42 protein-coding genes are annotated in these 50,542 nt (G+C 70.2%); 31 read left to right on the forward strand and 11 right to left on the reverse strand.

Annotation, left to right across the window (positions count from 1 at the left end; genetic code table 11):
• Both coaA and E1202_RS24885 read right to left on the reverse strand, forming a co-directional pair.
• The coding region (gene coaA / locus E1202_RS24880) for a type I pantothenate kinase (protein ID WP_132685558.1) at positions 1-863 on the reverse strand (863 nt) is incomplete at its 3' end.
• Positions 864-1,055: 192 nt separating this feature from the next.
• Positions 1,056-2,483, reverse strand: a complete 1,428-nt coding sequence (locus E1202_RS24885) for an amino acid permease (RefSeq protein ID WP_132685559.1) — start codon at positions 2,481-2,483, stop codon at positions 1,056-1,058.
• Between the two features lie 244 nt (positions 2,484-2,727).
• Here E1202_RS24885 and E1202_RS24890 point away from each other — a divergent pair, with 244 nt between their 5' ends.
• The 5 genes from E1202_RS24890 (at position 2,728) to E1202_RS24910 (ending at position 7,856) form a co-directional block, all read left to right on the forward strand.
• Positions 2,728-3,180: a universal stress protein gene (locus tag E1202_RS24890; RefSeq protein WP_132685560.1), complete on the forward strand. Its 453-nt coding sequence runs from the start codon at positions 2,728-2,730 to the stop codon at positions 3,178-3,180.
• Positions 3,161-4,126 carry an adenylate/guanylate cyclase domain-containing protein gene (locus E1202_RS24895; protein ID WP_235878980.1) on the forward strand — a complete coding sequence of 322 codons (966 nt, stop codon included), beginning with the start codon at positions 3,161-3,163 and terminating at the stop codon, positions 4,124-4,126. The genes E1202_RS24890 and E1202_RS24895 overlap by 20 nt, the downstream gene beginning before the upstream one ends.
• A 529-nt stretch (positions 4,127-4,655) precedes the next feature.
• The gene (locus E1202_RS24900; protein ID WP_132685561.1) at positions 4,656-6,035 is read left to right on the forward strand and encodes an FAD-binding protein; all 1,380 of its coding nucleotides are present in this window, start codon (positions 4,656-4,658) and stop codon (positions 6,033-6,035) included.
• Positions 6,036-6,077: 42 nt separating this feature from the next.
• Positions 6,078-7,307 carry an SAM-dependent methyltransferase gene (locus tag E1202_RS24905; protein WP_132685562.1) on the forward strand — a complete coding sequence of 410 codons (1,230 nt, stop codon included), beginning with the start codon at positions 6,078-6,080 and terminating at the stop codon, positions 7,305-7,307.
• 66 nt (positions 7,308-7,373) lie between these two features.
• The gene (locus E1202_RS24910; protein WP_132685563.1) at positions 7,374-7,856 is read left to right on the forward strand and encodes a VOC family protein; all 483 of its coding nucleotides are present in this window, start codon (positions 7,374-7,376) and stop codon (positions 7,854-7,856) included.
• Between the two features lie 80 nt (positions 7,857-7,936).
• Here the strand turns inward: E1202_RS24910 and E1202_RS24915 are convergent, their stop codons facing one another.
• Positions 7,937-9,337 carry a lipase maturation factor family protein gene (locus E1202_RS24915; RefSeq protein WP_132685564.1) on the reverse strand — a complete coding sequence of 467 codons (1,401 nt, stop codon included), beginning with the start codon at positions 9,335-9,337 and terminating at the stop codon, positions 7,937-7,939.
• Positions 9,338-9,468: 131 nt separating this feature from the next.
• Here E1202_RS24915 and E1202_RS24920 point away from each other — a divergent pair, with 131 nt between their 5' ends.
• Positions 9,469-10,284, forward strand: coding sequence for a putative RNA methyltransferase (locus tag E1202_RS24920; protein ID WP_132685565.1), 816 nt, complete (start codon positions 9,469-9,471; stop codon positions 10,282-10,284).
• A gap of 49 nt (positions 10,285-10,333) precedes the next feature.
• Here the strand turns inward: E1202_RS24920 and E1202_RS24925 are convergent, their stop codons facing one another.
• Complete coding sequence (locus tag E1202_RS24925; protein ID WP_132685566.1) at positions 10,334-11,803, reverse strand: aldehyde dehydrogenase (NADP(+)); 1,470 nt, start codon at positions 11,801-11,803, stop codon at positions 10,334-10,336.
• Positions 11,804-11,885: 82 nt separating this feature from the next.
• Positions 11,886-13,052 (reverse strand): helix-turn-helix domain-containing protein, encoded by a 1,167-nt coding sequence (locus E1202_RS24930; RefSeq protein ID WP_132685567.1) that lies wholly within the window; start codon positions 13,050-13,052, stop codon positions 11,886-11,888.
• 74 nt (positions 13,053-13,126) lie between these two features.
• Between E1202_RS24930 and ureA the strand changes: the two genes are divergently transcribed.
• Genes ureA through E1202_RS24950 form a run of 4 tightly spaced genes read left to right on the forward strand, consistent with a single transcriptional unit; the run spans position 13,127 to position 18,334 of the window.
• The gene (gene ureA, locus E1202_RS33030; RefSeq protein WP_132685568.1) at positions 13,127-13,702 is read left to right on the forward strand and encodes an urease subunit gamma; all 576 of its coding nucleotides are present in this window, start codon (positions 13,127-13,129) and stop codon (positions 13,700-13,702) included.
• Complete coding sequence (locus E1202_RS24940; RefSeq protein ID WP_132685569.1) at positions 13,699-15,372, forward strand: urease subunit alpha; 1,674 nt, start codon at positions 13,699-13,701, stop codon at positions 15,370-15,372. The genes ureA and E1202_RS24940 overlap by 4 nt, the downstream gene beginning before the upstream one ends.
• Before the next feature lie 13 nt (positions 15,373-15,385).
• A complete protein-coding gene (locus E1202_RS24945) occupies positions 15,386-17,014 on the forward strand; it encodes an amidohydrolase (RefSeq protein ID WP_132685570.1) in 1,629 nt (542 codons plus the stop codon).
• Between the two features lie 21 nt (positions 17,015-17,035).
• A complete protein-coding gene (locus E1202_RS24950; RefSeq protein ID WP_132685571.1) occupies positions 17,036-18,334 on the forward strand; it encodes an MFS transporter in 1,299 nt (432 codons plus the stop codon).
• Between the two features lie 260 nt (positions 18,335-18,594).
• Here the strand turns inward: E1202_RS24950 and E1202_RS24955 are convergent, their stop codons facing one another.
• Complete coding sequence (locus E1202_RS24955) at positions 18,595-19,944, reverse strand: FAD-dependent oxidoreductase (protein WP_132685572.1); 1,350 nt, start codon at positions 19,942-19,944, stop codon at positions 18,595-18,597.
• 417 nt (positions 19,945-20,361) lie between these two features.
• Here E1202_RS24955 and E1202_RS24960 point away from each other — a divergent pair, with 417 nt between their 5' ends.
• The 5 genes from E1202_RS24960 to E1202_RS24980 all read left to right on the forward strand — a co-directional run bounded on the left by E1202_RS24960 (position 20,362) and on the right by E1202_RS24980 (position 28,444).
• On the forward strand, positions 20,362-22,416 hold the full coding sequence (locus E1202_RS24960) for a putative bifunctional diguanylate cyclase/phosphodiesterase (RefSeq protein WP_235878981.1): 2,055 nt from the start codon (positions 20,362-20,364) through the stop codon (positions 22,414-22,416).
• A gap of 183 nt (positions 22,417-22,599) precedes the next feature.
• Entirely contained in the window at positions 22,600-23,409 is an 810-nt protein-coding gene (locus E1202_RS24965; protein ID WP_132685573.1) for an SAM-dependent methyltransferase, read from the forward strand.
• A gap of 117 nt (positions 23,410-23,526) precedes the next feature.
• Positions 23,527-25,638 carry a putative bifunctional diguanylate cyclase/phosphodiesterase gene (locus E1202_RS24970; RefSeq protein WP_132685574.1) on the forward strand — a complete coding sequence of 704 codons (2,112 nt, stop codon included), beginning with the start codon at positions 23,527-23,529 and terminating at the stop codon, positions 25,636-25,638.
• 224 nt (positions 25,639-25,862) lie between these two features.
• Positions 25,863-27,887, forward strand: coding sequence for a threonine--tRNA ligase (thrS, locus tag E1202_RS24975; RefSeq protein WP_132685595.1), 2,025 nt, complete (start codon positions 25,863-25,865; stop codon positions 27,885-27,887).
• 83 nt (positions 27,888-27,970) lie between these two features.
• Entirely contained in the window at positions 27,971-28,444 is a 474-nt protein-coding gene (locus tag E1202_RS24980; RefSeq protein ID WP_132685596.1) for an HIT family protein, read from the forward strand.
• A 263-nt stretch (positions 28,445-28,707) separates the two neighbouring features.
• On the opposite strand, the gene E1202_RS24985 is transcribed toward E1202_RS24980, so the two are convergent.
• Positions 28,708-29,232: a YceI family protein gene (locus tag E1202_RS24985; protein WP_132685575.1), complete on the reverse strand. Its 525-nt coding sequence runs from the start codon at positions 29,230-29,232 to the stop codon at positions 28,708-28,710.
• A gap of 215 nt (positions 29,233-29,447) precedes the next feature.
• On the opposite strand from E1202_RS24985, the gene pgsA reads away from it, so the two are divergent.
• A complete protein-coding gene (gene pgsA, locus E1202_RS24990) occupies positions 29,448-30,050 on the forward strand; it encodes a phosphatidylinositol phosphate synthase (RefSeq protein WP_132685576.1) in 603 nt (200 codons plus the stop codon).
• Between the two features lie 71 nt (positions 30,051-30,121).
• On the opposite strand, the gene E1202_RS24995 is transcribed toward pgsA, so the two are convergent.
• Complete coding sequence (locus E1202_RS24995) at positions 30,122-32,230, reverse strand: elongation factor G-like protein EF-G2 (protein ID WP_132685577.1); 2,109 nt, start codon at positions 32,228-32,230, stop codon at positions 30,122-30,124.
• Positions 32,231-32,430: 200 nt separating this feature from the next.
• Here E1202_RS24995 and pdxS point away from each other — a divergent pair, with 200 nt between their 5' ends.
• From pdxS to E1202_RS25055, 12 genes are all read left to right on the forward strand, one after another.
• Positions 32,431-33,333, forward strand: a complete 903-nt coding sequence (pdxS, locus tag E1202_RS25000; protein WP_132685578.1) for a pyridoxal 5'-phosphate synthase lyase subunit PdxS — start codon at positions 32,431-32,433, stop codon at positions 33,331-33,333.
• A 239-nt stretch (positions 33,334-33,572) separates the two neighbouring features.
• Positions 33,573-34,217 carry a pyridoxal 5'-phosphate synthase glutaminase subunit PdxT gene (gene pdxT, locus E1202_RS25005; RefSeq protein WP_132685579.1) on the forward strand — a complete coding sequence of 215 codons (645 nt, stop codon included), beginning with the start codon at positions 33,573-33,575 and terminating at the stop codon, positions 34,215-34,217.
• A 34-nt stretch (positions 34,218-34,251) separates the two neighbouring features.
• Positions 34,252-35,004, forward strand: coding sequence for a YebC/PmpR family DNA-binding transcriptional regulator (locus tag E1202_RS25010; RefSeq protein ID WP_132685580.1), 753 nt, complete (start codon positions 34,252-34,254; stop codon positions 35,002-35,004).
• A 296-nt stretch (positions 35,005-35,300) separates the two neighbouring features.
• Positions 35,301-35,801: a DUF4262 domain-containing protein gene (locus E1202_RS25015; protein WP_235878982.1), complete on the forward strand. Its 501-nt coding sequence runs from the start codon at positions 35,301-35,303 to the stop codon at positions 35,799-35,801.
• 158 nt (positions 35,802-35,959) lie between these two features.
• Positions 35,960-36,571 (forward strand): crossover junction endodeoxyribonuclease RuvC, encoded by a 612-nt coding sequence (gene ruvC / locus E1202_RS25020; RefSeq protein WP_132685581.1) that lies wholly within the window; start codon positions 35,960-35,962, stop codon positions 36,569-36,571.
• The gene (gene ruvA, locus E1202_RS25025; protein ID WP_132685582.1) at positions 36,568-37,167 is read left to right on the forward strand and encodes a Holliday junction branch migration protein RuvA; all 600 of its coding nucleotides are present in this window, start codon (positions 36,568-36,570) and stop codon (positions 37,165-37,167) included. The genes ruvC and ruvA overlap by 4 nt, the downstream gene beginning before the upstream one ends.
• 8 nt (positions 37,168-37,175) lie before the next feature.
• Positions 37,176-38,243, forward strand: coding sequence for a Holliday junction branch migration DNA helicase RuvB (ruvB, locus tag E1202_RS25030; protein ID WP_132685583.1), 1,068 nt, complete (start codon positions 37,176-37,178; stop codon positions 38,241-38,243).
• Positions 38,244-38,405: 162 nt separating this feature from the next.
• Positions 38,406-38,789 (forward strand): preprotein translocase subunit YajC, encoded by a 384-nt coding sequence (gene yajC, locus E1202_RS25035; protein WP_132685584.1) that lies wholly within the window; start codon positions 38,406-38,408, stop codon positions 38,787-38,789.
• Positions 38,790-39,126: 337 nt separating this feature from the next.
• Entirely contained in the window at positions 39,127-40,680 is a 1,554-nt protein-coding gene (secD, locus tag E1202_RS25040) for a protein translocase subunit SecD (protein WP_132685585.1), read from the forward strand.
• Positions 40,677-41,849: a protein translocase subunit SecF gene (gene secF / locus E1202_RS25045; RefSeq protein WP_132685586.1), complete on the forward strand. Its 1,173-nt coding sequence runs from the start codon at positions 40,677-40,679 to the stop codon at positions 41,847-41,849. The genes secD and secF overlap by 4 nt, the downstream gene beginning before the upstream one ends.
• Positions 41,849-42,409, forward strand: a complete 561-nt coding sequence (locus tag E1202_RS25050; protein ID WP_132685587.1) for an adenine phosphoribosyltransferase — start codon at positions 41,849-41,851, stop codon at positions 42,407-42,409. The genes secF and E1202_RS25050 overlap by 1 nt, the downstream gene beginning before the upstream one ends.
• A gap of 202 nt (positions 42,410-42,611) precedes the next feature.
• Positions 42,612-44,927 (forward strand): RelA/SpoT family protein, encoded by a 2,316-nt coding sequence (locus E1202_RS25055; RefSeq protein ID WP_132626730.1) that lies wholly within the window; start codon positions 42,612-42,614, stop codon positions 44,925-44,927.
• Between the two features lie 221 nt (positions 44,928-45,148).
• Here the strand turns inward: E1202_RS25055 and E1202_RS25060 are convergent, their stop codons facing one another.
• Entirely contained in the window at positions 45,149-45,979 is an 831-nt protein-coding gene (locus E1202_RS25060; protein ID WP_132685588.1) for a peptidylprolyl isomerase, read from the reverse strand.
• Positions 45,980-46,147: 168 nt separating this feature from the next.
• Here E1202_RS25060 and E1202_RS25065 point away from each other — a divergent pair, with 168 nt between their 5' ends.
• Genes E1202_RS25065 through E1202_RS25075 form a run of 3 tightly spaced genes read left to right on the forward strand, consistent with a single transcriptional unit; the run spans position 46,148 to position 48,747 of the window.
• Complete coding sequence (locus E1202_RS25065; RefSeq protein ID WP_132685589.1) at positions 46,148-46,828, forward strand: MBL fold metallo-hydrolase; 681 nt, start codon at positions 46,148-46,150, stop codon at positions 46,826-46,828.
• 21 nt (positions 46,829-46,849) lie between these two features.
• Positions 46,850-48,118, forward strand: a complete 1,269-nt coding sequence (hisS, locus tag E1202_RS25070) for a histidine--tRNA ligase (protein WP_132685590.1) — start codon at positions 46,850-46,852, stop codon at positions 48,116-48,118.
• Positions 48,115-48,747 carry a hypothetical protein gene (locus tag E1202_RS25075; RefSeq protein WP_132685591.1) on the forward strand — a complete coding sequence of 211 codons (633 nt, stop codon included), beginning with the start codon at positions 48,115-48,117 and terminating at the stop codon, positions 48,745-48,747. The genes hisS and E1202_RS25075 overlap by 4 nt, the downstream gene beginning before the upstream one ends.
• A 52-nt stretch (positions 48,748-48,799) precedes the next feature.
• Here E1202_RS25075 and E1202_RS25080 read toward each other — a convergent pair whose 3' ends face one another.
• Together E1202_RS25080 and E1202_RS25085 are read right to left on the reverse strand one after the other, a co-directional pair.
• Entirely contained in the window at positions 48,800-49,189 is a 390-nt protein-coding gene (locus tag E1202_RS25080; protein ID WP_132685592.1) for a hypothetical protein, read from the reverse strand.
• A gap of 39 nt (positions 49,190-49,228) precedes the next feature.
• Positions 49,229-50,542, reverse strand: a 1,314-nt coding sequence (locus tag E1202_RS25085) for a YibE/F family protein (RefSeq protein ID WP_235878983.1), incomplete at its 5' end; no start/stop codon positions are given.

The following is a 50,542-nucleotide window of genomic DNA, read 5'->3' on the forward strand; positions in this document are numbered from 1 at the left end:
GTATAAGAGACGGGGATGTTGTCCACCAGGTTGGGCTCGTTGATGGTGCGCCAGAGGTGGTCGGCCTCGGCGCGCGCCTCGGAGTCGGTCAGCTCCGCGAAGTGGTGGAAGTGCGATTCCGGATCGGCGAAGGCGGTGCTCCGCAGCGCCAGGAACCGGTCGGTGTACCAGCGGGCGATGTGCTCGGTGCGGGCGTCGACGTAGATCGAGAAGTCGAACAGGTCCGACACGGTGAGGCTGGGGCCGGGCTGCAGGACGTTGAGGCCCTCGACGATGAGGATGTCGGGCTGGCGCACCACGTTGCGCTCGTCGGGCACGATGTCGTAGGCGACGTGCGAGTACACCGGCGCGGAAACCTCGGGGGCGCCGGACTTGACCTCGGTGACGAAGCGCAGCAGCGCCCGCCGGTCGTAGCTCTCCGGGAAGCCCTTGCGGTGCATCAGCCCGCGCCGGACCAGCTCGGCCTTCGAGTGCAGGAACCCGTCGGTGGTCACCAGGTCCACGCGCGGGTGGTCGGGCCAGCGGGCGAGCAGGGTGCGCAGGATGCGCGCGGTGGTGGACTTGCCGACCGCGACGCTGCCCGCCAGGCCGATGACGAACGGAACCTTGGTCCCGCCGGTCTCCTCGCCGAGGAACGTCGTGGTGCTCTCGTGCAGCCGCTGCCGGGCGGCGACCTGGAGGCTGATCAGCCGGGACAGCGGCAGGTAGACGTCGGCGACCTCGTCGAGGTCGACCGGTTCGCCGAGGCCGCGCAACGCGACCAGCTCGTCTTCGCTCAGCGGGAGGGGGAGCGAATCGCGCAGCTCCCGCCATTGCGCGCGGTGCAGCTCCACGTACGGGCTCAGTTCGCGAACGCGCGTCACAAAGCACCCCTCAGCATCGAGGCCCGGTCGTACTCCTGGCAGCACCGTGAAAAGCCCCGGTGGCGCCAGGGAAAACCCTAGGCATACGACACCGGATAACGCTGTGATCCAGTGCACGCTGAGACGCAGCAGACATGAGCTCAACCGATCAACACCGGACCGGCGCAGCGCGCGCCGGCCCGGTGCGGTCGATCAGGAGTTCATCTTCGACTTCCGGTAGCCGTAGGCGAAGTAGATGACCAGGCCGATGGCGAACCAGCCCGCGAACCGCAGCCAGGTCTCCACGGCCAGGAAGGTCACCAGCCAGATCGAGAACGCGATGCCGATGATCGGCACCACCGGCATGCCCGGCGTCTTGAACTCGCGGGGCAGATCGGGACGCTTGTAGCGGAGCACGATCACCGCGGCGCACACGATCACGAACGCCAGCAGGATGCCGATGTTGGTCAGCTCCGCGGCCTCACCGATGGGCAGCAGACCGGCGATGACCGCCGAGGCGACGCCGATCAGCCAGGTGAACCGGGTGGGGACCTTGCGCACCGGGTGGGTCTTGCTGAACCACGCGGGGAGCAAGCCGTCGCGGCTCATCGAGTAGCCGACGCGCGTCACGCCGAGCATGAAGGTGAACATCACGGTGAGGATGCCCAGGATCGCGCCCACGCCGATGATCGCGCCGAGCATCGGCAGGCCGACGTCGGTGAAGGCGGAGGCGAACGCGCTCTCGCCCTTGATCTGGTCGAACGGGATCATGCCGGTCAGCACCAGGCAGGCGAGCACGTACAGCACCATCGAGATGCCCAGCGAGTACAGGATCGCCTTGGGCATGTGCTTCTGGGCCTCTTTGGACTCCTCGGCGGCCGTGCTCATGGCGTCGTAGCCGAACACCGCGAAGAACACCGTGGCGGCACCGGTGATGGCCCCGCTCGCGCCGAAGGGGAAGAACGGCGTGTAGTTGCCGGTGTTGATGTAGAAGGCGCCGACGCCGATGACCAGCAGCACCACGGCGACCTTCAGGTACACCAGGAAGGTCTCGAACCGCGCGGCGCTCTTCATGCCCAGGTTCAGCATGAAGGCGATGAACAGGCACAGCAGCACGGCGAAGAGGTTGATCTTGTAGCTGCCGGGCGCGACGCCCTCCTCCTCGGTGCCCGGTGCTCCGAGCATCCACACCGGGAGGTCGACGCCGAGGTAGCCCACCACTTCGTTGAAGTACCCGGAGATGCTGATGGCCACCACCGCCACGATCGCGGTGTACTCCAGCAGCAGGTCCCAGCCGATCAGCCAGCCGACGACCTCACCGAGCACGGCGTAGCCGTAGGTGTAGGCCGAGCCGGCCTTGGGGATCATGCCCGCGAACTCGGCGTAGGAGAACGCCGCGGCGGCGCTGGCGATGCCGGCGATCAGGAACGAGATCAGCACGGCTGGCCCGGCCTTCTCGTTGGCGACCGCGCCGGCCAGCGAGAAGATGCCGGCGCCGATGATGCCGCCGACGCCGATGGCGGTGAGCTGCCACAGGCCCAGGGATTTGCTCAGACCTGTTTCCTCGCCGTCCGAGGTGATGGTCTCGATGGGCTTGCGGCGAAATATTCCCCGCCCGGGTTGCAGGCTAGGTGCTGACACGTCGACTCCATTGTTCGAATCACAGGTTGCGGCGAAACGTACGCCGCGTGATCGAGTGTCGTGCTGTGCGGTTGGACGACAGTTCCGGGAGGCGGTTGTCGAACGGCACAACCGGCCTGGTCCGTCACCGTGGCGTGGGGCACGTGGAGGCCTGCGCGCACGGGCCGTGACTGCGGCCGTCCTCGATCGTTAGTGTTCTCACCCGGAGCGTCGAAATGTCGGCCCCAAAGGAAGTGGGAGAGCGATGTCCAGTTATCGCACCGTCGTCGTGGGAACGGACGGCTCCGCGCCTTCGCTGCGCGCGGTTGGCCGGGCCGCCGAGGTCGCCAGCGCCTCGTCGGCGCGGCTGGTGATCGTCTGCGCCTACTACCCGACCGACCCGAAGGAGCTGGAACGCGCTGCCGATCAGCTCGGCGACGAGGCTTTCCAGGTCATGGGTTCGGCTCCGGCCCAGGACACGGTGCAGACGGCATCGGACACCGCCCGCAAGGCCGGTGCGACCGACGTCGAGACCGTCGCCTCCGTCGGCGAGCCGGTCTCGGTGCTGCTGGGCGCGGCCGAGAAGCACAGCGCCGACCTGCTGGTCGTGGGTAGTCGAGGGCTCAACACCCTCAAGGGGCGCATCCTCGGTTCGGTCCCGTCCGAGGTGTCCCGGCGATCTGATTGCGACGTGCTCGTTGTCCGAACGTCGCGATGACCGGATCCGGCGAATCGAGGAGATCCTCCTCGGTTCGCCGCCCCAGTACACCAAGGGTGAGATCGCCGAGGCGTCCGGCGTTTCCCTGGAGCGCGCCGAACAGCTGTGGCAGGCGATGGGCTTCGCGCACGTCGACTCCGACGAGGTGATCTTCACCGACGCCGACGTCGCGGCACTGCGCGCCCTGGTGTCTCTGGTGTCGGCGGAGGTGATCCCCGACGAGCTCGAATCCGCGGTGGCGCGTTCGCTGGCGCAGACCATGTCCCGGCTGGCCGAGTGGCAGACGGGGCTGTTCAAGTCGCTGCTGGGGCAGAGCTTCGTCACCGATGTGGACACCACGACCGAGGTGGCGGCGGCGATCGTGCCGGTCATGGAGAAGATGCAGGACTACGTGTGGCGCCGGCACCTGGCCGCCACCGTGTCCCGCGAGCTCGACGAGCGCGATCCGGGCATCGACGAGCGCGTGCAGGTCGTGGGCTTCGCCGACCTGGTCGGCTACACCCGGTTGATCCGCGATTTCACCGAGCTGGAACTGACCCGGCTGATCGACGGTTTCGAGTCGCTGGCCGGCGGTGTCGTGGCCCAGAACCACGGCCGCGTCATCAAGACCGTCGGCGACGAGGTCCTGTTCGTGGCCGACAGCCCGCAGGAGGGCGCGGAGATCGCGCTGACCCTCAACGAGGAGATCGCCAAGAACGACCTGCTGCCGCCGCTGCGGATCGCCCTGGCGCGGGGACCGGTGCTGGCGCGCTTCGGCGACGTCTACGGCTCGACGGTGAACATCGCCAGCCGCCTGACGTCGGTAGCCCGTCCCGCCTCGGTGCTCATCGACCGCGAGATGGCCGCCGCGCTGCGCGGCCACGAGGCCTACAAGCTCATCTCGGTGGGGCCCACGAAGGTCCAGAGCTTCCGCGGCCTGCGAGCCTGGGCCCTCAAGCGCCGCTAGACGCTGTAAGGCCTGTTTCCAGGCTCTTCCTGCTTGGCGGTGCGGGTGGCGGAACCTCAGCGGTCCTCTGGGTCCGGGCGCCACTCCTTGAGTATGCCCAATACGCGGCGTCGCGGCGTCCTCCCCAGAGAACCGCTGAGAACCCGCGGCGGTGCGAGTGGAGTCCCACACCTCCAACAGCGGCTGCGCCGCATTCCTAAGCAGGGCTTAGGTGACCGTTCCTGCGACTTGCGGCGCGGGTGGGAGTCACCCGCTCGAAGCAATGGGCTGCGCCGTGCGGTGACAGGTCCCGGTCGCACGACTGCTCCGATCACAGCAAATGTGATCGAAATATCGCTGAACTTGCATGTATCACGCAAGCGTCTGCGGCAACTCCCCGTTAGTGGCTCCAACCTGCGGTTTTGCGATCACCGAAGATCGCGGAACCGCCCTTCGCCGACGGGTTTTGGGCTGTTCGTCGGCTTGCGAGCGGGGCCGCGGCCCGCTGTAAAGGGGTGCTCGAGACCGGATCCGGCATTACGGTCGAGGTATGGCGGATCGGGTAACGCCGATGATCGGCGAGCATTCCGACGACGTGGCCGAGCTGGTCGCGCAGTACGCACAACTGCCGGCCGGTGCACCGGTCCGGCTCGCGAAACCCACCTCGAACCTCTTCCGGTTCCGCGCCCCGTCCGACTCCCCGGGGCTCGACGTCGGCCGGTTCACCAAGGTCTTCGACGTCGACGCCGAAGCCGGAACCGCGCAGGTCCAGGGCATGGCGACCTACGAGCAGATCGTCGACGCGCTGCTGCCCACCGGGCACGTCCCGAAGGTGGTGCCGCAGCTCAAGACCATCACGCTGGGCGGCGCGGTGGCCGGGCTGGGCATCGAGTCGACCTCCTTCCGCAACGGGCTGCCGCACGAGTCGGTCCGCGAGATGGAGATCCTCACCGGCGACGGTTCGGTGGTGTCGGCGCGGCCGGACAACGAGCACGCGGACCTGTTCCGGGGCTTCCCCAACTCCTACGGCACGCTGGGCTACGCGCTGCGGCTGGAGATCGAGCTGGAGGAGGTCAAGCCCTACGTCAAGCTCCGCCACGTCCCGTTCGCCACCGCCGCGGAGTGCACCGAGGCCATCGCCGAGATTTGCGCGGACGGTGAATTCGACGGCGAGCAGGTCGATTTCGTCGACGGGACCGTGTTCACGCCGACCGAGCACCACCTCACGCTCGGGTCCTACGTGGACTCCGCGCCCTTCGCCAGCGATTACACCGGCGAGCAGATCTACTACCGGTCGGTGCAGCAGCGCCGCACCGACTACCTGAGCACCCACGACTACCTGTGGCGCTGGGACACCGACTGGTTCTGGTGCTCGCGGGCGATCGGCGTGCAGCACCCGCTGATCCGCCGCTTCTGGCCGGCGAAGTACAAGCGCTCCGACGTCTACCGGCGGATCGTCGCCTGGGACCGGCAGCACTCGGTGACCGACCGGCTCGCCGTGCTGCAGGGCAAGGGCCTCAACGAACCGGTGATCCAGGACGTCGAGATCCCGGTCCAGCGGTTGCCGGAGTTCCTGGAGTTCTTCCACCGCGACATCGGCATCTCGCCGATCTGGCTGTGCCCGGTGCGGCTGCGCGACCGCGAGGGCTGGTCGCTGTACCCGATGGACCCCGACACCCTCTACGTCAACGTCGGCTTCTGGGCAACGGTGCCGCTGCGCCCGGGCGAGGCTCCGGGCAGGCACAACCGCGCGATCGAGCGGAAGGTGACCGAGCTCGACGGGCACAAGTCGCTGTACTCCAACTCCTACTTCGAGGAGGACGAGTTCTGGCGGCTCTACAACCGACCGGCCTACCAGCGGCTGAAGGACACCTACGACCCGAAGGGCCGATTGCCGGGGCTGTACGAGAAGTGCGTCCGCGAGCGCTGACTCGCGGCAGACGACACATCAAACTGGAAAGGAGACCCTCTGATGGGATGGGCAGGGGTGTTCGAGCGGATTCTCGGCGGCGACCTGTCGGTGGAGATCCGAGCCTTCGACGGCAGCCGAGCAGGGACCGCCGGGGCCGATGTGTGCGTGGAAGTCCGCTCGCCGCTGGCGCTGTCGCACCTGGCCAACGCGCCCGGTGAACTGGGACTCGCCCGCGCCTACGTCAGCGGCGCGCTGGAAGTGCACGGCGACATGTACAGCGCGCTGGCGGCGTTCCCGTCGGTGACGCTCAACGACGTGCCTGCGGGCCTGCGCCGCGAACTGCTCTTCAAGCTGGCCGGGTACCGGTTCTGGTGGCCCGTCCGGGTGCCGGAGGTCGAGCACCGCTCGCGCGGCTGGCGGCACTCGAAGAACCGCGACAGCCAGTCGATCTCGTACCACTACGACGTCTCCAACCGGTTCTACGAGTACGTCCTCGGATCGTCGATGGCCTACACCTGCGCGGTCTACCCCGAGAAGGACGCGACCCTGGAGCAGGCGCAGTTCACCAAGCACGACCTGGTGGCCCGCAAGCTCGACCTGTCCGAAGGCCAGCGGCTGCTCGACGTGGGCTGCGGCTGGGGCGGCATGGTCATGCACGCCGCCGAGCACTACGGGGTGCGCGGGCTCGGCGTCACGCTGTCGCGGCAGCAGGCGCAGTGGGCGCAGAAGGCCATCGCCGAACGCGGCCTGGCCGACCTCGCCGAGGTCCGCTACATGGACTACCGGGACGTGCGGGAAACCGGGTTCGACGCCGTGAGCTCCATCGGCCTGACCGAGCACATCGGTCTCAAGCAGCTGCCGCACTACTTCTCGTTCCTGCAGGACAAGCTGGTGCCGGGCGGCCGGTTGCTCAACCACTGCATCACCCGACCGCACGGTCAGCAGAGGGCGCGTACGGGCAAGTTCATCGGCCGCTACGTGTTCCCCGACGGCGAGCTCGAACCGGTCGGCACGCTGGTGTCGGCGATGAACGACAACGGCTTCGAAGTGCGCCACGAGGAGAACCTGCGCGAGCACTACGCGCTGACGCTGGCCCACTGGTGCGAGAACCTCGACCGCAACTGGTCGGCCGCGGTCGCCGAGGCCGGTCACGCGCGGGCGCGCGTGTGGCGGCTGTACATGGCCGCCTGCCGGCTCGGGTTCGAGCGCAACAACATCCAGCTGCACCAGGTGCTGGGCGTCAAGCTCGACGGCACCGACGCGCGCATGCCGCTGCGCCCCGCGTTCTGACCGATGAGTCCTGGGGCTCGTCGGCGTCTACCCCTTCACACCGGTTCTCCGCGAAGGGACAGACCCATGTACGAGTTCACCCAGAAGATCACGCCCAACCTGTGGTTCGACAGCGAGGCGGAGGACGCCGCGAAGTTCTACTGCTCGGTGTTCCCCGACTCGCGCATCGTGCACGTCCTGCACAACGGCGAAGCCGGGCCGGGCGAGCAGGGCGGCGTGCTGGTGGTTCAGTTCGAACTGGCCGGGCTGACGTTGGTGGCCATCAACGGCGGCCCGGTCTTCAAGCTCTCCGAGGCGTTCTCGCTCGAGGTCACCTGCGAGACGCAGGAGGAGATCGACCGGCTCTGGGAGGTGCTGGGCGAGGGCGGCGAGTACCAGCCGTGCGGTTGGCTCAAGGACCGCTTCGGCCTGTCCTGGCAGATCACCCCTCGGCGCCTGTTGGAGCTGATCACCTCCTCTGATCCCGCGGTCGCCGAGCGCGCCATGAAGAAGATGTTCGAGATGCGCAAGTTCGACATCGCCGAGCTCGAAGCCGCCGCCCTGGGGTGAGGGCTTCTCGGTGCTGCTTCAGAACGCGGCGGAGCCGCTGAGGTTCTGCTACCGGCACCGCCGCAGGTTCTGAGCGGCTCCTAGTCGGCGAGCCCTTCGAGGTCGTCGAGGGAGCGAGGTGGGATCAGGTCGGAGACCCTGGACCTGGTCCAGTGGTGCCCGGTCTCCCGGCGGTCCGCGCGGGTGGCGAAGCGGTAGCGGTAGAGGTCGGCCCTGACCAGCTTCGGCGGCTCGTCCGGGAACGGGTTGTGGCGCAGCAGCGCCAGCACCGGGGCTTCACCGCGCAGCAGGGCCGTCATGAACCGGGGCAACCAGGTGCGCCCGTAGGACGGGTTGATGGCCACGAACCACATCAGCCAGTCCAGGCGCAGGTGGTACGGCGCGACCTGCGGCGGTCGGCGCGCGGGGTCGCCGGGCTTGCCCTTGAACCCGTACTCCCGCCACGGTCCCGCCTGGTCGCTCGCGCCGAGCACCACGACCTCGTACCGGACCCTGGTGATGCTGCCGAACGCGCCGTAGGTGTTGCCCAGGTGCAGCCGGTTGAAGCTGCGGTTCATGACCTGACCGCGTCCCAGCATGTTGCGCACCGGCCAGTACGCCAGCACCACGAACAGCGCCGTCACCGCCAGCACGAGCACCGCGAACCAGCCCGGCGGATCGGGGAGCGCGGCCGGTGGCCCGGAGACGGCGGCGAACGCCAGGGTGATGGTCAGGAAGTTCAACCAGGCGAAGTTGCCGCTGAGCATCAGCCACAGCTGCGTGACGACGATGATCGCCGCCGCGACGGTGGCCACCGGTTGCGGGGCGAACAGCAGGAACGGAACGACGAGCTGGGTCCCGTGGTTGGCCAGCACCTCCGCCTTGTGCAGCGGGCGCGGCAACCAGTGGAACCAGCGGCTCAGCGGACCCGGCATCGGCTGCGTCTCGTGGTGGTAGTGCAGCGCCGTGAGGTCGCGCCAGCACGGGTCGCCGCGCAGCTTGATCAGCCCGGCTCCGAACTCCACGCGGAACAGCAGCCAGCACAGCAGCCACAGCACCGGCGCGGGTGGGGCGACGTGCGCCGGGCCCAGGAAGATCGCCAGGAAACCGGCTTCGAGCAGCAGCGATTCCCAGCCGAAGCCGTACCAGACCTGGCCGACGTTGACGATCGAGGAGTACAGCACCCACAGCAGCGCCCACACGAGCACCCAGCCCCACACCGGGGCGAAGTCCGCGAACTGGGCGAGCACGCTCGCGGCGACGCCGGTCCAGGCCACACCCGCCAGCCAGCGGTCGGAGCTGCGGAAGTGGAACACGCTCGGCGCCTGCCGGAACGGCACCCGCGCGACGAACCGGGCGACCGGGGTCAGTCCGCGCTCACCGAGCAGACCGCGGAACTGCCGCAGGAAGCAGATGAAACCGATCAGGTAGGTCAGGGCGATCAGGTGGGTGACGGCGAACCTCGCCGCCTGGTACTCGGGTGCGCTCAGCCAGTGCCACATCGCCACGCCTCCTTCCGCGCCGCTCCGGGCGCGCACGAGTCGCGGCTCGCGGAGCCCGCGACCCGCACCGCCGAGCAGTTCCTCACCAGCGCCTAGAATCGCGCATCTGCGGAGTGTGTGGAGGCTGGGCCGTGCTGGACGAGGTGGTGGAGCTGCTGGCCTGCCCGCACTGCGGGCTCGACCTGGAGCGCAGCGGGAACTCGCTTCGGTGTTCGTCGAACCACGTGTTCGACTTCGCGCGGCAGGGCTACGTCAGCCTGCTCTCGGGTCGCAGCAAGGTCGTCGGTGACACCGCGGAGATGGTCGCCGCCCGCGCCGGGTTCCTGGGCGCCGGGCACTACGACCCGATCGCCGAGGCGGTGGCGGCGGCGGTCACCGGGGACGGCCCGGTGGTCGACATCGGGGCCGGTACCGGCTTCTACCTGGCCCGCGCGCTCGGCGACCGGATCGGCGTGGCCCTGGACGTCTCCAAGTACGCGTGCCGCCGGGCGGCCAAGGCGCACCCCCGCATGGGCGCGGCGGTCGCCGACGCCTGGCAGCCGCTGCCGATCCGCACCGGTGCGGCGGGCGTCGTCCTCAACGTCTTCGCTCCGCGCAACGCCTCGGAGATGCGCCGGATCCTGCGTCCCGGCGGTGAGCTCGTCGTCGTGATCCCCGATCCCGGTCACCTCACCGGACTGGTCGACCACCTGGGGCTGCTCAACGTCGACGAGTCCAAACCGGAACGCCTCGCCGAGCAGCTCGGCGGCCACTTCACCCCGTTGGAGCGGCGCGCGGTGGAGTTCCGGCTCGAACTGACCCACGCCGAGGCCCTGGCAGCCGTGGCCATGGGGCCCAGCGCTTGGCACACCACGCCCGAAGTGCTCGACGCCAAGATCGCCGCTCTGCCGTCACCCGTGACGCCGACGGCCGCGGTCACGGTCGCCCGCTACCGCCGAACCCCCTGAACGCCGCGGTGCGGGACGCCCGGTGGGACGCCCCGCGGTGAGCGGGTTCTCAGTCCTTGGCGTGGATCTTCTGCGGGATGTTCCAGGGGTTGTGGTCCTGGAGGGGCTGGGGGAGCAGGGCCGCCGGGACGTTCTGGTAGGTCACCGGGCGCAGGAAGCGGTCGAGGGCCGCTGTGCCGACCGAGGTGAAGCGCGCGTCCGTGGTGGCCGGGTAGGGGCCGCCGTGCTGCATGGCGTGGGAGACGGCGACGCCGGTCGGCCAACCGTTGAACAGCAGGCGACCCGCGCGTTCCCGCAGGCGCGGGAGGAGCGTGGCGACGAAGTCGGTGTCGGAGTCCTCCGCGTGGACCGTCGCGGTGAGGTTGCCCTCGAACGCCTCCGCCGCGCGGCGGGCCTCGTCCTCCGAGGTGTAGGTGACCACGATGGACAGCGGGCCGAAGACCTCCTCCAGCAGCGCGTCCCGGTTGGCCAGCAGGGTTTCCACGTCGGTGGCCAGCAGCGTGGGTGCCGCCCCGTCCTCGGCGGAGCCGCTCGCGCCGTCGGCGAGCACGCGCACCCCCGGGACGTCGGTGACGACCGAGCGCCGACCGCAGTAGCCCTCGTGCAGCCGCTCGTTGAGCAGCCGGTGGGACGCCACGGCCGCTGACTCCTCGGCGAGCGCGCCCTCCAAGCCGTGGTCGGCGGGCAGGAACAGCAGTCCGGGCTTGGTGCACAGCTGACCGGCGTTGCCGGAGTAGGAGGTCACGTAGCCCTTGGCGATGTCGGTTCCGCGCGCGGCGACGGCGCCCGGGGCGACGAACACCGGGTTGAGGCTGCCGAGCTCGCCGAAGAACGGGATCGGCTTCGGCCGCGAGTGGGCGATGTCGAACAGCGCGCGCCCGGCCGGCACGGACCCGGTGAACGCCGCCGCCTTGATCCGCTCGTCCCGCAGCGCGTCGGTGCCGGTGTCGAAGCCGAGCACGACGCTGAACGCGCCCTCCGGAGCACCGGCCGAGCGCAGCGCTTCGGCGACGATCTCGCCGGTCCGCACCGACAGCTCCGGGTGACCGGGGTGGCCCTTGAGGACCACCGGGCACCCGGCGGCCAGCGCTGCGGCGGTGTCACCACCGGCGACGGAGAACGCGAAGGGGAAGTTGCTCGCCGCGAACACCAGCACCGGGCCCACCGGCAGCAGCATCCGCCGCAGGTCCGGCTTGGGACCGAGCGCGAAGTCCGGGTCGGCTCGGTCGAAGGTGACCCGCAGGTGCTCGCCGGGCTCGACGGTGTCGGCGAACAGGCGCAGCTGGAAGGTGGTTCGCTTGAGCTCGCCGGTCAGCCGTCCCTCGGACAGGTGAGACTCGTCGATGGCCAGCGGGATCAGCTCACCGGCCACCGCGTCCAGGGCGTCGGCGACGGCCCGCAGCTGGCGGGCGCGCTCGGCCGGGGCCTGCTCGCCGAAGGGCTCGGCGGCGTCGGCGGCCCGCTGCAGCGCGGTGTCGAGTTCGGCTCGGGTGGTGTCCGGGATCTGCGTCGCGGTCAACGTCCCATCCTTTGCGCGATCGAGAGAGGTCCACGACCACCGTAGTACGCCGGACAACCGGTGACCCGTACGGCGTTCGAAATCACGCACTCGGGTCGCAGGCCCGCGCCACCATGAACAACGCGGCCTGGTCGGGACGGGTGAGATCGCAGCCGGTGAGCTCGTCGATGCGGCGAAGCCTGTTGAGCACCGTGTTGCGGTGGCAGTACAGCTCACCGGCCACCGCACCGGCCGATCCGGTGCGCAGGTAGGCCGCCGCGGTCTCCAGCAGCCGCGAGCGCTCACCCGCACCGATGCCGCGCGTCCGGCCGAGGACCTCCGCGGCCAGCGCGTCGCCGAGCTCGCCCAGCCTGCCCGCCACCACCGACGACCAGACGTCGGGCAGCGCGCGCGGACTGGCTTCGGCCGCGCCGGTCCCGGCCAGTTCGGCGGCGATGCGCACCGCTCGCGGCACTCCCGCCAGCGTGCGGGCCACGGGTGCGAGTCCGCAGGGGACCTCCTGCAACCAGCGCTGCGGCACCGCCGTGACACCGGCGGGCAGCTGCGCGATGAGCACCGGCCGCCGGTCGACGTCCTGCAGGTGCACCGAGATGCCCCGCGCCGACAGCTCGTCGGCCGCGTCGCGCAGCGGCCGGGTCGCGGGCAGCGGGGCGGCGGCCACCGCGAAGTCCGCGTCGGCCGAGACGTCGAGCGCCGTGGCGACCTGCGCGACCACCTGCGGATCGCGGGCGTCGGTGGTCAGCAGTCGCGCCACCAGCTGGGCGCGCTCGTGCTCCTGCTCGCGGGCCACCACCGCGGCTTCGGACAGGTAGGCGAGGTGGATGCGGGTGGTGTGGTGGTCGACCGCGGCCCACACCCGCGAGGCGCTGCGCACCAGCGACGGCAGCTCGTCCTCGGACACCCGTCGCGCGAAGGCGTCCCAGAGCACCCGGAAATCGACGCGCACCGCGTGCAGCAGCACCTCCAGCGGCACGCCCGCTTGCGCGCGGCTGCGCCCGATGCGCTCGCACAGGTCGCCCAGCCGGTCGGGCACCGCCAGGCCACCGGCCAGCCGCAGCAGCAGTTCCATGCTCCCCTCGGCGTGCTCGCGCAACTCCGACCACGGCACCGCGTCGCTGGCGTAGGGCTCCATCGAGCGCAGTTCCGCCAGGAACACCGCGACCAGCTCGTCGAGATCGTCCAGGCAGGAGTGCACCAGCCTGCGCAACGGCCCGTCGGGTGTGACCGGCTCGTGAAGCGAAGTGTGCATCCGCCCAATCTAGAGCGATCAGATGACGTGGATCCATCATTGTGCTGGGCCGGTGACCAGAGGACTGTGCTCTCATGCACTTGACGCCCCGCGAGCAGGAGCGGCTGCACCTGTTCACCGCCGCGGAGCTGGCCCGCCGCAGGCTGGCCCGCGGCGCGCTGCTCGGCGCCCCCGACGCCGTGGCCTACGTGTGCGACGAGATCTGCGAACTCGCCTGGGACGGCGTGGACATCGACGAGATCGTGCGCAGAGCCGGCGCGCTGCTGACCGCCGACCAGGTCCGCCCCGGTGTTCCCGCCGCAGTCCCGGTGATCCAGGTCGAGGCGCTGTTCCCGCACGGCAGTTCGCTGGTGCACGTGCCGCAGCCGTTCGGCCCGCCCGGCCCGGACGCGCCGGGCGCGGTGCGCGCCGCCGACGGCGAGATCCAGTTGGCCTCCGGCCGCGAGCGGCGGACCGCCCGGCTGCACAACACCGGCGAACGCCCGGTGTGGATCTCCTCCCACTTCCCGCTGGACCAGCTCAACCCGGCGGTGCGCAGCGACGTCGAGCTCGCCGGTTTCCGGCTGGCGGTGCCCGCGGGCACGGCGGTGCGCCTGGAAGCCGGCGAGCGCAAGGAACTCGTCCTCGTGGCGATGGGAGGCCGCCGATGACCAGCCTGTCCCGGGAGCGCTACGCGGCGCTGTACGGACCGACCACCGGTGACCTGGTGCGGTTGGCCGACACCGACCTGTGGGTGCGCGTCGAGGACGACGACACCGAGCCCGGCGAGGAGATGCTCGGCGGCTGCGCCAAGACCGCCCGCGACGGACTGCTGGTCGCGCCGAAGGCGGGCCGGGACAGCGCGCTGGACATGGTGATCCTCGGAGTGCTGCTGCTGGATCCGGTGCTGGGCGTGCGCAAGACCAACATCGGGATCAAGGAAGGACGCGTCGTCGGGGTCGGGCGCGCGGGCAACCCGGAGGCCGGCGACGGCGTGGAGCTGGTCGTCGACTCGCACACCGCGATGATCACCGGCGACGGCCTGATCGCCACGCCCGGCGTGGTCGACTCGCACGTGCACCTGTCCAGTCCCGAGGTGGTGCCCGCCGCGCTGGCGGCCGGGGTGACCTCGCTGGTGGGGATGGGCATGGGCGGGGTGTGGGACGTCGGCGCGAACCCCGCGCACAACCTGCACTCGATGATCGAGGCGTGGCGGGACGTGCCGATCAACGTCGCGTTCCTGGCGCGCGGCTCGTCGTCGTCGAACGACCTGCTGGAGCGGGCGGTGCTGTCCGGCGCGGGCGGGTTCAAGATCCACGAGGACTGGGGCGCCACCCCGCACATCGTGGACACCTGCCTGGGCGTGGCCGATCAGGCGGACCTGCCGGTCGCGCTGCACACCGACACGCTCAACGAGTCCGGTTTCCTCGCCGACACCCTCGACGCGACGCGGGGGCGCACGGTGCACGCCTACCACGTCGAGGGCGGTGGCGGGCATCCCGACCTGCTGGAGGTCGTGGGCAGCCCGCACGTGCTGACCTCCTCGACCACCCCGACGCTGCCGCTGACCCCGGCGACGGTCGCCGAGCTGTTCCCGATGACCATGACAGTCCACAAGGGACACTCCATGGTGGACAGCGACAGGAGCATCGCGGGCAGCAGGGTTCGCGAGCACGGCATCGCCGCCGAGAACGCGCTGCACGACTCCGGTGCGATCAGCATCGTCAACTCCGACTCCATGGGCATGGGCCGCATCGCCGAAACCGCCCGCCGCACCTGGCAGCTCGCGCACGTGCAGGCCGCGCTCGCCGGCGAGTCCGGCCCCGAGCACGCCGACAACGAGCGGGTGCTGCGCTACCTCGCCAAGATCACCCTCAACCCGGCGATCGCGCACGGCATGGCCCACGAGGTCGGGTCGCTGCAGCCGGGCAGGCTCGCCGACATCGTGCTGTGGCAACCGGCCTGGTTCGGCGCCGAACCCGACCTGGTGATCAAGTCCGGGTTCGTCGCCTGGGGTGCCAGCGGGTCGGGTTCCGGATCCACCCGGCTCACCCAACCGAGGGTCATGCGCCCCTTCTTCGGCGGACTCGGCGCCGCGCCCCGCAGGCTGTCCACGGTGTTCGTCGCCGACGCTGCGGACCGCGCGCGCCTGCCCAGCGGCCCGAACTACGCCTCCGTGCGCGAGAGCAGGGGGCTGACCAGGGCGGACATGGTGCGCAACACCGCGACCCCGCGCGTGGAAGTCCCGCGCGAACCGGGCCCGGTGTCGGTCGACGGTGTAGAGATCGACGTGCACCGTGCGGCAACGCTTCCGCTGACCCGCACGCACCACCTGGGCTGAGGAGAGGAACGAAGTGCTGGACCTGCTGCTGCGCGACGTCCGCGCGCTGACCATGAACCCGCACCACCCCACCGCGCACACCATCGGGGTGCTCGGCGGCCGGATCGTCGGGGTGGACGAGGAGATCGCCGACCTGCCCGCGCGGCAGGTGATCGACGGCGGTGGCGCGGTCGTGACGCCCGGCTTCGCCGACTCGCACAACCACATGGTCTGGTACGGGCTCTCGCTCGCCGAACTCGACCTGTCCGGCTGCCGGTCGGCCGAGGAGCTCTACGACCTGGTCGCCGCCAAGGCCGCCGAACTGCCCTCCGACGGCTGGGTGATCGGATCCGGTTACGACGACTTCGTCATCGGCGGGCACCCGGACCGCGCCCGGCTCGACCGCGCGGGCGGCGGCAGGCCGGTGTGGCTCAAGCACCGATCGGCGCACATGTGCGTGGCCAGCACCGAAATCCTGGCCAAGGCGGGCGTTCTGGACGGTTCCGCCCGCGTTCCCGAGGGGGGCGTGGTGGAGCGCGACGCCGAGGGATCGCCGACCGGCCTGCTCGCCGAGCAGGCGCAGCAGCTGGTCGACGCGCTGGTCAAGCCCTACCCGGTCGAGGAGCTGGTGGCGGCGATCTGCCGCGCCGCGAAGCGCTACGCGGCCGAAGGGCTCACGCACGTCACCGAAGCGGGCATCGGCGGCGGCTGGATCGGGCACAGCCCGGCCGAGGCCGCCGCGTACCAGCTGGCGCGGCAGCGCGGCGAGCTGCCGCTGCGCGTGGAGCTGATGCCCGCCAACGAGGTGCTGCACCAGGTCGGTCCGGACGCCTTCGGGCTGGATCTGGGGCTGCGCAGCGGTTTCGGCGACGACTTCCTGCGCATCGGGCCGATGAAGATCTTCACCGACGGCGCGCTGTCGAGCCGCACCGCCGCGGTCACCGACCCGTTCCACGGGCACGGCGGCCACGGCGTGCTCGGCGACGACCCGGACGTGCTGCGCGGGCGGATCCGCACCGCGCACCGGGGCGGCTGGCGGGTCGCCGCGCACGCCATCGGCGACCGCGCCATCGACCTGACGCTGGAGGCGTTCGAGCAGGCGCAGCGCGAGGTTCCGCGACCGGACGCGCGGCACCGCATCGAGCACTCGGCGATGGTGCGCCCCGACCAGCTCTCCCGGATGGCCGCGCTGGGCGTGATCCCCGTGCCGCAATCCCGGTTCCTCTACGAGATCGGCGACACCATGATCGGAGCGGTCGGCGACGAGCGGGAGCCGTGGCTGTACCGGCACCGGTCCTTCCTGGAGGCAGGCCTGGTGGTGCCCGGCAGCTCGGACCGCCCGTGCGTGTCCAACGGTGCGCCGCTGCTGGGCATGCGCGCCATGGTCGACCGCACCACCAAGGCCGGGCGCGTGCTCGCCCCCGACGAGCGGGTCGACGCCGTCGAGGCGCTGCGCGCCTACACCACGCACGCGGCGTGGGCGGCCGGTCAGGAGCACCAGCGCGGCCAGATCGCCGCGGGCATGTTCGCCGACCTCGTGCTGCTCGACGCCGACCCCACCAGCGTGCCCGTCTCGGAGATCGGCGACATCGACGTGCGCGCCACGTTCGTCGCCGGCCGCGCGGTGCACGGAGCGGACGAGTTCGCAGAAGTCCCCACCTGATCCGGCACACCGGGAGGCCCCGTGACCGAAACAGCGAGCACGCCACGCACTGATCCCGCGGAGGCGCGCAAGGTCGCGTTCGCCGCGTTCGTCGGCACCGCCCTGGAGTGGTACGACTACTTCCTCTACGGCACGGCCGCGTCGATCGTGTTCGACCGGCTGTACTTCGCGACCGAGGACCCGGCGGTGGCCACGCTGGCCGCCTTCGCCTCGTTCGCGATCGGTTTCCTCGCGCGGCCGCTCGGCGCGGTGGTGTTCGGCCACCTCGGCGACCGCATCGGACGCAGGCGCAGCCTGCTCATCACGGTCACGCTGATCAGCGTGGTCACGGGCCTCATCGGTCTGCTGCCGGACTTCATGGCCATCGGTCTGGCCGCTCCGCTGCTGCTGACCGCGCTGCGCGTGCTGCAGGGCATCGCGGTCGGCGGTGAGTGGGGCGGTGCCGTCACGCTCGCCGTGGAGCACGCGCCGCCGGAGCAGCGGGGCCGGTTCGCGGCCCTGCCGCAGATCGGCTCGCCGATCGGCACGCTGCTGTCCTCGGGCGGTTTCTACCTGGTGGCGATGCTGCCCGACGAGTCGTTCGACTCGTGGGGCTGGCGACTGCCGTTCCTGGCGGCCTTCCCGCTGCTGGGCGTCGCGCTGTACCTGCGGCGCCGGGTCGGGGAGTCGCCGCTGTTCGAGCAGATGCTCGCCGAGCACGATCGGGCCTCGGTGCCCGCCGTGGAGCTGTTCCGCACCGCCTGGCGGCAGGTGCTGATCGGCATCGCGGCGTCGCTGATCGGCATCGGCGGCTTCTACCTGCTGACCACCTTCGTGATCAGCTACGGCTCGGGACAGCTGGGACTGCCGAAGTCGTTGATGCTGGGTGCGACGCTGTTCGCGGCGGCGGCCGAGGTCGTGACGCTGATCTTCGGCGGCAGGCTGGCCGACCGGTTCAGCCCCGGCAAGGTCTGCCTGTGGGGCGGGGTCCTGTCCGCGCTGGTGGCGTTCCCGGTGTTCTGGATGATCGACACGCGCAACCCGGTGCTGGTGATCATCGCCGTGACGCTGGGCATCAACTGCCTGTCGATCCCGTACGCGGTCTCGGGTTCGCTGCTGGCCGGGCTGTTCCCGGTGCACCTGCGCTACAGCGGCGTCGCGATCTCCTCCAACCTCAGCGGCCTGATCAGCGGTTTCGTCCCCCTGGCCGCCAGCGCCCTGCTCATCGCCAGCGGCCAGCAATCCTGGGCGGCGGCAACCCTCCTGCTCCTCCTGGCCCTCATCACCGCGGCAGGAGGCCTCCTCGGCCACAGAGCCACCCGCACCCAATCCCAAACCTGACCCCGACTCTGACCCAACCCCACCAACCACCCCCCGAACACCGCCGCAATCAGCTCTGATTCAGTGCGAACCCGGATTACCGCCGTGATCGGCAGCCCGAACACGGCCGTAATCCGGTGCCTGATTGCGGCGGTAATCCGGGTTGGCGGGTTGTCGTGGCCGGGTGCTGGTTGGTGCTGTGGTTTGGTTCGGGATTGCTGCTGTGACGCAGGAACGCCCCTGCGCGGGGCGCAGGGGCGTTCCTGGGACTGGGTGCGGGGTCAGTCTGCTCGGGAGATCTTGACCATTTCGTCTCGGGCGACGACCTTGATGCGTTCGCGGCCGTGGGGTTCGCCGAGGGACTTCTCGTGGGCGTCCAGGCGGGTCCAGCCGTCCCAGGTCGTGTACTCGATGCCGCGCTCCTCCAGCACGTTGATGATGCTGTCGGAGTCGGGCTGCTCGGCCTGGGGGAGCTTGTCGAGGTCGGCCAGCAGGTTGTTGATCGTCTCCAGGGCGTCGCCCTTGGTGTGGCCGATCAGGCCGACGGGGCCGCGCTTGATCCAGCCGGTCGTGTAGACGCCGGGGATGTGCTCGCCGTCGAGGTCCAGCACGCGGCCGCCGTCGTTGGGCACCGTGCCCTTCTTGGTGTCGAAGGGCAGGTCCGCGACCGGCGAGCTGAGGTAGCCGACGGCGCGGTAGACCTGCTGGACCGGGTAGGTCTCGTACTCGCCGGTGCCGCGGACGTTGCCGTCGCCGGTGAGCTCCATGACCTCGACCTTGAAGCCCTCCACGCGGTCGGTGCCGACGACCTCCACCGGCGCCCGCAGGAAGTGCAGGTGCAGGCGGCACTCGGTGTTGTTCTTCGGGTCGCGCAGCGCCCAGTCCTGCAGGGTCTTGACGATGGTCTTGACCTGGTTGTTGGACTGGGCTTCCTTCTCGCTGGCCTCGTCGAGCTCGAAGCCCTCCGGGTGCACGATGATCTCGACCTCGTCCTGGTGGTCGAGCTCGCGCAGTTCCAGCGGGGTGAACTTGGCCTGCGCCGGGCCGCGGCGCGCGAACAGGTGCACGTCGGTGACCGTCGACTTGGTCAGGCCCTGGTAGACGTTGTCCGGGATCTCGGTGCTGAGCAGGTCGTCGGCCTGCTTGGCCAACACCCGGGCCACGTCCAGCGCGACGTTGCCCGCGCCGATGACCGCGACTTGCTCGCCGTCGAGCGTCCAGTCGCGCGGCGCTTCGGGGTAGCCGTCGTACCAGTAGACGAACTCGGCGGCGCCGTAGCTGTGCGGCAGGTCGATGCCCGGGATGTCCAGCGGGCGGTCCTGGTCGGCGCCGGTCGAGAAGATCACCGCGTCGTAGTAGCGCTGCAGGTCTTCGAGCTTGACGTCCACGCCGTACTCGACGTGGCCGAGGAAGCGGATCTCAGGCTTCTCCATCACGCGCTGCAGCGCGTTGATGATGCCCTTGATGCGCGGGTGGTCGGGCGCCACGCCGTAGCGGATCAGCCCGTACGGTGCCGGCATCCGGTCCAGCAGGTCGATCTCGACCGGGGTCTCGGACTTGGTCAGGATGTCGGCGGCGTAAACGCCGGCCGGGCCGGCCCCGACGATCGCGACTCGCAACGGGCGGGTCATGCACTCTCCTCCTGGGTGCGCCGGGCTCGGCGCGCTCGACTGCGAAGCCGCGTGGCGGCGGACCCGAATGGACCGGGTCTGAGCCATGCGCGGAATCCCTACCAGCTTAGGGAGCCCTTACCCCCGATCCCGCGATGCGGGCTGGTGACAATGCTCATAGCCGATCTCGCCCACCACCTCGGCGAACCGGCCCTTTCAAGATCATTTTCGCTGGCACTCCTGGACAAAAGGGGTATTGCGGGCTCATGTATTCAGCGCTGAGTGCGTGACCGGACGCGGTGAGTGACAGTAGGATCGGTCACTGATCAACCGCGTCGGTACTCAACGTGCAGGACCGGTTACACGCGGTGTCCAAATGTCGAGACAGGGTGGGCGAGTGCGTCGAACGCCGCACCGGAGCGCCGACGGAGTCGAACCGTGATCACCAGGGTGGATCGCCACGAGTTCATCCAGCGGTGGAAGCGCGAGATCGCGCACAACAGCTACGCGCCGCTGCGCCGCGGCGACGTCGAGGAACTGCTGAGCACCTGCCTGGAGCACTTGCTCGGCGAACTGGCCTGCCCGGACCGTGCGGGCGAGGCCGGCAACGCGGGCGCGGCGCTGCTGCCGCTGCACGCCGACAACCCCGTGGTCCTGCCCGGCACCCTGAAGCTGCTGGCCGACGAGCTGCCCGGACTGCTGCCCCAGGTTCCGCCGGACCGGATCGTGGCCGCTCTCGGTCACCTCGCCGCGGGCTTCGCCGAGGAGCTGCGCTCCGCCGGCGGCTCCGTCGAGCGGCTCGGCCGAGACCTCCCCTCCCGTTCGCGGGCGCTGTTCCACACCTCGACCATGGGGGTTGCCGCGGTCAGCACCACGGGTGCGATCGAGGAGACCAACGGAGCCCTGCGCCGCATGTTCGGCCTGACCGAGGAGGAGCTGACCGGCGCCTCGGTGCTGGCGCTGGTCGACGACCGGTGGCGGCCCGAGCTCACCGGTGCGCTCGCCGGCCTCGCCGACGGCGCGCGCGAGCGGGTGAACCTCGACGCCCGTTTCACCACCACCGACGGCGCCCAGGTGTGGACGCGGATGACGGCGTCGCTGGTCCGGGACGACCGGGGTGAACCCGACCACCTGGTGGTGTTCTACGAGGACATCACCGACCGGCACATGCTCCAGGAGCAGTTCCGCCGCCAGGCCGTCCAGGACCCGCTGACCGGGCTGGCCAACCGCGCCCAGCTCGAATCCTGCATCGACGCCGCGCTCACCCCCGTCTACCCGGGCCGCCGGGTCGCCCTGTGCCTGTTCGACCTGGACGGGTTCAAGGCCGTCAACGACAGCCTCGGCCACGGCATCGGCGACCGGATGCTGCGCGAGGTCGCCCGCAGGATGCAGTCCCTGGCCGCGCAGGAGAGCGCGGTGGTGGCGCGCACCGGCGGCGACGAGTTCGCCGTGGTCATCCCCGATTCCTATGACGCCGCCCGGGTGACCGACCTGGTCGAGCGGTTGCTCCGCGAGATCACCAAGCCGATGTGGATCGGCGCGCACGAGCTCGCCGCCTCGGCCAGCGCCGGCATCGTCGAGAGGGAGGTGGTCGGCACCGACACCGGTTCGCTGCTGCGCGACGCCGACATCACGCTGTTCCGGGCCAAGCGCGACGGCCGCGCGCTGTGGGTGCTCTTCGACGCCGAGCGAAACGCGGTGGCGCACGAGAACTTCCGGCTCTCGGCGGCACTGCCGTCGGCGCTGGAGAAGAACGAGCTGTTCGTGGAGTACGACCCGGTCGCCGACGCCGAGACCGGCGACGTGCTCGCCGTGATGGCCAACGTGCGCTGGGACCACGACGAGTTCGGCGAACTGGGCTCGAACCGGTTCTTCGGCCTCGCCGAGGAAACCGGCTTGATCACCCGGCTGGGCGGCTGGACCCTGGAGCAGGCCGGCAGGCACGCGGCGCGGTGGGTGCGCGAGCTCGGGGAGCACGCGCCGCTGCTGGCGGTGACGCTGTCGGCCCGGCACTGCCGCGACCCGGAGCTGGTCCGCGATCTGCGAGAGGCGTTGGAGACCGCCGGCCTCCCCGCCGAGTCGCTGGTGCTGTGCCTGCCGGAGTCGGCGCTGTTCGACTACCAGGGCGACCCGGTGGACACCGTGGAGATCTTCGCCGAGATGGGAATCCGGCTGTTCGTGCACGAGTTCGGCTCGGACTACACGCGGGTCGACCGGCTCAAGGACCTGCCGCTGGCCGGGGTGCTCATCGACGGCCCGCACATCCAGGGGCTGGCCGATCCCGACGGTCCCGAGCCGCTCAGCGAGTACCTGGTGCGCAGCGCGGTCGGCGCGGCGCGGTTGATGGACCTGCCGGTGCTGGCCACCGGTGTGACGAGTGCGGAGCAGGCCCACCGGTTGGGGGAGATCGGTGTCGCGCTGATCCAGGGGCCGCATGTCAGCGAGCGGGTGTCGGCGACGGAGGTCGTCGATCTCGTGGGCGGCGCGCAGTGAGCCGATGAGGCTCGAAAATCCCGAAGTTCCCGACGGATTCTTCGAAAGGGCCGAACACGTGAGCGTTCCGGTGACCCCACTCCGGGTGCATGGCCGAACGCGAGGCGTGACACCTACGATGGCCTTCTCGATCGCCGTTTCGGGTGCCTGAACGACCAAACCGAGTGCAGGAGGCTGGATTCTATGGAGCAGCGACCCGATTGGCTGGCCGAGGGCGTCGACCTGGACAAGCCCAGTGCCGCCCGCTGCTACGACTTCTACTTAGGCGGCGCGCACAACTTCGCCGTGGACCGCGAACTCGGGAACAAGGTCCTGGAAGTGGTGCCCAACGTCAAGGAAGTCGCGCTGAACAACCGCGCGTTCCTGCGCCGCGCGGTGCGCTACTGCCTGGACCAGGGCATCCGCCAGTTCCTCGACATCGGATCGGGAATCCCGACCGCCGGCAACGTGCACGAGATCGTGCACGCCGTGGACCCGCAGGCCCGCGTGGTCTACGTGGACAACGAGCCGGTCGCCGTCGCGCACAGCCGCTCGATCCTGGACGGCAACGACAACGCCACGATCGTGCAAGCCGACCTGCTCGACGTCGAGGGCGTCCTGGAAGCTCCGGAAACCCAGCGGCTGCTGGACTTCTCGCAACCGGTCGCGGTGATGATGGTGGCGCTGGTGCACTTCGTGCCCGAGAGCGCCAAGCCGCGCGAGATCATCGGCCGGTACCACGACAAGCTCGCCCCCGGGAGCTACCTGGGCTTCTCGCACGTCACCGGGGAGGAGTTCCCGGAAGGCGTGCAGGGCCTGGTCAAGCTCTACGAGAACAGCACCAACCCGGTCACCCTGCGCACCCGCGCCGAGGTCGCCGAGCTGGTCTCCGACTTCGAACTCGTCGATCCCGGCGTCGTCTACGTCTCCGAGTGGCACCCGGACTCGCCCGAGGACGTCGGCGACCACCCGGAGGAGACCATCGTCTACGGCCTGGTGGGCCGCAAGGTCTGAGCGCCCGTCGTCGTGCGAGGTCGTGGTGGGATCGCCAAACTGATCACCGACTTCACCCCGTCCGAACCCGGACGCGGGTGCGATGCGACCGGCGACGCCGGGCAGAAGGTGTGAGCAATGCCTGAATCCGAGGGAGCCTCCGACGCGGAGGGCGACCGCCATCACGTGGTGGCGCAGTGGACGCGCGAGATCATCCACAGCAGCTACGTGGCGATGGGGCGTCCCGAGATCGAGGCGTTCCTGGCGAAGTGCTTCGAGGACGTGCTCGCCGCCTGCGACGGACCCCTGGAGTCCGCGCGCCAGGTCGGTGCGCGCCTCGTCGGCGTGCACTTCACCAACCCCGTCGTCGTGCACAAGACGCTCAACCACCTGGCCGCCGCGCTGCCGGCCCACCGCGAGGTGGACCGGGCCAGGCTGGTCGACGTGCTCGGCGCGGTCGGATCGGGCTTCGCCGGGGCGCTGCGCGAGCAGACCCTCGACGAGCAGGAGATCATCAAGCAGTCCGTGCTCGACGCCCGGGACGCCGCCGAGGAGGCGTTGCGGGCGTCGGAGGCGCGGTCGCGGGCGGTGTTCGTCTCCTCCGCCCTCGGGATAGCGATCGTCACCCTCGACGGCGTCATCGACGAGATCAACCCCTCCATGAACAGGATCTTCCGGCTCGGCAGCGAGGCGCTGGTGGGCCGGACGATCTTCGACCTGGCCGACACGTCGTGGATCGGGGAGCTCAGGGCGGCCAACGCCGGCCTGGTTCGCGGTGAGGTCGACCGCTACCAGCTGGAGATCCGCTTCACCGAGCAGCACGGATCGCACATCTGGACCCAGCTGTCGGCCTCGCTGGTGCGCGACGCCAACGGGGCGCCCGACTACCTGGTGATGCTCTACGAGGACATCACCGACCGGCACATGCTCCAGGAGCAGTTCCGCCGCCAGGCCGTGCACGACCCGCTGACCGGGCTGCCCAACCGCACCCAGCTGCAGACCAGCATGGAACGCGCGCTGGAACCGTCCGCGCCGGGCCGCCGGGTCGGGCTGTGCTTCTTCGACCTCGACGGATTCAAGGCCGTCAACGACAGCCTCGGCCACCCGGTCGGCGACCAGCTGCTGCGCGCGGTCGCGCAGCGCCTGCAGGCCCTGACCGCGGAGTTCGGCGCGCTGGCCGCGCGGATGGGCGGCGACGAGTTCGTGGTGCTGGTGCCCGACACCGACGGCGCCGCCGGGCTGGTCGGGCAGGTGGAGAAGATGCTGGCGGAGGTCACCCGCCCGGCCCGCATCGGCGCGCACGAGCTGTCGGCCTCGGCCAGCGTCGGCATCGTCGAACGCCCGGTGGCCGGGACCGACGCCGAGTCGCTGCTGCGCGACGCCGACATCACCCTCTACCGGGCCAAGCAGGACGGCCGCGCCCAGTGGGTGCTCTTCGACGCCGCGCTCAACGCCGAGGCCCGCGACCGCTTCCGGCTCTCCGCGGCCCTGCCCGCCGCCTTGGAACAGGGGGAGCTGTTCGTCGAGTACGAGCCGGCGAGGCTGATGAACGACCGCTCGCTGTTCGCCGCGGCAGCGGACATCCGCTGGGATCACCCGGAGTTCGGCGAGCTCGGGCAGGAGTCGTTCCTCGACCTCGCCGAGGAGACCGGGCTGATCACCCGGCTGGGCAGCTGGGCGCTGGGGGAGGTGTGCAGGCACGCCGCGCGCTGGACGGAGCGCTTCGGCGAGCGCGCCCCGGTCGCGGCGATGAACCTCTCCCACCGGCACTGCCGCGACCCCGAGCTGGTCAACGACGTGCAGCGCATCCTGCGCGAGACGGGCCTGCCGGCCCGGTCGCTGGCGCTGGGCATGCCGGAGTCGGCGCTGTTCGACCACCAGGGCGACCCGGTGGACACCGTGGAGATCTTCGCCGAGATGGGCATCCGGCTGGTCGTCTACCAGTTCGGCGACGACTACACGCGCGTCGCCCGGCTGCGCGGCCTGCCGCTGTTCGGGGTGCGCATCGACGGCCCGCACCTGGACGGCTTCGCCGACCCCGAGGGACCCGACCCGCTGGACGAGTACCTGCTCGGCGCGGCGGCCGGAGCCGCCGAGCTGATGAACCTGCCGGTGGTCGCCGGAGGCGTCCACGACGAGCTGCAGGCCGAGCGGCTGCACGCCCTGGGCGTCTGCTCGGCGATCGGAGCCTTCGCAGGTGAGCGCGTGTCCGCCCTGGAGCTCGAACAGCTCATCGCCGAGCTGGAGTGAACTGTGAGCGGTGCAGCCGCTGCGACCACCTGCGCAGCTCGCACCGCTACCCGCACCGCCGAGCAGGCGACCGCTGGAACCCTCATCACGGGCGTGGGCTGGGCGTTAACGGCTTGGTGGACACCGATAGCATCGGGTGGCGAAGCGTGTCCGCGCCGGTGAACCGGCCCAGTCTAGGAGTGATCGTGTCCGTACAGCCTTCCCACGCCCAGCAAGCACCCCGGGTGAAGGTTCCGGCGGGCACTACCGCGGGTGCGGCCGTCGCCGAGGCGGGGCTGCCGTCGAAGGGCCCGGACGCGATCGTGGTGGTCCGCGACGCCGAGGGCGACCTGCGCGACCTGGACTGGGCGCCGGAGTCCGACGTCGAGGTCGAGGCGGTCGCCGCTGAGACCGAGGACGGCCGCAGCGTCATCCGCCACTCCGCCGCGCACGTGCTCGCGCAGGCGGTGCAGAACCTGTTCCCGGACGCCAAGTTGGGCATCGGCCCGCCGGTCAAGGACGGCTTCTACTACGACTTCGACGTCGACAAGCCGTTCACCCCGGAGGACCTGCAGGCGCTGGAGAAGCGCATGAAGCAGATCCTCAAGTCCGGCCAGAAGTTCTCCCGCCGCCGCCTGGAGTCGGTCGAGGCCGCCAAGGAGGAGCTGGCGAACGAGCCGTACAAGCTGGAGCTCGTCGACCTCAAGTCCGCTGACGACACAGTGGACACTTCAGAAGTGATGGAGGTCGGCGGCGGTGAGCTGACCGTCTACGACAACATCGACCGGCACGGCGAGCGCGTCTGGGGCGACCTGTGCCGCGGCCCGCACGTGCCGCACACCCGGTTCATCCCGGCGTTCAAGCTGATGCGGGTGGCCGCCGCCTACTGGCGCGGCGACCAGAACAACCAGCAGCTGCAGCGCGTCTACGGCACCGCGTGGGAGTCCAAGGACAAGCTCGACGAGCACCTGGAGTGGCTCGCCGAGGCCGAGCGCCGCGACCACCGCCGCCTCGGCGCCGAGCTGGACCTGTTCTCCTTCCCGGACGAGATCGGTTCCGGTCTGCCGGTGTTCCACCCCAAGGGCGGAATCATCCGCCGCGAGCTGGAGGACTACTCCCGCAAGCGGCACGAGGAGGCGGACTACGAGTTCGTCAACACCCCGCACATCACCAAGGAGACGCTGTTCCAGACCTCCGGTCACCTCGACTGGTACAAGGACGGCATGTTCCCGGCGATGCACCTCGACGAGGAGCGCGACGCCAACGGTGAGCTGCGCAAGCCCGGGGTGGACTACTACCTCAAGCCGATGAACTGCCCGTTCCACAACCTGATCTTCCGCTCGCGCGGTCGCTCCTACCGCGAGCTGCCGCTGCGGCTGTTCGAGTTCGGGTCGGTCTACCGCTACGAGAAGTCCGGTGTGGTGCACGGTCTGACCCGCGTGCGCGGCATGACGCAGGACGACGCCCACATCTACTGCATGCCCGACCAGCTGCAGGACGAGCTCAAGTCGCTGCTGGGCTTCGTGCTGGACCTGCTGCGCGACTACGGCCTCGACGACTTCTACCTCGAGCTGTCCACCCGCAACGAGGAGAAGTACGTGGGTGACGACGAGAGCTGGGAGGTCGCCACCAACGCGCTGCGCGAGGCCGCCGAGTCCTCCGGCCTGGAGCTCGTCCCCGACCCGGGCGGCGCGGCCTTCTACGGCCCGAAGATCTCCGTGCAGGCCAAGGACGCGCTGGGCCGCAGCTGGCAGATGTCGACCATCCAGGTCGACTACCACCTGCCGGAGCGCTTCAACCTCGAGTACACCGGCCCGGACGGCGGCAAGCAGCGGCCGATCAAGATCCACCGGGCGCTGTTCGGCTCCATCGAGCGGTTCTTCGGCGTGCTCACCGAGCACTACGCGGGCGCGTTCCCGGCGTGGCTGGCCCCGGTGCAGGTCGTGGGCATCCCGATCGCCGACGAGCACGTCGAGCACCTGCAGAAGGTGCGCAAGGCGTTGCGCGCCAAGGGGATCCGGGTCGACATCGACACCAGCGACGACCGGATGCAGAAGAAGATCCGCAACCACACCACGCAGAAGGTCCCGTTCCTGCTGCTGGCCGGTGGCAAGGACGTCGAGGGCGACGCGGTGTCGTTCCGGTTCCGCGACGGCTCGCAGATCAACGGCGTCCCGGTCGACGACGCGGTCAACGCGCTGGTCGACTGGGTGCAGCGGCGCGAGAACGCCTCGCCCAACGCCGAGAACTTCCAGGCGGGCCAGGCGTGAGCGGTTCCGAGGGCGTCGAGCTGACGCGGCAGGAAGGTGCGGGGGTCGACGACGCGCTGCAGCGGCTGTGGACCCCGCACCGGATGGCCTACATCCAGGGCGAGAACAAGCCGGACGGCGATGACAGCGACGGCTGCCCGTTCTGCCGGCTGCTCGAATCCGGTCAGCCCGACTCGGATTCGCTGATCGTCGCCCGCGGCGAGCTGGTGTTCGCGATCCTCAACCTGTACCCGTACAACCCGGGGCACCTGATGGTGCTGCCGTACCGGCACGTCGCGGACTACACCGAGCTCACGGACGAGGAGACCGTCGCGGTCGCCGAGTACACGAAGCGCGCGATGCGGGTCATCCGCACGATCTCCGCGCCGCACGGCTTCAACATCGGCCTCAACCAGGGACCCGTGGCCGGTGCCGGCATCGCCGCGCACCTGCACCAGCACGTGGTGCCGCGCTGGGGCGGCGACTCCAACTTCATGCCGGTCATCGGCCACACCAAGGTTCTCCCGCAGCTGCTGGGAGACACCTGGAAACTACTCGCCGACGCCTGGGCTGAGTGAACGTGTTTTCCAGTGGTTCGTCTGCTTGGCGGTGCCAGTAGCGGAACCTGAGGCGGTCCTCGTGCTCCGGGCGCACCGGTTCATGTGTGTCCAATACACCACGTCGGCGCGTCCTCGCGGGAGAACCGCCTCAGAACCCGCGGCGGTGCCGGCTGAGTCCCGCACCTGAAGCAGCGGCTGTCGCCGCACACCACAAGAGCACGGGTCAGAACGAGAAGAGCAGGACCGGCTGGTGCCGGTCCTGCTCTTCTTCCTGAGGGGGATCAGGCGCGGAGCTGGGCTTCGATGTCCAGCGTGATGGTGATCTTCTCGCCGACGACGGCGCCACCGGGCTGGCCGACACCGAAGTCGGTGCGGTTGATGGTGGTGGTGGCCGAGATGCCCAGCAGGTTCTCGGAGAACCCGTTGAGCTCGGCGGTGAGGGTCACCGGCTTGGTGACGCCCTTGAGCGTGAACTCACCGTCGATCAGGTAGTTCTCGCCGTCCTGGCGGATGCCGGTGGAGCGGAAGGTCGCGGTGGGGTGCTGCTCGGCGTCGAAGAAGTCGGCGCTGCGCACGTGGGCGTCGCGGTCGGCGTTGCGGGTGTCGATCGACGAGACGTCGATGGTCGCCTTCACCGACGACTGCAGCAGGTCCTCGGCGGTGACGATCTCGGCGGAGAAGGCGCCGAAGCGACCCCGGGACTTGCCGACGCCCATGTGGCGCACCGAGAACAGGATGTCCGAGTGCACCGGGTCGATGTCCCAGGTGCCAGTGGTGTAGCCGGGGATCTGCGCGGTGGCCGTCATGGTCGCGTGCCTCCAAGAGGGTTGGTGTCGGGTGTTGCTCTCACCATGGCCCAACTAGGTTGAAGCTTCAACCATTCCCGGATGTGGCGGGGGTCACTTTTGAGTTCCGGAGATCGTCACACCAGCGGCCGGAGCCGATCCAGATCCGGTTAATCTGCAACGACGCGCATCGTGCGCGGACGTCACTGCACACCACCGCTGGCACCTGAAGGCACATGCTCAACATCTTCGCGCGGGCGTCCCTGTCCCGGCTGACCAATCCGATCGGTCTGGCCCTGGTCCGCATCGGCCTGACGCCGAACGCGGTGACGGTCGTCGGGACCGTCGCCTCGGTGGTGTCGGCGCTGTGGTTCTTCCCGCGCGGTGAGCTGTTCGTCGGCACCGTGGTGACCGCGGTGTTCCTGCTCTTCGACATCCTCGACGGCGCGATGGCCCGGGTCGGCGGTCGCGTCACCCGCTTCGGGGCGGTGCTGGACGCCAGCTGCGACCGCATCGTCGACGGCGTCCTGTTCGGATCGCTGGTCTGGTGGGCCCTGGTCGTCGACGTCGATCGGGACCGAGGCCTGGGTCTGCTGATCTGCCTGGCGGGCGCCCAGGTGATCTCCTACATCAAGGCCCGGGCGGAGGCCAACGGCCTCAAGGCCGACGGCGGCCTCGCCGAGCGGGCCGAGCGCTTCCTGATCATCCTCACCGGTGCGGGCCTGCACGGCCTCGGCGTCCCCCTCGTCCTCGACGTCGCCCTCTGGCTCCTCGCGGCGCTGACGCTGATCACCATCGCCCAGCGCATCCACGCCGTCCACGCCTCCTCGAAGGCGTGACCGAGGCCGCGGAGCGTCGCCGGTGAACCGTCCGTGATCGACGTCCGTTCCGATTCGGACCACAGCCGCCCTCACTTGGGCACGAGGCCGTCCGGCACCGGTTCGTAGCTCTCGAAGTGCCGCGTGAAGGTCGCGCTGCCCGAGGTCAGGGACCGGACGTTGACCGTGTAGCGGATCAGCTCGCTGGCCGGGACGTGCGCGCGCACGACCGTCCACCCGCCGTCCTCGGGTTCGGTGCCCACGACCTTGCCCCGGCGGCTCGACAGGTCCCCGAGGATCGCGCCCAGGTGCTCGTCGGGGATGTGCACGGCGACCTCGTCGACGGGTTCGAGCGTGGTCAGACCCGCCTGCTCGGCCGCTGCCTTCACCCCCAGCGCACCGGCGGCCTGGAACGCCGCGTCGGAGGAGTCGACGCTGTGCGCCTTGCCGTCGACCAGCGTGACCCGGACGTCGACGATCGGGCAGCCCTCGGTGATGCCCTTCTCCAGCTGAGCGCGCACCCCCTTCTCCACGCTGGGGATGAACTGGCGCGGCACCGCACCGCCCACCACCTTCTCGGCGAACTCGACGCCGGACCCCGCGGGCAGCGGTTCGATCTCCAGGTCGCACACCGCGTACTGGCCGTGCCCGCCGGACTGCTTGACGTGCCGCCCATGACCCTTGGCCGGCTTGGTGAAGGTCTGCCGCAGCGCGACCCGCACCGGAACCGTGTCCACCTCCGCGCCGCCCTCGCGCAGCCGCTGCAGGACGACGTCGGCGTGCGCCTCGCCCATGCACCACAGGACCAGCTGGTGGGTCTCGCTGTCGCGTTCCAGGCGCAGGCTCGGGTCGGCGGCGATGAGCCGGTTGAGGTTGCGGGCCAGAGCGTCCTCGTCGCTGCGGTTGTGGGCGGTGACCGCGATCGGCAGCAGCGGTTCGGGCATCGGCCACGGGGTGAGCAGCAGCGGGTCGGACGGGTCGGAGAGCGTGTCGCCGGTTTCCGCCGAGCCGATCTTGGTCAGCGCGCACAGGTCGCCCGCCACGCACTGCGGCACTTCCCGCAGGGTCGCACCCAGCGGTGAGTACAGGTGGGCGACGCGCTCGTCCTCGTCGTGGTCGGGGTGGCCGCGCTCGGCCATGCCGTGCCCGGAGACGTGCACCGGCCGTTCGGGGCGCATCGTGCCGGAGAAGACCCTGGCCAGCGAGACGCGTCCGACGTAGGAGTCGACGGAGGTGTGCACGACCTCGGCGGCCAGCGGACCGTCCGGATCGGGCGTGAGCAGTCGCGGGTTGCCGCCCTGCGGGTCGGTGAACTCGGGCAGCTGGTGCTCCAGCGGCGAGGGGAAGCCGCGCCGGATGCCGTCGAGGACCTCGGGGATGCCGAGGCCGGTCAGCGCCGACACGGGCAGCACCGGGTGCAGCCCGCCGCGCGCCACCGCCGTCTCCAGGTCGTCGATCAGCGTGTCCTCGTCGATCTGCTCGCCGGCGAGGTAGCGGTCCATCAGGGATTCGTCCTCGCTCTCGGCGATGATCGCTTCGATCAGCTCGCCGCGCGGCTGCTCCACCTCGGCGCGCAGGGCCTCGTCGGCGGGCCGGACCTGGCCGTTCTGGTAGATGCTCTCGGTGACCAGTCCGAGCAGCCCGGTCGCCTCGCCGCCCTCCACGTGCGGCAGGTACAGCGGAAGGACGCCTCCTCCGAAGGCGTCCTGGCAGGTCAGCAGTGCGGTGTCGAAGTCGGCGCGCGGCTGGTCGAGCCGCGAGATGGCCACCGCCCGCGGCATCCCCACCGCCGCGCACTCGTGCCAGATCGCGCGGGTCGCCGCGTCGACGCCCTCGGTCGCGGCCACCACGAACAGCGCCGCGTCGGCCGCGCGCAGGCCCGCGCGCAGCTCACCGACGAAATCGGCGTAGCCGGGGGTGTCGATCAGGTTGATCTTGGTGTCCCCGTGCTGGACCGGGGCGATGGACAGCGCGATGGAGCGCTGCTGGTCGATCGAGGCCGGTTCGTGGTCGCACACGGTGGTGCCCTCGGTGACCGCCCCGGGGCGCGGGATGGCCGAGGTGGCCTCCAGCAGCGCCTCGACGAGCGTGGTCTTGCCGGCCGCGGAAGGGCCGACCAGGACGACGTTGCGGATCTGAGCGGGATTTGAGGGGGCCGGGGCACCCGGCCCAGCCGCTGTGCCGGCTTGTTTGGTTCCCATGGCGAGCTCCTGCACTACCCGGACGGCCAGAGATGTGTCTCCGATCACACACCCGGTGGTGTGCTCGTGCAAGGCCGCGCCTGGGGGACCCGGGCGCGAAGTGGACTACTGAAATCGGGGCTGAGTGGACCGTTGCGGTGGTCCAGTTCGTGTTTAGGTTGGTGGCGGGAACACCTCCGGAATGTGAAGGAAGATCAAAGTTGACTAGCGCAGCGGACACCGCTCCCACCGGCACGGACGGCGTGAAGCGGGGCATGGCCGAGATGCTCAAGGGCGGCGTGATCATGGACGTGGTCACCCCCGAGCAGGCCAAGATCGCCGAGCAGGCCGGAGCGGTCGCGGTCATGGCGCTCGAACGCGTGCCCGCCGACATCCGCGTGCAGGGCGGCGTGGCCCGGATGTCCGATCCGGACATGATCGAGGGCATCGTCAACTCGGTGTCCATCCCGGTGATGGCCAAGGCCCGCATCGGCCACTTCGTCGAGGCCCAGGTGCTGCAGTCGCTCGGCGTCGACTACATCGACGAGTCCGAGGTGCTCACCCCCGCCGACGAGACCAACCACATCAACAAGTGGGCGTTCACGGTCCCGTTCGTCTGCGGTGCGACCAACCTCGGCGAGGCGCTGCGCCGCATCGCCGAAGGCGCGTCGATGATCCGCTCCAAGGGTGAAGCCGGCACCGGCAACGTCGTCGAGGCCACCCGGCACATGCGCCAGATCCGCGCCGACATGCGGCGGCTGTCCACCCTGGAGGCCGACGAGCTCTACGTCGCCGCCAAGGAGCTGCGCGCGCCGGTCGAGCTGGTCCGCGAGGTCGCGCGCACCGGTGAGCTGCCGGTCGTGCTGTTCACCGCGGGCGGCATCGCCACCCCGGCGGACGCGGCGATGATGCGCCAGCTCGGCGCCGAGGGCGTGTTCGTCGGCTCCGGCATCTTCAAGTCCGGCGACCCGGCCAAGCGCGCCGAGGCCATCGTCAAGGCCACCACCTTCTACGACGACCCGGACGTCCTCGCCAAGGTTTCGCGCGGTCTCGGTGAAGCCATGGTCGGCATCAACATCGACGACCTCTCCGACAAGGACCGCCTCGCCGGCCGCGGCTGGTGACGAGCGAGAACTGCGGTCCTTCTGCTCGGCGGTGCAGGCAGCGGAACCTGAGACGTCGTCTGGACTCCGGGCGCCACTCGTGATGCATGCCGATGCACGGCGTCGCGGCGTCCTCGCCAGACGACGTCCGGAGGACCCGCGGCGGTGCAGGTCGCGAGGTGGTTCTCACCTCGCGGCTGCACCGCTTGCACCTGAGTTCAGGGACGAGCCCGTACATCCCGTGGGTAGGAGGGGAAGCGATGGACCAGCCCGTCATCGGTGTGCTGGCGTTGCAAGGGGGAGTGGCCGAGCACCTGGCCGCGCTGGAGCGCTGCGGCGCGCGGGCGATCCCGGTCCGGCGGGTCGAGGAGCTCGACGCCGTCGACGGCATCGTGCTGCCCGGCGGGGAGTCGACCACCATGACCCGGCTGCTGGACACGTTCGATCTCTACGAACCGCTGCGCGCGCGGCTGGCCGACGGCCTGCCCGCCTACGGCTCCTGCGCGGGAATGATCATGCTGGCCACCAGCGTTGACGACGACAGGACCGCAGCGGTCCGCCCGCTGGGTGCGCTGGACGTGGTCGTGCGCCGGAACGCCTTCGGCAGGCAGGTCGACTCCTTCGAGACCGACCTCGACTTCCAGGGGATCTCCGACCCGGTCCACGCGGTGTTCATCCGCGCGCCGTGGGTCGAGAAAATCGGCGCCGGCGTGTCGGTCCTGGCCGCGGTGCCCGAGGGGCTCGACGGCGCCACCACCCCCGACGCCACCGAGCGCGAAGGCCTCGCCGGTAGGATCGTCGCGGTTCAGCAGGGAGCGGTGCTCGCCACGGCCTTCCACCCGGAACTGGTCGAGGGGGACGAGCGGGTGCACCGCTATTTCGTACGGATCGTCCGCGGGCGGTGACAGCCCGTCGCGGGCGTGGAAAGACGGAGGAGAGATGAGCGGCCACTCCAAGTGGGCCACCACCAAGCACAAGAAGGCCGCCGTCGATGCCAAGCGCGGCAAGCTCTTCGCGAAGCTGATCAAGAACATCGAGGTCGCGGCCCGCACCGGCGGCGGTGACCCGGAGGGCAATCCGACCCTCTACGACGCGATCCAGAAGGCCAAGAAGAACTCGGTCCCGATGGACAACGTCGAGCGCGCGCGCAAGCGCGGAGCTGGCGAAGAGGCCGGCGGCGCCGACTGGCAGACGATCATGTACGAGGGCTACGGCCCCAACGGCGTCGCCGTGCTGGTGGAGTGCCTGACCGACAACCGCAACCGCGCGGCGGGCGAGGTCCGCACCGCCATGACCCGCAACGGCGGCTCCATGGCCGATGCGGGCTCGGTCGCGTACCTGTTCACCCGTCGCGGCGTGGTGCTGCTGCCCAAGAACGGCCTCAGCGAGGACGACGTGCTCGCGGCCGTCCTGGAGGCGGGCGCCGAGGAGATCAACGACCTCGGCGAGAGCTACGAGATCCTGTCCGACGCCTCGGACGTCGTCGACGTCCGCAAGGCGCTGCAGGCCGGAGGCATCGAGTACGACTCGGCGGAGACCAACTTCCTGGCCTCGGTCAACGTCGAGCTCGACGCCGAAGGCGCGCGCAAGATCTTCAAGCTCATCGACGCCCTGGAGGACTGCGACGACGTCCAGAACGTCTACGCGGCCTTCGACGTCAGCGACTCGGTCATGGCAGAGGTCAACGCCTGACGATCACGAAGTCGGTGGTCTTTGTGCTTGGCGGTGCGGGTAGCGGAACCTGACACGCCTTCTGGGCTCCGTGCGCCACGACTTATGTATGTCCAATACACGGCGTCGCGGCGTACTCGCCAGAAGACGTGTCAGAACCCGCGGCGGTGCAGGTTGCGAGGGTGGTTCTCACGCCTCGCGGCTGCGCCGCTTGCACGGGATCATCAAGCGCAAGGCCGGACCTACCGCTCCCTCGGGCGTCCGTGAAATCGGGCGTCGGCGGGAGCGGTTCTTGCGTTGACGTGCAGAATGGCGCCGTGGTCGACACCGATGAATCACTGCGCAAGTGGATGGTCAACACCGCGGAGCAGCACGGCGCCGCGGTCATGCACGTCGCCGGGGACGACAACGGCCCGGCCTACGCCTTCTCCGTCGGCGCGTGGCGCCGGTTCGGCAAGCCCGAGGTCGTGGTGATCGGGCTTCCGCAGGAGGTCGCGCACTCGGTGGTCAACACCTACGTGCAGCGCGCGGGGCAGGGCGAGCGCTTCCAGCCCGGTCAGCTCTACGAGGGCTTCCTGCAGGGCTGCCCGGTGACCTTCGAGAAGATCGCGCTCCAGCACTACCCGGAGTACCTCGGATCGGCGTTCCTGGTCTACAACGGACCGGACTTCCCGGCGCTGCAGCTCATCGTCTCCAGCCCGGACGACGCCAAGTTCCCCTGGCAGCCCGACGCTCCCGGGGGCTTCCGCGAGTACCAGCCGATCCTCACCGACTCCGGCCTCCCCGAATCCTGGACCCCCGGAGTCGACGGCCCCTGACCCGGATGCCCCGCACCTCCCGAGGCCGGGCGCGGGGGAATTCCACTCTCGCGTTCGCCACCCTCCTGGGTGAGGGAGAGGGCGTGTCGCGTGTGGCTCGTGAGGCGGGGTTGGTTAGGGTTCGAACGAGTGTTCTTTCCGGCTTGGTGGGTGGCGTCGTGCGCGTGTTGGGAGTCGACCCGGGGTTGACCCGTTGCGGGCTCGGCGTGGTCGACGGTGGCAAGGGGCGCTCGGTCGGGTGCGTGGCCGTCGGCGTGGCGCGCAGTCCGCAGGAGGACGAGCTCGCCTCGCGGCTGATGACCGTGGCCACCGAGGTCGAGCGCTGGATGGACCTCCACGAACCGCAGGTCGTGGCCATCGAGCGGGTGTTCAGCCAGCACAACGTGCGCACCGTGATGGGCACCGCGCAGGTCTCCGGCGTGGTGGCGCTGGCCGCCGCGCGCCGCGGGCTGCCGGTCGCCTTCCACACGCCGAGCGAGGTCAAGGCCGCGATCAGCGGTTCCGGGCGGGCTGACAAGAAGCAGGTCACCACGATGATCACCAAGATCCTCGGGCTGGCCGAGGCGCCGAAACCGGCCGACGCCGCCGACGCGCTGGCCCTGGCCGTCTGCCACCTGTGGCGGGCGCCGATGATGGACCGGCTGGCGCAGGCGGAGGCGCGAGCCGCCGAGATGGCGCGCAACCACCGCGCGAAGCTCAAAGCGGCGCAGGAGAAGCGAGCGGGCCGGCAGCAGCAGGCCGCTCCCAACACAGGAGGCAAGACCCGATGATCTCCACGGTGCGCGGACCGGTGCTGTCGATCGGCCTCGACCACGCCGTGGTCGAGGTCGGTGGCGTCGGCATGGCGGTGCACGCCACCCCGTCCACCCTCGCCGGTCTGCGGCGCGGCGAGGAGACCCGGCTGTGGACCTCGCTGATCGTGCGCGAGGACTCGCTGACCCTCTACGGCTTCGCCGACGCCGAGGCCCGCGACCTGTTCGGGCTGCTGCAGACGGCCTCCGGCGTCGGTCCCCGGCTGGCCCTGGCCACCCTCGCGGTGCTCTCGCCGGAGCAGCTGTGCACGGCCCTGGCCGACGGCAACCTCACCGTGCTCACCCAGGTCCCGGGAATCGGCAAGAAGAGCGCCGAGCGGCTGATCCTCGAACTGCGCGACAAGGTCGGCGTCGTCGCGGGCACCACGGTCGAGCCGACGGCCACCGTCGACCGCGGCCGGGTCCGCAGCGAGGTCTCCGAGGCGCTGGTGGGACTGGGCTTCTCCGCCAAGCAGGCCGACCAGACCGTGGAAGCCGTGCTGTCCAACGGCGGCGGCGACCTGGACACCTCCGCGGTGCTGCGCAAGGCGCTGGCCACCCTCGGGCCCAAGTGAGGTAGCCGATGTACGAGGAAGAGGACTGGTCGGCACCCGAGGACGCGGTCTCGCTCGCCCCGCACGAGGACGACGGCGAGGGCGACGTCGAGATGACGCTGCGCCCGCGCAAGCTCAGCGAGTTCGTCGGTCAGGCGCGCGTGCGCGAACAGCTCGAACTGGTCCTGCACGGCGCCCTGCGGCGCGGCGACCAGCCCGACCACGTGCTGTTCTCCGGCCCGCCCGGTCTGGGCAAGACGAGCCTGTCGATGATCATCGCCGCGGAGCTGGGTTCGGCCATCCGCGTCACCTCCGGGCCCGCGCTGGAGAAGCCCGGTGATCTCGCGGCGATGCTGTCCAACCTCTCCGAGGGCGACGTGCTGTTCATCGACGAGATCCACCGGATCGCCCGCCCCGCCGAGGAGATGCTCTACCTGGCGATGGAGGACTTCCGCGTCGACATCGTCGTCGGCAAGGGGCCGGGCGCGACGAGCATCCCGCTCGAACTCGCGCCGTTCACGCTGGTCGGGGCCACCACCCGCTCCGGCGCGCTGACGGGTCCGCTGCGGGACCGGTTCGGCTTCACCGCGCACATGGAGTTCTACACCTCCGATGAACTCGATCAGGTGGTTCGCCGTTCGGCGGGCATCCTGGGCGTGGACCTGCGCGATGACGGCGCCGCCGAGATCGCCGGCCGCTCCCGGGGCACGCCGCGCATCGCCAACCGGCTGCTGCGCCGGGTCCGCGACTACGCCGAGGTCCGCGCCGACGGCGCGGTGACCCGCGAGGTCGCGCGCGCCGCGCTGGAGGTCTACGACGTCGACGAGATGGGTCTGGACCGCCTGGACCGGGCGGTGCTGCGGGCGCTGATCAAGTCGTTCCACGGCGGGCCGGTGGGCATCTCCACGCTCGCGGTCGCGGTCGGTGAGGAACCCACCACGGTGGAGGAGGTGTGCGAGCCGTACCTGGTCAGAGCGGGGATGCTGGCCCGCACCCCGCGAGGCCGGGTGGCCACCGCCGCCGCCTGGTTCCACCTGGGCATGACGCCTCCGGCGAACGCTCCCGGAGAAGGTCCGCCCTCCCTTTTCGCGGAGTGACCCAACGGTGACAATCCGCCGTTACGGTGGCGGCGGACCAGCTGAATGCCACGCGTCAACCTGGCACTTTCGTTGACCTGGCAGACTGGGGCTAGAACATCCGAACAAACCGGGCGCGGACTCGTTGGTTGGTCCTGTCGTGCGCCCGCTGAACGGAGCATGATGCAACTCCAATCCCTGATCCTGCCGCTGTTGATCGTCCTGCTGGCGGTGCCGCTGTTCCTGCAGGCCCGCAAGCAGAAGCGCGCGATGGCCGAGCAGCAGAAGCTGCAGAACTCGATCACCGCAGGCGACCGGGTGATGACGACCTCCGGCGTCTTCGGCACCGTCGTGTCGACCAGCGATGACACCATCGACATCGAGATCGCTCCGGGCATGACCACCACCTGGGTGCGTCAGGCCGTCCGCGAGAAGGTCGAGACCGAGGCCGCCGAGGCCCCGGCCGCCGAGGCCCCCGCCGAGGAGTCCGCGACCGAGGAGACCAAGGTCGAGGACAAGTCCGAGACCGAGGTCGCCGACTCGGCGGAGAAGCAGAAGACCAGCTGACGCGCCTGGTCGACCCCGTGACGGGTGCCGCACGTCGGGCGCCCGCCGGGGGACAGCGTGCCGTCATCGCGACGCGGGCACCGGAGCCGAACCACTCCGGGCCCGCGTCGCTGCCGTTCGGCCACCCCATGTAGTCGCGGCCCGTTCCGGGCCTGCGAGACTGGATGACGGTACGTGGCGGTCGGTGGTGGCGAAGACCGCCACAAGATCGCATCGAACGGCGGAACCCGGTACCACCGGCGGTACGTTGTCGAGGGCGAAACCGCTCGCCGCTCGCGCTCTCGGCCCCGGCCGGGTCGCGCATCCGAACTGACCCTGAACAGGAGACCGACGCACCGTGGCACCTCCGGCCGGGCAGCTGCGCCCAGGGCGTTATCTCGCGATCTTCGCGCTGATCGTGATGGCGCTGTACGCACTGGTGTTCTTCACCGGTGATGGCAAGCCCAATCCGAAACTGGGCATCGACCTGCAGGGAGGAACGCGGGTCACGCTCACCGCGCGCACCCCCGACGGGCAGCCTCCCAGCAAGGAATCGCTGGACCAGGCGCGGCAGATCATCGAGACCCGCGTGAACGGCATGGGCATCGGCGGCTCCGAGGTCGCCCTCGACGGGTCGAACCTGATCATCACCGTGCCCGGCGAGGGCGGTGAAGAGGCCAAGCAGCTCGGGCAGACCGCGGAGCTGAACTTCCGCAAGGTCGCCCAGCAGCTGCCCGCCACCCAGCCCCCGGCCCCGACGACGCCGCAGCAGGCGCAGCCGCCGGGCGACTCCGCCCAGGCGATCGAAGCCGCGAAGGCGACCCGGCAGAGCACCGATCCGAACGTGCTGATGCAGGCCGCGCAAGCGCTGGACTGCAAGGCCGAGGACCCGCTGCGCGGCAACGAGGACCCGAAGCTACCGCTGGTCGCCTGCGACCGGGAGGGCACGGCCAAGTACATCCTCGAGCCGGTGTTCCTGGAGGGCAAGGAGATCGCCGACTCGATGGCCCAGCCGCCGAACCCGCAGGGCGGCAACCCGGGTTGGTCGGTCAGCCTCAACTTCAAGTCGGGTGGTGCCAAGACCTGGGCCGACTTCACCTCGGCCAACGTCGGCCAGCAGGCCGCGTTCGTGCTGGACGGCGAGGTCGTCTCCGCGCCGTCGATCAACGAGCCGCTGCTGGGCGGCAACGCCAGCATCAGCGGCCAGTTCAACCAGCAGTCCGCGACGGACCTGGCCAACATCCTCAAGTACGGCTCGCTGCCGCTGGCCTTCGACCAGTCCGAGGCCGAGACGGTCTCGGCGACGCTGGGCATCGCCTCGCTGGAAGCGGGCCTGATCGCGGGTGGCATCGGTCTGCTGCTGGTGGCCGTGTACTGCCTGGCCTACTACCGGCTGCTGGGCATCCTGACCGTGCTGTCGCTGGTGCTGTCCGGCGGCGTGGTCTACGGGGTGCTGGTGCTGCTCGGGAGGTGGATCGGGTTCACCCTGGACCTGGCCGGTGTCGCCGGGTTCATCGTGGCCATCGGCATCACCGCTGACTCGTTCATCGTGTTCTTCGAGAGGCTCAAGGACGAGATCCGCGAGGGTCGCACCTTCCGCTCCTCGGTGCCCCGGGCGTGGGTCCGGGCGCGGCGCACGATCCTGTCCGCCGACGCGGTCAGCTTCCTCGCCGCCGCGGTGCTCTACGTGCTGGCCGTCGGCCAGGTGAAGGGATTCGCGTTCACCCTGGGCATGTCCACGGTGCTCGACCTCGTGGTGGTCTTCCTGGTCACGCACCCGCTGGTGGCGCTCGCCTCGAAGAACAAGTTCCTGTCCAAGCCGTCGGTCTCCGGGCTGGGCGCCGTGCAGCGCATCGGCAACCGGAACCGCGCCGCGCGCAAGGCCGCCGCGACCACCTCCAAGGAGGCGTGAAGGTGACGACTCCTGACACCGAAGGGGCCCAGAAGCGCGAGAGCGTCTTCCACCGGCTCTACACCGGTACCGGTGCCTTCGACATCGTCGGCAAGCGTTCCCGCTGGTACATCGCGCTCGGTCTGCTGGTGCTGGTGTGCATCGGCGCGATCGGGTTCAAGGGGTTCAACCTCGGCATCGACTTCGAGGGCGGAACCAAGATCTCCATGCCCGCGGTCGGAGCCCAGGGCCCGATCGAGACCGACGCGGTGCAGTCCGCCTTCAGCGACGCGATCGGGCACCCGGCCGAGACGGTCCAGGTCGTCGGCGCCGGTGGGAACCAGAGCATCCAGGTCCGGTCCTCGTCGCTGACGGTGGACCAGGTCATCGACGTCAAGCAGCAGATCTTCAACCAGACGCAGCCGCTGGACGGGACGGGCAAGCCCAGCCAGCAGGTGATCAGCGACAGCGCGGTCTCCGGCACCTGGGGCGAGGAGATCACCACCCAGGCGCTGCTCGCGCTCGGCGTGTTCCTGGTGCTGGTGACGATCTTCCTGGCGTTCTACTTCGAGAAGTGGATGGCGGTCGCGGCCCTCGTCGCGCTGCTGCACGACGTCGTGATCACCGCCGGCATCTACTCGCTGGTGGGCTTCGAGGTCACGCCGAGCACGGTGATCGGTCTGCTGACGATCCTCGGGTTCTCGCTGTACGACACCGTGGTGGTCTTCGACAAGGTCAAGGAGAACACCCGGGGCCTGCTGAGCATGACCCGCCGCACCTACCCGGAGGCGGCGAACCTGGCGGTCAACCAGACGCTGATGCGCTCGATCAACACCTCGGTCATCGCGTTGCTGCCGGTGCTCGGACTGCTCGTGGTCGGTGCCGGACTGCTCGGCGTCGGCGTGCTGCGCGACCTGGCGCTGGTGCAGATGGTCGGCATGACCGCCGGCGTCATCTCCTCGATCTACCTCGCGACGCCGCTGCTGGTGGACCTGAAGATGCGCGAGTCGAAGTACCGCTCGCACGCCAAGAAGGTCGAGCAGCGCCGGGCCAAGGCGGCCGCCCGCGAGGCGGGCGAGGACGTCCCGGAGGAGCCCAAGCCCCCGGTCACGGCCGGTGCGACGCGGCAGCAGCCCGCGGCGCGCCCGGCGGGCAAGGCCGCGCGGCCCAGCGGGAAGCGACGTCGTTGATGCCCGAGGAAGTCACCACCGGCGTTGCAGTGGTGGACGGGGACGACGTCGCCCTCAAGAGCGCGGTCCGGCTGATCCGGGAGGTCCCCGACTTCCCGGAGCCGGGCGTGCTGTTCCGCGACATCAGCCCGATGCTCGCCGACCCGGCGGCGCTGCGGGCCATCACCGACGCGCTGGGCCGGGGCCTGGAGTTCGACGTCGTCGCCGGTGTGGAGGCCCGCGGCTTCCTGCTCGGCGCCGCCGTCGCCCAGGCGTTCGGCACCGGTGTGGTCGGCCTGCGCAAGCCCGGCAAGCTGCCGGAGGTCGCCGACCGGATCTCCTACGAGCTGGAGTACGGCCACGCGACGCTGGAACTGCCCGCCGACACGCTGCGTGCGGGACAGCGGGTCCTGGTCGTCGACGACGTGCTGGCCACCGGCGGCACCCTGGGGGCCGCGTGCCGGCTGATCCGCCAGGCGGGTGCGGAGGTCACCGCGGCCGCGGTCGTGATGGAGCTCACCGCCCTGGAAGGCCGGGACAAGATCGTCGACGAGCACGTCCGTGCCCTGCTGCGATCCTGATCGTCGACGCTTGCAACCAGCAGCGTCACAACGGTCGGTGATCGGTTCGACTGAATTCCCAAGGTCATCTCGACTGCAGAAGGTGACCGTTGGGCGTATCGACCACCACACCAGGGATGGGTCGTTGACCCGTCGGCGTTATTCTCAGTGTCCGGGTCCCCCGGACCTGGGACTAAGCAACGCCTGAGCCCGGGAGCGTGCGGTGAGCCACCACGTTGATTCTCCTGCCTCGGCAACCGATCCGGTTGCCGAGCCGCGTGCGACCTCGGCCACGCGCCGAGTCCGCGCCAGACTGGCGAGGAGGATCACCGCTCAGCGCGCCGCCCAGGTCAAGCAGGTCCTGGAGCCGTTGGCGGTCGTCCACCGCGAACTGCACCCGCAAGCCGATCTGACGCTGCTGCAACGCGCCTACGACGTCGCCGAGGAGAAGCACCGCAGCCAGAAGCGCAAATCGGGCGACCCGTACATCACCCACCCGCTGGCGGTGGCCACGATCCTGGCCGAGCTCGGCATGGACACGACCACGCTGGTGGCGGGGCTGCTGCACGACACCGTCGAGGACACCGACTACTCGCTGGAGCGGCTCGGGTCCGACTTCGGCGACGAGGTCGCCCACCTGGTCGACGGCGTCACGAAGCTCGACAAGGTCAAGCTGGGCGCGGCGGCCGAGGCCGAGACCATCCGCAAGATGATCATCGCGATGGCCCGGGACCCGCGGGTGCTGGTCATCAAGCTGTCCGACCGGCTGCACAACATGCGCACCATGCGCTTCCTGCCGCCGGAGAAGCAGGCCCGCAAGGCTCGCGAGACCCTCGAAGTGCTCGCGCCGCTGGCGCACCGGCTGGGGATGGCCACGATCAAGTGGGAGCTGGAGGACCTGGCCTTCGCCATCCTGCAGCCCAAGAAGTACGACGAGATCGTGCGCCTGGTCGCCAACCGCGCCCCCTCGCGCGACACCTACCTGCGCACCGTGATCGACGAGCTGTCCACGCAGCTCGACGCTGCCCGGCTGGCCGCCAAGGTCGAGGGCAGGCCCAAGCACTACTACTCGATCCACCAGAAGATGATCGTCCGCGGTCGCGACTTCGACGACATCCACGACCTGGTGGGCGTGCGGATCCTGGTCGACGAGATCCGCGACTGCTACGCGGCGATGGGCGTGGTGCACGCGCTCTGGCAGCCCATGCCCGGCCGGTTCAAGGACTACATCGCCCAGCCGCGCTTCGGCGTCTACCAGTCGCTGCACACCACGGTCATCGGTCCCGAGGGCAAGCCCCTCGAAGTGCAGATCCGCACCCGCGAGATGCACCGGACCGCCGAGTACGGCATCGCCGCGCACTGGCGCTACAAGGAGACCAAGGGCCGCAACAGCGGCGGTGGCGTCGAGGTCGACGAGATGGCCTGGATGCGCCAGCTGCTGGACTGGCAGCGCGAGGCCGCCGACCCGGGCGAGTTCCTGGAGTCGCTGCGCTACGACCTGGCCACCCGCGAGATCTTCGTCTTCACGCCCAAGGGCGACGTGATCACGCTGCCGTCCGGCTCGACACCGGTCGACTTCGCCTACGCCGTGCACACCGAGGTCGGGCACCGCTGCATCGGCTCGCGGGTCAACGGCCGGCTGGTGGCGCTGGAGCGCAAGCTGGAGAACGGCGAGGTCGTCGAGATCTTCACCTCCAAGGCGGAGGGGTCCGGGCCGAGCCGCGACTGGCTGTCGTTCGTCGCCTCACCGCGCGCCAAGGCCAAGATCAAGCAGTGGTTCGCCAAGGAGCGCCGCGAAGAGGCCATCGAGTCCGGCAAGGAGCTGATCACCAAGGAGATCCGGCGCCTCGGACTCCCGGTGCAGCGCCTGGTCTCCGCCGAGGCGCTGGGCGCCGTCGCCCGCGAGCTGCACTACGTCGATGTCACCGCGCTCTACGCGGCGGTGGGGGAGAAGCAGCTCTCCGCGCAGCACCTCGTGCAGCAGCTGGTGCAGCACATCGGCGGACCGGAGCAGGCCGCCGACCAGATCGCCGAGCGCTCCACGCCGTCCACCTTGGAAGGTGGCGGAAAGCGGCGCAGCAGCGGCGATTCCGGCGTGGTGGTCAAGGACGCCGGGGACGTGTGGGCGAAGCTCGCCCGCTGCTGCACCCCGGTTCCCGGCGACGAGATCCTGGGCTTCGTCACCCGCGGCGGCTGGGTCAGCGTGCACCGCACCGACTGCACCAACGCCGACGACCTGCGCAAGACGCCGGAACGGCTGGTGGAGGTGCACTGGGCGCCGTCGTCGTCCTCGGTGTTCCTGGTCGCCATCCAGGTCGAGGCGCTCGACCGGCACCGGCTGCTCTCCGACGTCACCAAGGTGCTGGCCGACGAGCGCGTCAACATCCTGTCGGCCTCGGTGACCACCTCGAAGGACCGCGTGGCGGTCAGCCGCTTCTCCTTCGAGATGGGCGACCCCAAGCACCTCGGCCACGTCCTCAAGGCGGTCCGCAACATCGAAGGCGTCTACGACGTCTACCGAGTCACCTCCGCCACCTGACCAGGTCCACCTACCTCCCGTACCCGGTCCCGTCCCACCCGGATCACTCCCGTTTTCGGGGTCCTGATTACGGCGGTATTCCGTCTCTGGATCGGTGGGAGGGCGGATTACTGCCGCAATCGGGGTTCGGATTACCGGAGCAATCCGGTCACCGCAGCAGAGGGGCACCGTTCCGGGTGGAACGGTGCCCCTCTGCGCGTGAGGTCCCTGCGAGGTCCGGGTCAGGCCTGGACGTTGACCTTGTTGAAGGTGACCTGCTTCTTCGGGTGGCCACCGCCCGCGGAGGAGTCGAAGGCGCCGTCGTGGCCCGCGCGGGCGACGTCGTCGATGACCTTCAGGCCCTCGGGCGAGATCGTGCCGAAGACGGTGTAGTCCGGCGAGAGCTGGGCGTCGCCGAAGACCATGAAGAACTGGCTGCCGTTGGTGTTCGGGCCCGAGTTCGCCATCGCCAGGTAGCCGCGGCCGTACTTCAGCTCCGGGAACGTCTCGTCGTCGAAGGCGTAGCCGGGACCGCCGGAGCCCTGCCCGGTCGGGTCACCGCACTGCAGCATCTGCAGGCCCTCGGTGCTGATCCGGTGGCAGTTGGTGCCCTCGTAGAACGACTGCTCGGCCAGGCTGATGAAGCTGTTCACGGTGCAGGGGGCCAGCGAGCGGTCCAGGGTCAGCGGGATGGTGCCCTGGTTGGTCTCGATGGTGGCCTGCACGGTGCCCTTCGACGACACCTCGCCGTTGGCCGGCGGCTGCACCGGCTTGCTCGCCTGGCCGTCCGGGCGGTAGGTGCACGAGACGGGGTCGGCCAGCGGGGTCGGACGGGCCGGCGGCGGGGCCAGCTCGGTCGGGATGTTGACCTGCGGCTGCGGCGGCTGCTGCTCGGCCGCGGGCTCGCCGCCGCTGCGGCTGAAGTAGAAGACGCCAACCACGATCGCGATGACCACCACGATCGTCGCCCCGATGGTGATCACCCGGCGTCGCTTGGCCTGCTCCTCACGGCGCTGCATCTGGCGTTCGAGCTTCCGTTTGGCCGCCTGACGACGCTGCTCGTTGCTGGGCACTTGCTCCCCTCCCCGCACTCCATGATCTGATGTTGTGCAGCGAAGTTTATGAGGTGCCCCGGGACCGCTTCCTGAGAGCCCATGCCGGTGTGCGCAGGCGCATCGGGTGCGGACGATAATCTAGGGTTGCCATTCGGCTGTGCATCCTCGACGAAAGGCCCTTCTGACGTGCTTGCCCTCGGCTTCCCGGTAGGACCGCTGCAGGCGAACTGCTACGTGCTGGCCCGCGGTGAGGGCGAAGCCTGCGTCGTCGTCGACCCCGGTCAGGACGCCGTCGAGCCGTTGAACGAGCAACTGGCCAAGCACCGGCTCACGCCTGCCGCCGTGCTGCTGACGCACGGGCACTTCGACCACGTGCTCTCGGCCGCGCAGATCTGCGCCGAGCACGACGTGCCCGCCCACATCCACCCCGCCGACCGGTTCATGCTCGCCGACCCGGGCGCGGCGCTGGGGCCCGCGGGCCGCCAGCTCTTCGGCGACGGCATCAGCGGTGAGGAGCCCGCCGAGGTCCGCGAGATCGCCGACGGCGACGTGCTGGAGCTGGCGGGCCTGCGCTTCGACGTCACGCACACCCCGGGCCATACCGGCGGGTCGGTGCTGTTCGGCGTCGGCACGGAGGAGGGCGGGCGGCTGTTGCTGTCCGGCGACACCCTCTTCGCCGGCGCCATCGGGCGCACCGATCTGCCCGGCGGCGACCACGGCGCGATGCTCGAGTCGCTGAGCACCCGGGTGCTGCCGCTGGACGACGAGACCGTCGTGCTGCCGGGCCACGGACCGACCACCACCATCGGGCGCGAGCGCGCGGGCAACCCGTTCCTGCAGGAACTGCCCGCCTCCGACGCCCACTGACGAGGACGAATCGCAAACCTGATGAGCACGTTCAACGCCCCCAAGGGCATCCCGGAGTACTTCCCGCCGGACTCGGCGGCTTTCCTCGCGGTGCGCGAGACCCTGGCCGACGCCGCGCGTCGCGCCGGATACGGCTACGTCGAGCTGCCGCTGTTCGAGGACACCGCGCTGTTCGCGCGCGGGGTCGGCGAGTCGACCGACGTGGTCAGCAAGGAGATGTACACCTTCGCCGACCGCGGCGGGCGTTCGGTGACGCTGCGCCCGGAGGGCACGGCCGGCGTCATGCGCTCGGTCATCGAGAACGGCCTCGACCGGGGCCAGCTGCCCGTGAAGCTGTACTACAGCGGCGCGTTCTTCCGCTACGAGCGCCCGCAGGCCGGCCGCTACCGGCAGCTGCAGCAGGTCGGCGTGGAGGCCATCGGCGTGGACGACCCGGCGCTGGACGCCGAGGTCATCGCGATCGCCGACGAGGGCTACCGGCGGCTCGGCCTGACCGGGCACCGCATCGAACTGACCTCGCTGGGCGATGCGACCTGCCGTCCCACCTACCGCGCCAAGCTGCAGGAGTTCCTGCGCGGGCTGCCGCTGGACGAGGACACGCAACGCCGCGCCGAGCTCAACCCGCTGCGGGTGCTCGACGACAAGCGCCCCGAGGTCCGCGAGATGGTCGCCGACGCGCCGCTGATGGTCGACCACCTCTCGGCCGAGGCCGAGGAGCACTACGAGTCGGTCAAGGCGCACCTGGTGGACCTGGGCGTGGAGTTCGTGGAGAACCCGCGGCTGGTGCGCGGCTTGGACTACTACACCAAGACGACCTTCGAGTTCGTCCACGACGGGCTCGGCGCCCAGTCCGGCATCGGCGGCGGTGGCCGCTACGACGGGCTGATGGCCGAGCTCGGCGGCCAGGAGCTGTCCGGCATCGGTTTCGGCCTCGGCGTGGACCGCACGCTGCTGGCCTGCCAGACCGAAGGCCTGTCGGTCGGTGACCAGTCGCGGTGCGACGTCTACTGCGTGCCGATGGGCGAGACGGCCAAGCGCAAGCTGGTCGCCGCCACCGGCGGGCTGCGGTCGCACGGCGTGCGGGTCGACATCGCCTACGGCGGCAAGGGCCTCAAGGGCGCGATGAAGGCCGCCGACCGCTCCGGCGCCCGCTTCGCGCTGGTGCTGGGCGAGCGCGATCTGGAATCCGGCAGCGCGCAGCTCAAGGAGCTGACCACCGGCGAGCAGCGCGCCGTGTCGCTGGAATCGCTGGTCGACGACGTGCGTGCGGCGGTCGCGGAGAGCCGATGAGCGACGTCGAGGCGGTGCCGCTGGACCTGCTGGATCGGCGCACCGTGCGAGTCCGGGCCCGCAACGTGGCGATCGCGGCGGTCATCGTGGCCGCCGCGATCGGCGGCATCGTCAGCCTGTTCGCCGGGCCGGTCGGGTTCGTGACCACGCTGGTGATCGTCGCGGTGCCGCTGTTGCTGCTGGCCTGGACCGAGTCGCGCAAGACCATCACGCTGCGCGGGCACGAGGTCGTGGCCCGGGCCCTGGGCAGCCGGGTGGTCGACGTGCACGAGGCGACGCGGCTGGAGCTGTTCGTCACCGACCTGCGCGGTGCCCGCACGATCAACGTGCTCATCGGTGGTGCGCCCAAGGGCAAGGCGATCAGCGTCTCGCTGGCGATGTACGCCGGTACCGGTGGCCGCGAGCTGGGCGTCTACGCGTTGCGCCGCCTGGCCGACGCGCTGGCCGGCAACGAGGACACCCGCGGTCTCGTGCTCTCCCAGCTGGTCGTCGCGCAGCTCCGCGCCGAGGCCAGGGGAGAGGCGCCGCCGAACCGGCCCCTCTACCAACTGGCGTCCCTCGCGCCTCAGGGCCGCATGGCCCAGCGCCTCCAACCGGAAGCCGTCGCCAAGTTCGTCGCCGCCCTCTGAACCCGGGAATTCGAACTTCGCGCGAAGTTCGAATCCGCTCACTCGATGGGGTTCAGGCGCGGTTGAGGGCTGTGATGAGGAGCTGGGCCGTCTGGTCGAGCTGGGCCGTGGTCTTGGTGAGGGCTTCCACGTCCGGTTCGAGGACGCGGAGGTCGCAGGCGACCTGAACGACCTGCTCGTGCAGGAAGCGCAGCTGGTCGGACGTCGGCCCCAGGTCGTTCGCGCTGTCGGCGAGCTCGCGCAGCGCGTCCCGCGTCTCGGCGAGGGTGTCGGACAGCGGTCCGATCCGTTCCAGCGCGACCACGAGGCGCGGCAGGGCGTGGATCGCGGCGAGCACGGCCGTCGTCTCGCGGAGCACCGCTCCGCCGAGGGACGTCAGACCGCCGAGCAGTCGGCCGGGGACGTCCAGGACGCTGCCGAAATCGGGTAACGGCGTGGGCATGTCCGCCAGTCTGCGGCAGGCCGGTCGCACCGCGCAGCCCTACCTGCCATCGGTTCTACCCGGACGTCGCCGCTTCTTCGCCCGTTCGGCACCCTCCTCGCCGGGCTGTTCGGCGGGCTCCTGGACGGCCACCAGCGCAGCGATGGCCGTCGTGATGGGCACCGCCGCGACCAGGCCGACGCTGCCGACGAGGGTGCGCACGACCTCCTGCGCGACGGCCTGCGAACTGACGATCTCGCCGAAGGTGCGGCCCGAGAGGGTGTAGGCCAGCAGCATCGGCAGCGCCGCGCCCGCGTAGGCCAGCACCAGCGTGTTGACCGCCGAGGACACGTGGTCGCGACCGATGCGCAGGCCCGCCCCGTAGAGCTGCCGCCAGGACAACGACGGGTTGGCCGCTCGCAGCTCCCACACGGCGCTGGTCTGCGTGACGGTCACGTCGTCGAGGACGCCGAGCGCGCCGATGACGATGCCGGCCAGGAGCAGCCCGCGCGCGTCGATGGGGGCACCCAGCGCCCCGATCACGCTGGAGGTGTTCTCGTCCAGCCCCGTCAGGCTGGTGGCGGCGGAGAAGGCGGTGCTCAGGACGCCGATGAGCGCCAGGCTCAGCATCGTGCCGAGCACGGCGGTGGAGGTCCGAGCGGAGAACCCGTGCGTCAGGTACAGGACGATGAACATGATCAGCCCGGCGCCCACGACCGCCACCAGCAGCGGGTCTTCACCGGCGAGGATCGCGGGGAGCACGAATCCGACGAGCATCACCAGGCTCAGGCCGAGACCGACGAGCGCGGCCAGCCCCTGCCAGCGTCCGAGCACGAGCACGGCGGCGGCGAACACCAGCGCCAGCAGCGTCAGCGGCAGGCCGCGCTGGAAGTCCACGACCTGGAACGACGTCGGGTCGTCGGGGTTCTCCCCGGCGTAGGAGAGCACCACCTGATCGCCGACGGCGAAGCGCGGGCTGCCCGGGTCGGTGGGCACGACCTGCTCGATGGTCTGGTTCGGTCGCGGCCCGTCCTGCATCTTCACGGCGAGCTGGACGCAGCCCTGACCGGCCTCGCCCTCGCTGCAGGAGGTGGCTCCGGCGGAGATGACCTCGCCGTTGACCGGGGACTGCCCGAACCCGAGGTCGGCGCCGGTCTTCTGGTCGTGACCCCAGGGGTAGAGCACGAAGATCCCGACGACCGCGGCCAGCGCGAACGGGATCAGCAGGAACGCCAGCAGTCGCTTGACGTGCGTCGACGCCGGGGCGGCCGGGCCGTGCCCGTGCCCGTGTCCGTGACCGGCGGGTTCTTCGCGGCGCCGGTGGGAGCGCGGTTCCTCCGGCTGCGGGGGATCGGGCTGCGGGCGCGGCGGGCG

This window comes from Saccharopolyspora karakumensis (genome assembly GCF_004349225.1).
In the GTDB taxonomy this organism is placed as follows: domain Bacteria; phylum Actinomycetota; class Actinomycetes; order Mycobacteriales; family Pseudonocardiaceae; genus Saccharopolyspora; species Saccharopolyspora endophytica.

What these genes read in the sequence shown, in the direction of transcription:
- E1202_RS24890 (WP_132685560.1), top strand. Translation starts at nt 2,728, where the DNA reads ATGTCCAGTTATCGCACCGTCGTCGTGGGAACGGACGGCTCCGCGCCT.
- E1202_RS24900 (WP_132685561.1), top strand. Translation starts at nt 4,656, where the DNA reads ATGGCGGATCGGGTAACGCCGATGATCGGCGAGCATTCCGACGACGTG.
- E1202_RS24905 (WP_132685562.1), top strand. Translation starts at nt 6,078, where the DNA reads ATGGGATGGGCAGGGGTGTTCGAGCGGATTCTCGGCGGCGACCTGTCG.
- E1202_RS24910 (WP_132685563.1), top strand. Translation starts at nt 7,374, where the DNA reads ATGTACGAGTTCACCCAGAAGATCACGCCCAACCTGTGGTTCGACAGC.
- E1202_RS24915 (WP_132685564.1), bottom strand. Translation starts at nt 9,337, where the DNA reads ATGTGGCACTGGCTGAGCGCACCCGAGTACCAGGCGGCGAGGTTCGCC.
- E1202_RS24930 (WP_132685567.1), bottom strand. Translation starts at nt 13,052, where the DNA reads ATGCACACTTCGCTTCACGAGCCGGTCACACCCGACGGGCCGTTGCGC.
- ureA (WP_132685568.1), top strand. Translation starts at nt 13,127, where the DNA reads ATGCACTTGACGCCCCGCGAGCAGGAGCGGCTGCACCTGTTCACCGCC.
- E1202_RS24940 (WP_132685569.1), top strand. Translation starts at nt 13,699, where the DNA reads ATGACCAGCCTGTCCCGGGAGCGCTACGCGGCGCTGTACGGACCGACC.
- E1202_RS24955 (WP_132685572.1), bottom strand. Translation starts at nt 19,944, where the DNA reads ATGACCCGCCCGTTGCGAGTCGCGATCGTCGGGGCCGGCCCGGCCGGC.
- E1202_RS24965 (WP_132685573.1), top strand. Translation starts at nt 22,600, where the DNA reads ATGGAGCAGCGACCCGATTGGCTGGCCGAGGGCGTCGACCTGGACAAG.
- E1202_RS24970 (WP_132685574.1), top strand. Translation starts at nt 23,527, where the DNA reads ATGCCTGAATCCGAGGGAGCCTCCGACGCGGAGGGCGACCGCCATCAC.
- E1202_RS24980 (WP_132685596.1), top strand. Translation starts at nt 27,971, where the DNA reads ATGGCCTACATCCAGGGCGAGAACAAGCCGGACGGCGATGACAGCGAC.
- E1202_RS24985 (WP_132685575.1), bottom strand. Translation starts at nt 29,232, where the DNA reads ATGACGGCCACCGCGCAGATCCCCGGCTACACCACTGGCACCTGGGAC.
- pgsA (WP_132685576.1), top strand. Translation starts at nt 29,448, where the DNA reads ATGCTCAACATCTTCGCGCGGGCGTCCCTGTCCCGGCTGACCAATCCG.
- E1202_RS24995 (WP_132685577.1), bottom strand. Translation starts at nt 32,230, where the DNA reads ATGGGAACCAAACAAGCCGGCACAGCGGCTGGGCCGGGTGCCCCGGCC.
- pdxT (WP_132685579.1), top strand. Translation starts at nt 33,573, where the DNA reads ATGGACCAGCCCGTCATCGGTGTGCTGGCGTTGCAAGGGGGAGTGGCC.
- E1202_RS25010 (WP_132685580.1), top strand. Translation starts at nt 34,252, where the DNA reads ATGAGCGGCCACTCCAAGTGGGCCACCACCAAGCACAAGAAGGCCGCC.
- ruvA (WP_132685582.1), top strand. Translation starts at nt 36,568, where the DNA reads ATGATCTCCACGGTGCGCGGACCGGTGCTGTCGATCGGCCTCGACCAC.
- ruvB (WP_132685583.1), top strand. Translation starts at nt 37,176, where the DNA reads ATGTACGAGGAAGAGGACTGGTCGGCACCCGAGGACGCGGTCTCGCTC.
- yajC (WP_132685584.1), top strand. Translation starts at nt 38,406, where the DNA reads ATGCAACTCCAATCCCTGATCCTGCCGCTGTTGATCGTCCTGCTGGCG.
- E1202_RS25050 (WP_132685587.1), top strand. Translation starts at nt 41,849, where the DNA reads ATGCCCGAGGAAGTCACCACCGGCGTTGCAGTGGTGGACGGGGACGAC.
- hisS (WP_132685590.1), top strand. Translation starts at nt 46,850, where the DNA reads ATGAGCACGTTCAACGCCCCCAAGGGCATCCCGGAGTACTTCCCGCCG.
- E1202_RS25075 (WP_132685591.1), top strand. Translation starts at nt 48,115, where the DNA reads ATGAGCGACGTCGAGGCGGTGCCGCTGGACCTGCTGGATCGGCGCACC.
- E1202_RS25080 (WP_132685592.1), bottom strand. Translation starts at nt 49,189, where the DNA reads ATGCCCACGCCGTTACCCGATTTCGGCAGCGTCCTGGACGTCCCCGGC.